Source organism: Gemmata sp., from assembly GCF_051859125.1.
In the GTDB taxonomy this organism is placed as follows: domain Bacteria; phylum Planctomycetota; class Planctomycetia; order Gemmatales; family Gemmataceae; genus Gemmata.
The window spans coordinates 1-41203 of the sequence record NZ_JBHYGG010000278.1; the positions used below are offsets into that span (position 1 = coordinate 1).

Below are 41203 nucleotides of genomic sequence, written 5' to 3' on the forward strand. Positions count from 1 at the left end.
CCTCGCTGGCGCTCAGGGTTCGCCCGGCTTGGTTGCACACCGAATCGGCCGCGGCCTCACGGCGAGAGGTACAGGTTGAGGTCGGCGGTCGTGGTCGCGCCGGCGGTCGCGGTGGCGGTCGCGGTCGCCCTGCGGCGGGTCGCGACCTTCTCGGCCGTGAGCGTGTACGCGCCGGGCTTGAGGTCCGGGAACAGGAACTTGCCGTCGGCGTCCGTGGTGGCCTTGAACAGCGCCGTGCCGCGGGCGTCGGACAGCGTCACGTCGAGCCCGGCCTGCGGCCGCGTCCCCTCGCGCAACTGCCCCGCGATCGCCGCCGGCTTCTCGGGCAGCGCCTCCACCGCTTCGACCGCCGCGAACCCCGAAGACGCGAGCCCGGCCCCGTTCACCGCGACGCACGAGACGTCGACCGTTCCGAGTTTGTCGCGGGGGAGGGGGAGTACGGCGGACCACCGGGCCGGGTCGGACGGCGAGCGCACCGCGGGGATCATCGTCGTTCCCGCCGGCGGCTTCCCGTCCGGGCCGGGCTTGCCGACGAAGAGGGCCACCGACGCGACGCCCGACTCGGGGTCGGTCACCTCCACGGTCACCGGCAGCGCCGCCCCCTTCTTGACCTGCTCGGGTAGCCCGCGGAACTCCGGCGCGGTCGGCGGCGAGTCGTCGAGGACGACCGCGAGTTCCTTCGTCGCCAGGACCGTCTTGTCGGCCGCGAGCAACCGGGCGACGACCATTCGCCGGCCGACGAGTTGCGGCACGTCCCACGCGACCTCCCAGTCGGTGATCGCCGCGGCGAGGTGGAGCCCGCCGTCCGGCCCCGGGGCGACGGTCGCGGTCCGGCGGCGCGACGCGGGGAGGGCGCGAGTGGCCTCGTCGGTCGGTTCGCGGCCGGCCTCGGACCGCACGAGCCGGGCGTCGAGCGTGGCCCCCGGCGGTGCCCGGTCCGCGCCGATGTGGAACGCGACCGACTTGCCGGGGGTCGGCGACGGGGCGGCGCGGAGTTCGAGGTTCGGGGCCGCGTCCACGGTGGGCGAGACCGGGTCGCCGGTCCGGGCGAAGTCCACGCCCAGTCGGAACGCGCGCGTGACCCCGTCGACCGTGACGCTGACCTGACCCCGCCGCCGGGCCTCGGGGTCGAGGACGAGACCCGTGGCGTCGAGCGTGACGGGGCCGCCGTTCGCGGGGACGCGGCCGGCGAACCGGCCCGCACGAATGCCGCGCAACCCCGGGACGCCCGACGGATCGACGACCAGCGCGGCGACCGACGGGGTCGCGCCCAGGTCGCGGAGCGCCCGCACGGTCACGGCGAGCCGGTTCTCGGGCCGCGCCGGCGGGGCGACCGGTTCGAACGTCGCGGCCGACAGTTCCACGTACTCGAACGGCTCGCTGACCGAGAGCCGCAGGGTCCGGGACTGGACCACCGTGGCCGGGTCGGCCGCGTCCGCGACCTCGACCCGCAGCACGCCGGGCAGGTCGAACGCCGGGGCGGCGGTGGGGAGCTTGCCCGCGGGCGGCGCGGCACCGGCGAAGGGGACCGCGCGCGTCTCGCCGGGTCCGACCGCGACCTTCGCCTCGATCGCCGGGGCCCCCGCGAGCGGCGGAACCGCCCGGACCACGACCTCGCGCTTCGCGGTGCCGCGGTTGCGGACGAACACGTACAGCGCCTCGCCGGCCCCCGGGCGGACCCGCACGTCGTCGCCGATCCCGACCGGGTCGATCGGGGAGCGGCCGACGACGATCTCGACCGGGTTCACGAGCCGGGTGCCGTCGATCGCGACCGCCACGAACGCGGTCCGCTGGCCCGAGCGGAACTCGATCACCACCCCCTCGGGAATGCGCCCCGGGCTGGCCGGGTTCGCCACCTCGGCGCGGACGACGAGCGTGCCGAGGGTGCCGCCCCCGGCCGGGTCGGGGGTGAACGGCGTCGTCTCCGCGGTGACCCGGACGGCGTCGCCCGGCGGCAGCGCGCGGACCGCGATCGGCTCGCCCACGGCCCCGCCCGGGTGCCGGACCGCCAGCCGCACCTCGGCGGGGCCGGCCGCGGTCAGCACGAGCGGGGGCGGGTCGTCGAACGTCATGAGCGGGGGCGGGACGGTCGCGTCGGTGCCGACGGCGAGTTCGGCGGACGCGACCGCTTCGAGGAAGTCGCGGTCGAACCCGGCCCGCGCGACCTGGCGGTGGACCACCCCGGACCAGCCGAAGAACTCGGCCCACGCCGCCCGCCGCGCGGCGACCCGGGGCTCGGCACCGGTCGCGTCGTACCGCGACGGCATGTACGCGGGGGCGAGGACCGCCAGCACGTCCAGCGCGGGGGCCGGCGCGTCCCGGGCGAGGTCGTCGAGGCCGTCGCCCCAGGCGCGGCCCAGCCCCGCGGACAGGTCCACCCAGGCCGGCCCGTCCGGCCCGCCGCGCCGGGCCGCCTCCAGTAACGTGTCGAGCGGCTCCAGGGTCGCGGCCGGGAGGCCGGCGAACCGGAGGATCGCGATGCTGCACTCGGCCCGGACCGCGGCCCGTGCGGCCGTGGCCCGCCGGTCGGCGGTCGCGTCCTCCGTGCCGTACAGCACGACGGGCGTGCGGTGCCCGGCCGCGTCGTCCGCCCGGTCGGCCGCGAGGGTGCGCTCGGCGAGCCGGCGGGTCAGGTCCAGCCCGGCCCGGTTCAGCGCGGCCCGCCGGGCCGGGCTCAGCCGCGGGAGCGAGAACAGGAAGTCGATCTTGCGGATCAGCGCCGCGGGGGGCGGCTCGACCGCGGCCGCGGCGACGGCCCAGTCCACGTCCGCGGTGCCGGTCACCTGGTCGATCGCGGCCGTCAGCCCGCCGGTCGCGGCGGCGGCCCGCCGCAACTGGTCGGCCTGTTCGAGCAGGCCCGTGGCGTCGAGCGGGGCGGCCGGCGGCACCAGGAGCTTGAGCAGGTCGCCGGTCGCCCGCAGCCGCGCCTTCCAGAGCGGCACGCGGTCCGGGAAGTCCTCGAGCACGGTGGACTCGGGGACCAGCCCGGCCACGGCCTCGTCGGCGGCGGCGCGGCCGCCCGCGTGGGCGTCGGCGAACGCGGTCGCGGCCGACGACAACCGGACCGCGTCGCGGAACCGCTCGACCGGCTCGCCCGGGGGCACGCTGCCCCAGAACTGCAACAGGATCTCGCCCACCCACCGGGCCTCGGCCGCCTGCTTGAGGACCGCGGCGGTCCACGGGTGGGCGTCGGGCCGGGCGGCGGCGGCCTCGTAGGCGGTCACGGCCGCGAACCCGGCCCGCGCGACCTCGGCGGGCCACTGGTCCGCGGGCGCCCGCCGGGCCAACTCGGCGAGGCGGCGGAGGAAGTACGCCTCGATGTGCGCGAGCGGCACCTTCCGCTCGGCCAGGGCGCGGTCGAGGAGCAGGAGGTCGGCCGGGCGGGCGGCCGCGATCTGGCCCCGGGCCACGACCGCCGCTTCGACCGCGAACGGGGGCTTCCCCTCGGTCGCCGTGACGAACCCGGCGACCGCCTTGGCGACCGCGGCCTCGCGCCCCGCGGGGGCGAGCGCGGCCGCGTCGCGGCCGGCCGCGAGGAGCGCGTCGGTGGCCTCGCCCGCGGCCGGGTCGTCGGCCGCGCCGAACACGCGGGCGAGCGCGAGCGACACGACCTTGACCGGCCGCTTCGGGGCGGCGCGCGCGGCGGCCATCTCGCGGTCGAACCGGCCGAGGTCCGTGGCCAGGTCGCCGAACCCGCGGTCGTCGGCCGCGCCGAACCGCCGGCCCGCCTGGGCCACCTGGAGCTCGTCCTGGAGCCGGACGTAGACCCGGGGGGCCGCCGACAGCCCGCCGTCGCTCCGCCACCGGGCGAGCGCGTCCCACCCGCCCAGCACCGGGCCGTCCGGCGCGACCCCGGGCGTGGGGGTGTCGCCGCCGGCGGCCGAGACCAGGTCGAAGTCCGGCCCGTCGCCGAGCAGCGCCGGGATCTGGCGGCGGCCCTCGTTCTCCCGGACCCAGCGGTCCACGCGGGACCGGAGGAACGCCGCCAGCCCCCGCACCGTCACGCGCCGCCCGACGCGGCCGCTCGGGTCGTACGGCACGGCCGCGCCGCGGAGCCCGGTCTCGAAGTAGTACCCGAACACCGACCGGCCGAGCACGCGGTTCCCGAACGGGGTCTGCCCGGGGCTCGCCGAGCACAGCACGAGCCAGTCCGGGCGCGCCGCCGGGTGCGCGGCCCGGTGCTCCGCCTCGACGGCCGCGACCAGCGCCGGCACGTGGGCCGTCGGGTCGGTCCAGAGGTACCCGATCCGCGGGTCGGGCGGCGGCCCCGCGAGGTCGAGCACGACCAGCTTCGCCCGCGGCGCGGCGGCCTTCACCTTCCGGAGCACGTCGCGCAGGGACAGCCCCTCGCGGCCCCCGGGCGGGTCGGCGTCGGCCGGGATGAACTCGACGTCGCCCCCACCCCGGACCCGCGCGAACCCGCTCAAATAAAGGACCAGGTTCTCGTTCGGCCCGAGCCGCTGGAGCTGGTCGATCTCGCGGGTGAGGAGCAGCCCCTCCTGGCTCGAATCGCTGTTGGCGAGCCGGGTGAAGAACCCCGCGGCCTGCACCGCGGCGCGGTCCGCGTCGGTCTCCGAGCGGTCCGGGACGGCCCGGCTGCGGTACTGCGTGACCCAGAGGGGGACGAAGTACGGGGCCGGGAGGGGCCGGACCCACGACCCGACGCCGACCGCGGCCCCGGCCAGCGCGAGCGTCAGCGCCGCGGCCGCGAACCGGCGGGCACCGGGAGCGGCCGGGCGCCGTGCAGGAGTTCCGGCGGGGAGCGGGTCGGGCACGGGCGGCCGGGGGTTCGGGTGGCGCGGGTCGGAGCTTCACGGGAGCGGGAGCGGCGGGGGGGGCCGGGTGTCGGCGGGGTCGGGGGCGAGGAGGTCGGTGAACGTCGCCGTGAACCCCCGGGCCTCGGCCTCGCGCCGGAGGGCGCGGAGCGACACCAACTCGACCGCGGCCAGCCTCTCGGCGGCTGCGGCATCGACCGGCCAGAACAGCGCCGTGGCCCGCCCGGCGGCGGGGTAGTACCACGAGGCGGTCCCGTCGTGCGCGAGCCCCTTCACGCGGACCCGCACGGGGTTCCCCGGGGCGTGCGCCACGCGCACCGCGAGGCAACTGACCCGCTCCCGTACCCCGGGGGCGACCTCGACGACGTGCGACTCGACCGCGGCACCGAGAACCCGCACGGGGTCGCCGTCGGCGAACAGCTTCCGGCCCCCGATCTCGCTCAGCGTGCGGAAGTCGATCCCGCGGTCGAGCCGGGACGCCACGGTCGGCTCCTGGTCCGGGTTCCACCACGCGGTGAGGACCGGGGTGGCCGGGCCGCCGCCGGCGCGGTCCGGCCACCCCGGGGTGTCGACCGACCACGCGGCCGCCGGGTAGCCGGGGGTGTGCGCCCACGTCACCGCCACCGGCGGCCCGTCCCCGGCGGGGCGGAGGTCGAACCACACCTGCTTCGGCCGCGGCTGGATGAGGGTCCGCTCGGCCGGGTCGAACGCCCGCTCCATCAGCACCAGTGCGGACGTGCCGGTCCCGACCCGTTGGTTCTGGGCCACGGTCACCCGCCAGTCGCGGGCCGCGGCCCACGGGCGGCCGGGGAAGTCGGTCGCGGCGTAGGCGGCCCGGCCGACCTGCAAGCCGGTCGCGTCCTCGCGCAGGTCGAGCAGCAACCGGTCGCCGGCCGCGAGATCGACCTCACGAACGAGGTACGGCGACGCGAGCACCCGCACCCGCTCGGCCCCGGGGAGCAGCCCGGGGGCGAACCACCGGTCCCCGCCGCCGGCGACGCCGACCGCGAGGCCGGTGTCCGGGACGCCGGGCCGCAGCACGCTCTCGGGCGTCAGGATCTGGTAGCGGACCGAGCGCCGCAGCGCCCGCCGGAGCGCGGCCTCCAGTTCCGCGACGTCCCCGGCGGGGGTGAACGAGCCCGGCGGGTCCAGTTCCTTGAGCGCCTCGAACTGCTTGCGGACGAGCGCCTCCTCGGCCTTCGGCAACCGGAACCCGACGACGTGGACGGCGACGCCGGAGCCGCGGAACTCGTCGCGGAGCACCGCCGGCACCGCCTTCCCCCGCGGGTTCACGACCCGGTCCTTCTCGTACCGGTTGTCGGCCCCGTCGGTGAGCACCACCATCGTCTTGTAGCCCGTCGCCCGGTCCAGGTCGGCCCGCGCCTCGAGCATCGCCCGCAGCACCGGGGACTCGTTCCACGGCTCCAGGGCCGGGTAGCGGACCCGCTTGAGGAGCGCCTCGGCCGCCTTTGCGTCGTCCGGGTCCCACCGGGTGGGCGGCACGACGCGGGTGATGGTCCGCTCGGCGTCGTCCACGGTCTTCCCGGGGCCGGTCGCCTGCCCGAACGCCCACACGCTCACGGTGGTCCCGGCCGGGAGGTCGCGAAGCACCTCCTCGAACACCTTCACCGCCTGGGCGAACTTCGCGGTCGGGCCGAACGGCTCGCCCTCGGGTGCCCCCATGCTCCCCGAACAGTCGAGTACGAACGCGACCGCCCCGGTCGCCGCCCCGTACTTCTCGATGAGCCCCTGCGGCGCACGGACCGCGAGGCTCGCGCGCCGCGGCGGCGGGAACTCGTTCTCGGCGACGACCGGTCGGGGGTACACCGTCACGGGGAGCGTGCCCGCGATGCGCTGCCCGCGGAACAGGGCGTGGACGGCGACCCGCGACGGGACCGGGGCCGGCGTCGCGGGGGGCGCGTCCTCGTTGGGAACGAGCAGTTGGTTCACGAGCGGGACGGTGAGCGCCGCGGGGGCGTCGCCGACCGCGACCGGGGGCGGCCCGCCGGCCGGCCCGCCCCACGCGAGCCCCGCGCCCGGGTCGGCCCGCCAGACGGCCCAGCCGCTCGGCACCGCGGGCCGCTCGCCGTCCGGGGCCAGGGTCGCGGCGGCCGTCACCGCGGCCTCGGTCGTCAGCACGAGGCCGGAGTCGCCGAACCGGACCGCGAGCCCCCCGGGGCGGGCGAACAACTCGCGGACCGCGCGAACGGCGACCGGGTCGCCGCCGGTCGCGGCGTCGGTGACGAACAGCCGCCCGGCCCGGCGGTAGTACGGCTCGTCGGCCGGGTCGAACGAGAACCAGTGCTCCTCCCAGGTGCGGTGGGCGAGGCGGGTGAGGAGCCGGCACAGGAACGCGCGGCGGCACGCGGCGGTGGGGTCGGTCCCCTCGTGCGGGGCGACCCCGGCGGGGAGGACGCGGGCCAGCGCGTCGGCGTCGGCGAGCGGCCCGAGCGGCCCGTCCCCGGTGCGGGCGGCGGCCTCGTCGAGGAGCCCCCGGAGGACGCCCGGGGCCGCGTCGAACCGCCGGACGAACGCGGCCCCCGCGGCCATCCGCGACTTCCACCCGTCGGCCTCGACCGGGAACGTGCGGAGCCGGAACTCGGTCACCTCGTACCCGTCCCCGGCGTCGCCGGCGAACCGGTCGAACCGGGTCCGCCCGACGGCCGCGAGCACCAGCCGCCCGGTCCGCTGCGACTCGTCCGCGGCCCACGTCGCCATGGTCGCGTCCGCCACCGGGGGGAGCACGTCGCCACTGGACTGCGTGAGGAACCGCCACGACACGGCCCGCTTGTTCGCGATCAGCCGGGACCGCAGGTCGGCCGACAGGAACGGGACGCTCAGCGCGTCGTCGGCGTCCCGCCACACGCTCGGGAGGTCCACGCCGCACAGGAACTCGGACCGCGAGACGAGTTCGGAGACCAGCCCGTCGAGGTTCGCCTGAACGGCCGCGGCCCGGTCGTCGAACCCGCCCGCGTGCTCGTGCGGGTTCGGGGCGAGGGTGGCCGCCCGGACGTCGCGGTCGAGCTGGTGGGCGTCGGCCCAGACCGCCTCGGCGGTGGCGAGCGACTCCTCCCACTTCCGCACCTCGTCCGGGGACCGGGGCCGCTGGCGGGTGGCGATGGTGCGGGCCACGAACGGGAGGACCGCGAACGCGCGGTCCCGGGCGGCCAGGGCGCGGGCGACGCTGCTCCCGACCCGGGCCGCGTCGAGGTACGCCGCGCACGCCGCCGAGAACCCGGCCCTCGCGTCGGCCCACTTCCTCGGGTCGGGCGACAGCAGCAGGTCCTGGGCCGGGAGCCGCTCGCGGTCCCCGGCCCCGACCCCGGACCGGGTGAACGGGGCGATCCGCTCGGCGTACCCGCACCCGTCCGGGCGGCTCCAGACCGCGACCCGCTCGGCCAGCATCCGGGTCTCCAGCGCCAGCCGCAGCACGTCCTCGGGCGGGCCGGGCTGCGGCAGGTCGCGGCTCGTGAGGCGGAGGAACGCGACCTCGGCCGGGGACACGATGACCGGCGGGAGCACCACGGCCAGCAGGGGCAGCGCCTTGGCCCGCCGGAACCCGGGGTCCTCGGCGGCCTGTTCGAGGACCAGCCGCGTGACCCCGAGGCGGAGGAGCACCTCGGCCCGCGGGTTCCCGGCGACCGACGCCAGCGCCGCCTGCCACCGCTTGGCCGCTTCGGTCGGGGTCGCGTCGCGGACCTCGTCGGCGACGGCTCGGGCGGCCGCGGTCGGCGCGTCATCAATGCCGATGGCGGCCGGCATCGGCAGCGCGAGGCCGAGCGACCCGAGGTTCTCGACCGGCCCGGCGCGGAAGAGCTCCTCCAGCCCCCGGATCGCGGCCCGCACCCGGGCGGCATTCTCGTGGTCGTCCGCCTCGACCAGGTGCTCGTACCGGAGGAGCTGTTCGAGGTACAGCCGCCACTCGCTCGGGGCGTAGGAGCCGGGCGGGTACGCCTGGGCCGCGAACCCCTCGGCGGTCGCCCACGCCGCCGTCACCGCCGGCGGGAGCGGGGCCGGCGGCGTCGGGGGCGGGTCCGGGATCGTGACCCGGGGGCCGAGGACGACGCGGCCGGCCCGGCGGGCCCCCTCCGGCCCGGCCGGGAGCAGGACCGGGCGCTGGTTCACGCCCCGGTTCGACCGCGCCCAGTTCTGGACCCGCTTCGCGGTCTGCTCGACGGCCTCGTCGAGGCTCGCGACCGAGTCGCCCGGGTGGTCCCCGATGTCCCCCGCGAGCGCCTTGCGGAAGAAGTGCCCGAACGCCGACTCGCCGTACTCCGGGATGGCCCACGACCGCTCGTCCGGGCCGCTGGCGGAGACCACCACGAGGTTCGGGACCGCGGCGATCTCGGCGTCGAGGTCCGCGAGGGCCCGGGCGAAGTCGTTCCAGAACGCCCCCCGCTCCACGTCGGTCCGCTGGTGGGTCGCGTCGAACACGAGCACCTTGGTGCGGTCCGCCGGGAGCGCGGCGAGGCGGGCGATCACGGCCCGGACCCGGACCAGGTTCCGGTCCGTCAGGCGCGTGTCGGCGTCGTCGCAGATCAGGTACGGGCCGGTCGCGTCGGCCCCGCCGTGCAGCGCGAAGTAGACGAGCACCGTCGGGCCGGCGGCGGCCGCGTCGAGGTCCCGCGCCCAGTCCTCGCCGGCGCGGAGGCGGAGCGGCGGGCCGACCGGGCGGAGGGTGCGGTTCCCGCCGTCGGTGAGCCGCTCGGCCGACCGCCGCCCGTACACGTTGAGCCGCACCCCGAGGTTCGTCTCGTACCCCGCGGCGACGACCACGACCCCGACCGGCCGCGGGGGGGAGTACCACCGCCCGACCCACACGAACAGCGCCCACCCCGTGAGGAGCGCCACCGCCGCGGCGGCCGCGAGCGCCGCACCGACGCGGTCGACCGCCCGGCGCGGGCGGGCTCCCGCCCGCCACTTCTGCGGGGCGTCCGGGTCGGCCGCGGCGGCCGGGCCCCAGAGCGGCGATGGCGACGGCATGGGATGTACCGGCAACAGGGGTTGTTCGTCGGGGCGGGGGCGCGGTTTCCCCCGGCTCACCCACAATATACCATCTATACTTCGGTCACCCGCACTCTCCATCGGCACCGCCGCCGGCCGGCGACCGCCCATCCCCACCCAGGGCCGACACCCGCGATGCCGCCCGACCCGACACTCGACATCCCCGCTCTGACCGCCCCAATCGCGGGGGCCGACCCGGCCGGCGGGACCACCCCGTTCGACGTCCGCGAGAAGCTCGACGAGGCCCGCAGGGAGGTCGACCCGTCCGCGTTCGCGGCCGACGACCCGACCCGCCCGGCCGAGGCGAAGCGGGCCGACTGGGCCGCCGCGATCCGGGTCGCGACCGACAGCCTCACGACCAAGGCGAAGGACCTCCTCGTCGCGGCCCGGCTCACCGAGGCCGCGACCCAGCGGTTCGGGTTCGCGGGGCTCCGCGACGGGCTCCGGCTCCTCACCGCGCTGCTCGCCGACTGCTGGGACCGGCTCGCGCCCAAGATCGACGACCCGTCCGACCTGGACCTCCGCGCCGGCCCGTTCGAGTGGCTCGACGACGCGGACCACGGGGGCCGGTTCCCGTCGACCGTCCGCGGCGTGCCGCTGTTCCCCGGCGGGGACGTGCCGCTCGGGTGGCTCACCTGGCGGCGCGGGCAGGAGGGGAGGGACAAGGCGGCCGCCGAGGCGTTCGAGAAGGGGGCCGCGGCGGCGCCCCCCGCGGCGGTCCAGGACACCCTTGCGGTGCTCGGCGAGTGCAAGGCGGCCCGCGACGCGCTGGCGGCCAAGCTCACCGAGCGGCTCGGCGACCTCGCGCCGGGGATGACGCAACTCGGCCGGGCGATCGACGACTGCCGCGCGCTCGTGGAACTGATCGCGCAGCGGAAGGGGCCGGCCCCGGCCGCGGACCCGGCCCCGCCCGACGCCGCGCCCGCCGGGGCGCAGGGGGCCGGGGCGCCGCCACCGGCCGCGGCCGCGCCGGCCACCCGCGACGCCGCGTACCGGCAGCTCGCCGAGGCGGCCCGCGTCCTCGAAGCGCTCGAGCCGCACAGCCCGGTCCCGTACCTGGTCCGCCGCGCCGTCGCGCTCGGCGCGCTCCCGTTCCACGAGATGATCAAGAGCTTCGTCCGCGACTCCGCGGTGGTCGCCGAGCTGGAGCGCGAGCTCGCCATCGACCCGCCCCCCGCGGCGGAGTGAGAAGAAATTTCCTTTTGCCCGCGCGGCGGCGCGTACCGTAGGATTTACACTTCGACACCCAATATCGGGGCCCCGCGCCCCTCCGAGTCCCCACCTGGAGCCCGCCAGTGGCCGAGAGCCTCCAACACAAGCTGGACCGCGTGCGCCGCCCGCGCGTCCAGCTCACCTACGACGTCGAAACGAACGGGGCGCTCCAGAAGGTCGAGCTGCCGTTCGTCGTCGGCGTCCTCGCGGACCTGTCGGGCCAGCCGAAGGACCCGCTCAAGCCGCTCAAGGAGCGGAAGTTCGTGCAGATCGACCGCGACAACTTCGACGACGTGCTCGCGAAGTCGGCCCCGCGGCTGGCGCTGAAGGTCCCGAACAAGCTGACCGACGAGAACTCGCAGCTCGCCGTCGAGCTGAACTTCAAGAGCATGGACGACTTCGACCCGGCCAAGATCGCCGGGCAGGTCGGCCCGCTCAAGGAGCTCCTCGCGATGCGGCAGCAGCTCACGCAGTTGCTGTCGAAGATGGAGGGGAACGACAAGCTCGAGGCGCTCCTCGCGGACGTGCTGGCGAACACCGAGAGGGCCGCCGCGCTCGCGAAGGAACTGACCCCGACGACCCCGCCGGAGGGCAAGTGAACATGGCCGCCGAACAGCAAGCCGCCGCGGGCGCCGCCGCGACCACGACGGAGGCCCCCGGGCTCCTCGACCAGGTGATCGCCGCGACCCGGCCCCAGGACCGCCAGGACAGCGACCGCGCCCGCGGGTACTTCAAGCAGTTCCTCGACCAGGTCGTGCGGCCCGGGTCGGTGGTCTCCAAGGACGTCGAGCAGAACATCAAGTTCTGGATCGCGCAGCTCGACAAGAAGCTGTCCGACCAGCTCAACGAGATCCTGCACCACCCGGACTACCAGAAGCTCGAGGGGACGTGGCGGGGGCTCAAGTACCTCGTCACCAACTCGGAGACCGGCGAGGCGCTCAAGATCAAGGTGATGAACGTCGGTAAGAAGGACCTGCTCAAGGACATGGAGAAGGCGTCGGAGTTCGACCAGTCGGCGACGTTCAAGAAGGTCTACGAGGAGGAGTACGGGCAGCTCGGCGGCGAGCCCTACGGGATGCTCGTCGGGGACTACGAGTTCGGCCGCGGGCCGGAGGACCAGAACCTCCTGAAGAGGATGTCGCAGGTCGCGGCCGCGGCCCACGCGCCGTTCGTGGCGGCCGCCAGCGCGAAGATGTTCAACCTCGAGTCGTTCACCGAACTCACGGCCCCCCGCGACCTCACGAAGATCTTCGACGGCGTCGAGTACGCCCAGTGGAAGTCGTTCCGCGAGAGCGAGGACAGCCGGTACGTCGCCCTGACGCTGCCCCGGGTCCTGGCCCGGCTCCCGTACGGGGCCAGCACGAACCCGGTCGCCGAGTTCAACTTCGAGGAGACGGTCGACGGCACCGACCACGACAAGTACCAGTGGATGAACTCGTCGTGGGCGTACGCGGCCCGGGTCACCGACGCGTTCTCCAAGGACGGGTGGTTCATGCGGACCCGCGGGGTCGAGGGCGGGGGCAAGGTCGAGGGGCTCCCGATCCACACGTTCGCGACCGACGACGGCGACAAGGCGATGAAGACCCCGACCGAGATCGCCATCTCGGACCGCCGCGAGTTCGAGCTGTCGAACCTCGGGTTCATGCCGCTGCTGCACAGCAAGAACCGCGACTTCGCGGTGTTCATGGGCGCGCAGTCGGCCCAGAAGCCGAAGGCGTACTTCGACGCCGCGGCCAACGCGAACGCGGAACTGTCCACCAAGTTCAACTACATGCTCAGCGTGTCGCGGTTCGCCCACTACCTGAAGGTGATGGCCCGCGACAAGATCGGCACCATGATGGAGGCCGAGGACGTCGCCCGCTGGCTCAACGAGTGGATCATGAACTACGTCGTCGGCAACCCCGAGACGGCGAGCGAGGAGACCAAGGCGAAGAAGCCGCTGGCCGCGGCCGAGGTCCGGGTTCAGCCGGTGAAGGGCAAGCCGGGGTGGTTCGAGGCCGTCGCGTACCTGCGGCCCCACTACCAGCTCGAGACGCTGTCCACCAGCATGCGGCTCGTCGCGGAGATCCCGAAGAAGGCGTGATTTTCGCGAACAGTGGACACAGTAGTCTTCGTACACTCTGACAGCGGCACAGTCCCCCTCGAAAGGATGGCACGGCATGGCAGTGGACATTTTCCTGAAGTTCGCCGACGGCACCAAGGCCAAGGGCGAGTCGACCGACAAGAAGCACCCCGGCGAGATCGAACTCCAGGGGTTCTCGATCGGCATGGACAACCCGGCGAGCATCGGTTCCGCGACGACGGGGGCCGGCAGCGGGAAGGTCAGCTTCTCGCCCCTGACGTGCACCAAGAAGGTCGACAAGTCGTCGGCGGTGCTGTTCCAGATGTGTGCCGCCGGCGACCACTTTGCCACGGCGACGCTGACCGTGCGGAAGGCCGGCAAGGACGCGCTCTCGTACCTCGTCTACACGTTCACCGAAGTGTACATCAGCGGCCTGAATCAGTACGTGACTGACGCCAAGGGCGAAACGGTGGAGGAATCGCTGAGCCTCTCGTTCGGCTCGGTCCACGTCAAGTACACGCCGCAGAAGCCGGACGGGACCGGCGACAGTCCGGTCGAGGGCGGGTGGGACGTGACCCAGAACCAGCCAAAGTGACCGCGGGTTCCCGCGGGCCGGACCCCCGGTGGCCCGGCCTTCGCGTGTCGGACCCGGCAGCAACGCCTCCCAAACAAAACAAACTGCGGTACGGCGGACGGCGGCCCGGCGCCACCGCTGCGGCTTCCGACCCGCCCACCCGACGGGACCTCGACCGTGGACATTGACGTGTACATCTTCGGCGACCGCACGGCCTTCCAAACGTCCTCTTCGAGCCGGGTCTTCTGGTCGCCGGGCGGCGACGACGGGGAGCCCGCCGAGTACACCGGGCCGGTCCCGAACACGGGCCGCCGGATCCGGTGGCTTTCCAAACCGCCGTGTGCCTTCTTCCCGTTCAACCGGACCAATCTGAACGGCGAACACTTGATGATGTTGGCGTACTTCCGAGCGGCCCCCCCGCGGGGGAAGTCGAACGTTCTTGGCGTCGAACTGGGCGGCCCGTTCTCCTGGATGGCGCGGCTGCTCAAGAGCGCAGGGGCCAAGGAATCGTACGGCGTTCACAGCCCCAAGGTGTTGTTCAAGTGGACCGCTCGCGACCTCGCCCGGTACTGTCACGAGCTCGCCCTGGCCATCCAGAAGAAAGCAGAGACGGGGGCCGGGGCCTCCGGCGACTGACCCGCGGGGCGGTCGCCACCGGCGATCGCCCGGATGAGGCGTGGCGTGGGTCAGCAACCTACTCGATGGGAGTTCGACCGTGGACGTTGACGTCTACATCTTCGGGGATCGAGCAGCGTTCCGCGTGTCCTCGTACGCCAGGTGGTTCTGGGCACCCGACACCGCCGGCGGCCCGATCACGGACTACACCGGGGCCGTCCCAAACACGGCCCGGTTGGTGCCGGCCACCGCGTCCAGTGCGAAACACCTTGTGTTCACGTTCCGGCGGACCAAACTCGACGTGAGCTTCATGCCGATTTGGGCGAGGACGAACACACGCCCGACCGGGGAATCCGATTTCGGGAGTGCCAAAATCGGGAAGTCGAACGTTCTCGGCGCTGAGATGTCCGGCCCCTTCTCGTGGATGGCGCGGCTGCTCAAGGGGGCCGGGGCGAAGCGAGAGTACGGCGTTCACAGCCCCAAGGTGTTGTTCAAGTGGACCGCACGCGACCTGGCCAAGTATTGCGACCGGATCTCCCTGGCCTCCCAGAAGAATCCGGTGTCGGACTCCGATACCGAGTTCAACTACTACGACGACGGCGAGGACGACTAACCCGCTTCCCCGACGTCGACTTCGGTCGTAACTATGACGATGGCCATTAACCCCGGGCGCGCTCCATGACGGCGACCGAACTGTTCCGGAATGGTCGGCTCGCGGACGCCATCGCCGCCCAGGTCGCCGCGGTGAAGGCCCGTCCCGGCGACGCGGGCGTCCGCACGTTCCTCTTTGAACTCCTCTTGTTCGCCGGCGACCTGGACCGGGCCGCCAAGCACCTCGACGCGGTCCGGGCCGAGACGCCCGAACTCGTCGCGTCCGCCGAGGCGTACCGGGGCGTCCTCGCGGCCGAGAAGGCCCGCCGGGCCGCGCTGGCCGGCAAGGCCGAGCCGCCGGCGTTCTTCGGCGAGGTGCCCGAACACGCGAGGCTGCGGGTCGAGGCGCTCAGGGACCCGACCGGCGCGGCCGCTGCGGAGTCGTTCGCCGCGGCCGACAGGGCCGCACCGGACCTGACCGGCTCGCTCAACGGCGCGCCGTTCGAGGGGCTTCGCGACGCCGACGACCTGTTCGGCACGGTCCTCGAGGTGTTCGCCCAGGGGAAGTACTTCTGGGTGCCGTTCGAGCAGGTCGCGGGCCTGTCCGCCAACCCGCCGAAGTTCCCGCGGGACACGCTCTACGTCCCGGCGCGGTTGACGCTCGCGGACGAGTCCTCCGGCGACGTGTTCCTGCCGGCGCTCTACCCCGACTCGTACGAGTCCGCGGACGACGCCGTGAAGCTCGGCCGCGCGACCGCCTGGGAGAGCGGGGCGGGAGGGGTTCGCGGCCACGGGCACCGAACGGTCCTGATCGGCGACGCGGACGTGGGCCTCGTCGAGGTCCGCGAGTTGAGTGTGTCCCCCGCACCACCGAAGGCCGGGTGACCCATGCCGCCCGCCCCCGGCCCGCCGATCCGCAACCTCCTCCCGTCGGTCCTCGACCGGTTGCTGGCGGCCGATACCGGGCCGGCACTCTCGGCGACCGGCGTCCCGCTCTCGCTCGTTCTCGAAGCCGTGCGGCGCGACGTCGAGGCGCTGCTGAACACGCGCCAGAACACCGACCCGGACCTGGCCCTGTTCCCGGAACTGGCGCGGTCCGTGTACAGCTTCGGAATGCCGGAACTCGTGTCGCGGCGGGCGATCAGCGGGCCGGACCGCGAGGCCATCGGGCGGCTCATGGCCGACGCGATCGCCCGGCACGAGCCGCGGATCCGCGGCGTGCGGGCGGTCGTGGTGCCGCCCGAGCACCCGGCCGAGCGGCGGCTGAAGTTCAAGATCGAGGGCACGCTCCGGATCGACCCCGGGCCGACGATCGAGTTCGAGACGGTGCTGGAACTGGGCTCCGGGCAAACCGCGGTCGTGGCGAGGGAGACGTGAGCCGAAGCCTGTACCCGTACTACGAGAAGGAGCTGTACTTCCTGCGGCAGGCGGCCCAGGAGTTCGCCCGCCAGTACCCGGCGACGGCCGGGCGGCTCCTGCTCGAACCGAACCGGAGCGTGGACCCGCACGTCGAGCGGCTCCTGGAGGGGTTCGCGCTGCTCGCCGGCCGGGTCCAGCACAAGCTCGACGACGAGTTCCCGCAGCTGACGACCGCCCTGCTCGGGGTGATGTACCCGCACTACCTCGCCCCGGTCCCGTCGTTCGCGGTCGTGCAGTTCGAGCCGGACCCCGCGGGCCTCACGTCCCCGACCGGGTTCACCCTCCCGGTCGGCACCCGGCTCCGCACCCCGCCGGTGAGCGGCGTCCCGTGCCGGTACCGGACCGCGTACCCCGTGGACCTGTGGCCGGTGGTCGTGAGCGCCGCGGACTGGGTGACGCCGCCGTTCCCCCGGGACTTCCGCCCGCCCCCGGGCACCGCGGCGGTGCTCCGGCTCGGGCTCGAGATCCCGAGCGGGCTGCGGTTCGCCGACCTGAAGCTCGACCGGCTCCGGCTGTTCCTCAACGGCGACGCCCAGCTCGTCGCGGACCTGTACGAGGCGCTCCTGAACAAGCCGGTCGGCGTGGCGTTCCGCGACCCGGCGGCGGCGAAGGACCCCGCCGGCGACAACCGGGTGACGCTCGCCGCGAAGGACTGCATCTTCCCCGTCGGGTTCGGGCCGGACGAGGGGCTCGTCCCGGCCCCGCCGCAGGCGCTGCCCGCGTACCGGCTGCTCACCGAGTACTTCGCGTTCCCGGACAAGTTCAACTTCATCGACCTGGGCGGGTTCGAGCGGGCCCGCGCGGTCGCCGGCGGGCGGCGGGTCGAGGTGCTGGTGTTCGCCCGGCGGACCCGGCCGTTGCTCGAACAGGGGGTCGAGGCCGGGACGTTCCGGACCGGGTGCGCGCCGGCCGTGAACCTGTTCGAGCAGACCGCCGAGCCGATCAACCTGACGCACGCCCGCACCGAGTACCGCGTGGTCCCGGACGTGGCGGCCCCGCTCGGGACCGAGGTGTACTCGGTCGAGGCGGTGCGGGCGACGCTGCCCGGCGGGGCCGACACCGAGTTCCGGCCGTTCTTCGGCATCCGGTACGGGGCGGGGCCGGGGCGGGCGTTCTGGCACGCGACCCGCCGCCCGGCCGAGTCGGCCGACGACAAGGGGACCGAGTCCTACCTCGAACTCGTGGACCTCGACTTCCGCCCGGCGTCCCCGGGCGACGGGGTCGTGGTCGTGCGGACCACCTGCACGAACCGCGACCTGCCTCTGATCCTGCGCCAGGCGGGCGGGCGGGTCGCGTTCAGCGCGGAGGTCGCCGGGCCGATCGCGCGGGTCCGGTGCCTGTCCGGGCCGACCGCGCCGTCCCGCCCGCCGCCGGCCCGCGGCGCGTACTGGCGGCTGATCTCGCACCTGAACCTGAACCACCTGACCCTCGACGGGGGCGACGCGGGGGCCGACGCGCTGCGGACGCTCCTGGGACTGTACGACCACGGGGCCACCGACCCGGCGCGGCGCGGGGCGGGGAACCAGGTGATCGACGGGGTCACGCACGTCGCGGCCCGGCCGGTGGTCCGCCGGGTCGGGAAGCTGTCGTCCGGCGGGTTCTGCCGCGGGCTGGCGATCGACCTGGAACTGGACGAGGAGAAGTTCGTCGGGGCCGGCGCGTACCTGTTCGCGAGCGTGCTGGAGCGGTTCTTCGCGCTCCACGCGGCGCTCAACTCGTTCACGGAACTGACCGCCCGGCTCCGGGGCGCGGACGGGGCGTTCGCGCAGTGGCCCCCGCGGGCCGGGGAGCAGCCGCTGCTATGAGCCCCGCCCCGCCCCCCCCGGACTCCGTCGCCGGCCGGCTGTTCGCCGAGCCGCACGCCTTCGACTTCTTCCAGGCCGTGTGGCTCCTGGAACTGTCGGGCGGCAAGCCGGTCGGCCGCGACGGGCCGCCGCGGGCCGAGGCGGTCAACTTCGGCGCGGTTCCCGGGCTCGCGTTCCCCCCGAGCGCGGTCGCCGGGCTCGCCGCTGCCCCGGACGCCCCGCCGAAGATGGTGGTCGCGTTCTTCGGGCTGACCGGGCCGTCCGGCGTGCTCCCCGAGTTCTACTCGCAGATGGTCCTGGCCCAGCAGCGGGCGGCGGACAACCCGGAGCGGCGGGCGCTGGCCGACTGGTTCGACACGTTCAACCACCGGATGCTGTCGCTGTTCTACCGGGCGTGGGCGAAGTACCGGCTGCCGGTCGCCTACGGCCGCACGGGGGCCGGGGCCGGGCCGGACCCGGTGACGGCGGTGGCGCTGAGCCTCGCGGGGCTCGGGATGCCGTCGTTCGTTCAGCGGCTGCGGGTCCACATGGCGGCCCCCGCGGCGCCCGGCGACCCGGGGGTGATGGAGGAGGGCTCGCTGGTCCGGTACGCCGGGCTGTTCGCGCACCCGGCGCGGTCGGCGGCCGGGCTCGAGCGCATGCTCACCGACTACTTCGGCGCGCCGGTCGCGGTCGAGCAACTCACCGGGCGGTGGCGGCCGCTGTCGGTGGTGAACCAGACCCGCCTGGGCCGCCGCGGGCAGAACGACGAACTCGGGGTGAGCCTGGTCGTCGGCCGCCGCCTGTGGGACGCCAACGGCGGGTTCCGGGTCCGCATCGGCCCGCTCGACCTCGAGCAGTTCGTGAGCTTCCTGCCGGACGAGGCGGCCGGGCGGCGTAAACTGTTCCTGCTCGCCGAACTCACCCGGTTCTACGTTCGGGCGTCCCTCGACTTCGAGGTCCGGCTCGTCCTGCGCGCGGCCGACGTGCCGGTCGCGCAACTGGCCAGGGGCGGCCCCGGCCCCCGGCTCGGGTGGAACGCCTGGGTGGGCAAGCGTGCGAGCGCGGCCGACGCGGCCGACGCCGCGTTCCGGTGCAGCCGGCTCCTTCGCGCCAGGACGGAGTGACCCCGTGCCCCAGCCCGCCGCCCGCGTGTCCGACATGCACGTGTGCCCGATGACGACCGGGCCGGTCCCGCACGTCGGGGGGCCGATCCTCCCGCCCGGGTGCCCGACGGCCCTCATCGGCGGGCTCCCCGCGGCCCGGACGGGCGACCAGTTAACGTGCGTGGGGCCGCCGGATGTGATCCTCGGCGGGAACCCGACGGCCCTCATCGGCGGGCAACCGGCCGCGCGAATGGGCGACTCGACGGCCCACGGCGGGACGATCATCCTCGGCTGCGTCACCGTCCTGGCGTAGCTCCCCGAACGAGGTCCGAACGTGGCCGACTACCTCCAGACCGACCGCCCGCTCACGATCTCGACCCCGCTCGGGCCGGACGCGCTGCTCGTCGCCGCGTTCCGCGGGCGGGAGGCGGTCTCGGAACTGTTCGCGTTCGAGTTCCACCTGCTCGCCCCGCTCGCGAACCCGCCGGTCGATCTCGACGAGTTGCTCGGTCAGACCGTGACGGCCGACGTGAACCCGATCACCGACCTGCTCGGGCCGCCGCGGAAGGTCTGCGGGGCGGTCACCGCGGTCCGCCAGGGGCACCGCGACAGGGAGTTCACCCACCTCCACGCGACCGTGCGCCCGCCGTGGTGGTACGCGACGCTGCGGACGAACTCGCGGGCGTTCCAGCAGGTCACGGTGGTGGACATCCTGAAGGACGTGCTCGGGCCGTTCGGCGCGATCGAGACGCGGCTCGCGACGGAGTACCCGGTGCGGGACTACACGTGCCAGTACCAGGAGGCGGACTTCGCGTTCGCGTCGCGGCTGATGGAAGAGGAGGGGATCTTCTACTCGTTCAGGCACGAGGACGGGAAGCTCACGCTGGTCCTCGCCGACACGCTGGCGAACGCGCCGGCGGCCGCCGTCCCGCTCGGGCTCCGGTACGACCCCGCGTCCGGCCCCGCGGCGCCGGGCCGCGAGTGCCGGGCGTGGGCGTGGGAGAAGACCCGGGCCGTGTGCCCCACGGCCGTGACGACGTGGGACGCGACGTTCGAGCTGTTCCGCCAGAACCTCGCCGCGGACGCGACCGCGCCGGCGACCGCGACCGCCGGCGAGGTGACGCACAAGCTCGCGCCCAAGGCCGTCGGGCCGGTGCCGGTGTACCTGCACGACGGCGACTCGGCGAAGCGGTTCGACGGCGTCGAGCCGGGGGGCGGGGACCAGTCCAAGAAGCTGCAAGGCGTGTACGACGACGCCCGGCGGACCGCCCGGGTCCGGGCCGAGGCGCTGGCGGCCGCGGCGGTCCGCGTCGCCGGCGAGGGGAACTGCCCGCACCTCGTTCCCGGTACGACGGTCGGGCTGACCGGGCACTACGACGCGGACGGGACGTACCTCGTCACCGCGGTCGAGCACGAGGCCGAGTTCCACGGGACGTACGGGCCGGGCGACGCGGGGACCGCGTCGTACCGGAACACGTTCGCGGCCGCGCCGCCGGACCTGGCCCCCCGCCCGCCCCGGGCGACGCCCCGGCCCCGGGTCGGCGGGCCGCTCACCGCGGTCGTCGTGGGGCCGAGCGGCCAGGAGATCTTCGTCGACAAGTACGGCCGGGTGAAGGTCCAGTTCCTGTGGGACCGCCAGGGCAAGTTCGACGCGAACAGCTCGTGCTGGGTCCGGTGCTCCCAACTGTGGGCCGGGAAGCAGTGGGGCGCGTTCTTCTGGCCGCGGATCGGGATGGAGGTGGTCGTCCACTTCGAGGACGGCGACCCGGACCGGCCCCTCATCACGGGGTGCGTGTACAACGGGACCAACAAGCCGCCGCCCGACCTGCCGGGCGAGGCAATGATCGCCGGGATCAAGACGTGCATCTTCCACGGCGACCCGGCCTCGCAGTACAACAGCATCTACTTCTTCGACGCGCCGGACTACGAGTACATTCTGATCCACTCGGAGACGCACACCGTCTCGAACGCCGAGGTGCACAAGTCCGAGTACGTGCCGGGGATCTCGTTCGAGTTCCGGGGCACCATCTAACCGCGTCGGAGGGTCGCTTCCATGGGTCTGTACGACGCCCTGACTCTGACCAGCGAAAAGACGGAGTGGACGACCCTGCTCAGTGGGTCGTACTCGGTGTCGATGGGCGACACTCTGTCTTCATTCATCGGGGCCGGCCGGCAGACGCACATCGTCGGCGACGAGATCAAGTACGTCTTCGACTGGGAGTCGTTCCTGGAACTCGGGCACGTCCCCATACTCGGTTCGCTCTTGGAGGTGTTGCCGGTCAACGCGCTGCTCGGCGAAGGCGGCAACATGACGTGGACGTTCGGCCGCAAGACCGACCTCCACTACCTCGGTCCATCCGTCACGATCAAGCGCGCCGGGTCCGTGTCGGCCACGAGTAAGTCGAACTTCTTTGCGGCCGACGACCAGGCGAAGGACAAAGATTTCAAGGGCACCGCCGAAGAGTGGGCCGTTCGAGAGAAACTCGCAACGTACACTGGGGTCATCACGGCCCTCCTCTCCGCCGCGATGATCGCCATCAACACCGGTGCCGAGGTGGTCGCCCGCGTAAAGTATCAGGACCAGTACAAGAAGTCCGACAAGGAAGCAGTCGAAAAAATGGTCCTGTTTTGCACCATCAGCCTCTTGTTGACTACTCGAATGATGTATCTGATCAAGTCAATAGAGTTATTTACAGCTTTCGGGCAACGTGCCATAGGTACATACTACGAATCGCTTTCTAAGCTCCATAACGTAGCGGCCGCGACAGCTTTGGCTATTTTATCTGACGGATTGGGAGATGATATTGAAAATCGGTTGGACGAGGCCAGCGAATCGGCCAGCAAATTCGCGGAGCGACTAAAATTCCTTAAAAGAGCGTGGGACTGGGTCTCCGATAAGTTTAAGTCCTAGCCTTCGTCTCAATTAAACTCTCGGAGGTCGCGTGCCGAACCCAATATCGTCTCTCGAACAATCGATCGGACCCAACGAAGACCATGACGTCCTCGGGAGTTGGTGCGTCACCGCCGGTGGCGGGGCGTCCCTGTGCTGCTACGGCGAAGACCTGATCCTGTCGTCCCGCGGCAAGGGAACTAACCTGTTCCTCGACGCGACCGGGACAGCGAGCATTTACACCGGGTGCGCACAGTTCGTTATGGAGGCGTCGGACACCGCCGGCCAGGTGAACGTGACCTCCGGGGCCGAGGGGACGATCTCGTTTCTGAGCGGCCTCCCGGACCTCGGGTCGCTCACCACACTCGAAGCGACGGCCACGACCATTCAGGTCGGCGTGCCCGACGTCGGGCCGGTCATCAAGCTCACGATGGACTCGATCACCCTGCAGGTCGGGCCGCCGGGCGTCGGGGCGAGCATCGTGATGAACGCGACGTCGATCACCCTCAAGGTCGGCGAGGTGAGCCTGTCGCTCGGCTTGGCCGGGATCAACGAGTCGGTTCTGGATGTCGTCACCCGCGCCGCGGCCGTGACCGGGCACACGCTCAAGGCGGCCGAGACGTCGGCCGAAGTCGGCGTCGCCGGGATCACCACCTCGGCCCCGATCTCGTCGGACACGGCCGAGGCGAGCGCGGCGTTCAGCGCGGCCCTCTCCAACGACTCGGCCGACGCGATGAAGACCATCAAGGGCGGCATCGTCATGATCCAGTAACGGGGGGAAGTGTGGAGATCCCATCACTGGCACAGATCCTGTCGGGCATCGACGACGCGATCAAGGAGTTCGAGGCGACTGCGCCACTCGCGGCGAACCCGACCGAGCGTAAGATCCTGCAGGCGTCGGCCGCGGACCTCCGCGGCATCCGCGCCCGGATCGAGAAGGAGGTTCCCGCGAACCTCAACGCATTCCACGACCTGATGCAGAAGATGCAGCGGGACGGCGAGCAACTCGCCAAGGATATCGAGGCCCAGCAGGCGAAGCTCGCGGACATCGAGGCCGCCGCGGCCGCCCGTGCCGCCGCGGCGGCAACCCCCGCCCCAGTGCCGGTCGTGCCCGAGGAGCCGAAGGTGGACCTTGGCCTCGGTGCGGCCCTCCGGTCGGACCTGCTCGGCAAGCTGTTCCCCGACGCCCGGCCCGCGGACCCGTTCGACCCCGGCAAGGACATCTGGCAGGACTGGAAATGACCCCGGACCCGACCCTCCCGCAGCCGACCGCGGCCGACGTGTGCCGCCTGTTCGTGCCCACCCCGCCGGCCCGGGCGCTGCTCGCGCCGGGGCTCGCGGCCCGCGACTACTTCGCCGCACTCGTCGCCGCCGGGCACCTCGCCGACGCCCGCCGGGTGCTCGCCCACTCGCTGCCGCCCCGGAGAGCCGTGTGGTGGGCGGCGCTGTGCCTGCACCACGCGGCCGGTGAGGTGCCGTTCGAGACGCCCGAGGAGGCCGGGGCGTTCGACGCGGCCACGCGGTGGGTCGTCGCGCCCTCCGAGGCGACCCGGCGCGCGGCCGAGGCCGCCGCGTGGCTCGCGCAACCGACGACCGCCGCTGGGGTGCTCGCGATGGCGTGCTTCCTGTCGGGCGGGAGCGTCTCGCGGCCGGGTCTGCCGCCGGTCTTCGCCGCCCCGCACCTGAGCGGCCGGCTGTGCGGGGCCGTCGTGTACCTCGCGTCGGTCCGGTTCGACCCGGCGAAGTACCTGCGGCACCTCCGGGACTACCTCGCGATCGGGCAGGACGTGGCGGCGGGGCGGAACCTTCCCCCGGGCCGACCGGAGCCGGAACCCTGGGCCGAACCGCGGGCCGCGGCCCCCGACCCGGGCGCGGTCGACCGCCTGGCCGGGTTCCTCGCGGCCGGCCCGGCCGCGGGCGAGCGCCGGCCCGGTGAGGTGCTGTACACCCTGGGGACCGGGGGGCGCTCGTGAGCCCGCCCGCCCCGACGCCCGGCCGCGCAACCCGCCCGCCCACACCGGCGGCCGAACTCGTGCGCGACCTGAAGCTCTCCGAAGACGGCCGCTCGCTCCTCCGCCCCGAGATGACCGGGGCCGAGTTCTTCGACGCGCTCGTGAGGGCGCGGCTCCTTCCCGACGCGGCCCGCCTCATCGCACGGGCCATGCTGCCACGGGAGGCGGTGTGGTGGGGCGCACTGTGCGTGTGGGCGACGGCCGGCCCGCAGCCCGCGGTGAGGCCCGAGGCGGCCGTGCGGGCGGCGGTGACGTGGCTCCGGGAGCCGACCGACGTGAACCGCCGGGCGGCCGGGGCCGCCGGGACCGCGGCCGGCCCCACCACCCCGGCCGGGCTCGTCGCGACGGCCGCGTTCCTGGCCGACGGGAGCCTCGCCCCGGATGGGCAACCGGAGGTGCGGGCCGACCCGCACCTGCCGGCAACCCTCGTCGCCGAGGCGGTCCTGAACCTGTCCCGCGCGGCCGGCCCCGCCCCGCCCGGCGGCCCGCTCCTGCGGCAGTTCCTCGCGGTCGCCGTGGACGTGTTCCGCGGCACGAACACGTCGCACGGGAAGGTGTGATACCAGTAGCTTCAGGTTGCGAGTTCAACGTTCACAGTTGGAAGCCCGGCACGGGTCGAACCCGCAACGTTGGACCCGACACTTGAGGCTACTGAAGTCTTGTTGTTTGCCAACTGTAGCCGGCGTCTGTGAGGCCGGGCGTCTGCGAGTCCCACAGGCCCGGCCTCACAGAGGCCGGCTACAGAGCGGGGAAGGATCTCTGCGATCCGGTTAGGAGTTACGCAGTTGGTTGGTGGGGCAGACATTCGTGTCTGCCTCCAACCGCCTCACGAGGCAGACACGAATGTCTGCCCCACCAAAATCAAGCCGATCCGGGCCCAACTGCGTAACTCCTACCGGTATAATTCGGGCCGCTCGAATCACGGTCTCCAGAACGGCACCGCGCGCGGCCGGCCCCCGGGCGCGATCACGGCGGCACAGTCATGCGATGGACCAGAACACAGGCGGAAGAGGCGCTCACCGCCCGCGAGGCGTTCGAGAAGTTGACCCTCGACGACCTCCGGCCGCTGGCCGGGTTGCTGGCGGCCGACCCGCCGAAGCGGAAGACCGAACTGGTCCCGCTCCTGGCCGGCGTCATGGCCGACCCGGGCCGGGTCCGCGACCTCTACGGCCGACTCGACCCGCTCTCGCAGAACGCGGTGCGGGTCGCGGCGGTCGACCCGGCCGGGCGGCTCGACCGGGACAAGTTTCGGGCCTGGTTCGGCGGGGTGCCGCGGCTCAACGACGCCGACCCGGCCCGTGCGTCGCGGTCGTACAGCTACGCGGACCAGCGGAAGATCAAGCCCGTTATCCTGCGCCTCTTCTTCCCCCGGTACGACCACCTGCCGACCGACACCCGGGCGCTCCTCCGCGAGTTCGTCCCGCCGCCCGACCCGTTCGCCGTCCCGACCCGCGACGCACCCCCCGAGACGCACACGCTTCGCGCGCGCGATTGGTACGACCCGGGCCACAAGTCGGAGGAGTGGGAGGAACCGGTCCGCGTGCGGGAGACGGCGGCCGCCGCCGGGGCCGACGTCCGGACCGTGTTGCGGCTGATCGAGGCCGGCAAGGTCCGGGTCACGGACAAGAAACTGGTCCCCACGGAGGCCGCCCGCCAGGCGGTGGCCGGGGTCCTCGCCGGCGGGGACTTCTACGCCCCGGGCGACGCCGGCGAGTCGGAGTACGACCCGTCGTTCGACGTCGGCATCCGGTCGTTCGCGTGGCCGGTGCTGGTGCAGGCCGGCGGGCTGGCCGAGAAGAGCGGGGGCGCCCTGAAGTTGACCGCGGCGGGGAAGAAGGCCCTCACCGCCCCGCCGCCGGACGTGCTCCGCAAGCTGTGGGCGGCGTGGCTCAAGACGCGGATGTTCGACGAGTTCGCCCGGGTGGACGCGATCAAGGGCCAGGGGCGGGCGCGGATGAGCGCCGCCGCCGGGCGCCGGGCGGAACTGGTCGCGGGACTGGCCGCGTGCCCGGTCGGGCGGTGGTTCGCGGTCGAGGACTTCTTCCGGCTCCTGCGGGCGACCGGGCGGGAGTTCACCGTCGCCCACGACGCTCACGAGTTGTACATCGCCGAGCACTACTACGGGAACTTCGGGTACAGCGACGGGCACGCCTGGGAGCAGCTCCAGGGCCGGTTCGCTCTGGCCTTCCTCTTCGAATACGCCGCCACGCTCGGGGCCGTCGACGTGGCGTACCTCCCGCCGCAGGGCGTGCGGAACGACTTCCACGACCGGTGGGGCGCGGACGACTTCTCCTGCCTGTCGCGGTACGACGGGCTGCTCTACCTGCGGGTGAACCCGCTCGGGGCGTGGCTCCTGGGCTCGGCCGACGCGTACCGCCCCGCGGCCCCGACGCGGAGCGACGTGCTGCGGGTGCTGGCGAACCTCGACGTGGTCGCGGCCCGCGACCTCCCCGCCGCCGACCGGCTCGTCCTGGAGCGGTTCGCGGACCCCGCTTCGGAGGGGGTGTGGAAGCTGTCGGCGGCGAAGGTGCTCGCGGTGATCGAGCAGGGCGGGAGCGTCGACGAGCTGGAGCAGTTCCTGGCGCCGCGGGCGACCGGGGAGTTGCCCGGAACCGTCGCCACGTTCCTGGCGGACCTGCGGGCGAAGGCCGGGCGCCTGACCGACGCGGGGCCGGCCCGGCTGATTGCGTGCGCCGACGCGCACAGCGCGGCGGAACTGGCGGCCGACCGCGGGCTGAAGGGGAAGTGCCTGCGGGCCGGGGACCGGTTCGTGGTGGTCCGCGAGGCCGACCTCGACGCCGTGCGGAAGGCGGTCCGCAAGCTCGGCTACGTGTGGCCGGTACCCGCCGACTGACGGCGGGTCCGGGGTGCGGTGCGGCGGCGCGCCGGGCCGCGCCGTGTCGGGGGCGTCATACCGAATCTCATGTATTCGTTTCGATCTGGTGGGGCAGGCATTCTTGCCTGCCTCCAGTCGCGTCCGGAGGCAGGCAAGAATGCCTGCCCCACCAAGGGCAACTGATCCACGCGATTCGGTATCAGACCGGGATGAGCACGGTGTCGATGACGTGGATCACGCCGTTGCTACAGGCGATATCGGCCTTCGAGACGGTGGCCGCGCCGACCTTGACCCCGTGCGTCGTGTCGATCGCCAGCCCGCCGCCCTGGACCGTCGTGGCGGTCTTGCCGTTCAGCCCGGCGACGTCCGCCGCCATCACCTTCCCGGCGACGACGTGGTACGTCAGGATGGCGGTCAGCTTGGCCTTGTCCGCGAGCACGGCGTCCAGGGTGCCCGCGGGCAACTTCTTGAACGCGTCGTCGGTGGGGGCGAACACGGTGAACGGCCCCGACCCCTTCAGGGTGTCCACCAGGCCGGCCGCCTTCACGGCCGTGACCAGGGTCGAGAACGAGCCGGCCGCGATCGCGGTGTCTACGATGTCTGCCACGGGAAGTACCTCGGATGGTGCGGCGGTGCCCGGACCCACCGCCCGCGGGAAACGCTCCCGCAGGCCCGTGAGTCCGTCCGTCGCCAGCTCATGCATAGGCGGGGCGTGCCGGCCCTGGACCAATCCTTTGTGACAAACTTTTCGGCGGTTATTTGCGAGTCGGGACTGCGGTTTAGCTGCACTTCTGCGCCCCGTCCTTGAACCGCGTCGGTTGCAGATCTCACGTCACCACACGCGACATTCGTCGGTCACGGGGACTATGAATGGGCGCGGAGGCCGACCCGCCCGCGCACCCGGCATCAAGAGCCCGAGTACCACAATGGATGAGCGCGAGCGGCCGAACCGGGACGGCACGGTCGGCCACGACGCCCCCTTCGACCCGAACGGCCGCCCGGTACCACCCACCGGCCCGCGGTCCGAGCCGGCGCCGCGGGTGGCGGTCGTCGGTGCCGGGGTCGCCGGGCTGGCGTGTGCGCGAGCCCTCACCGACCGCGGGTTCGATTTGACCGTCTTCGACAAGGGCCGCGGCCCCGGCGGGCGGACCGCCACCCGCCGCGTCGACCCGGACCAGGCGTTCGACCACGGGGCGCAGTACTTCACCGCGCGGCACCCGGACTTTGTCCGAACCGTCGGGGCGTGGCTGGAACGCGGGGCCGCCGCCGAGTGGGGCGGGCGGGTGGTGAAACTGGAGCGCGGCGTCGCCGTCGACACGCCCCCGCAGCGCCGGTACGTCGGGGTGCCGGGGATGTCGGCGGTCGCCGCCCACCTGGCCGCGGCCCTCGCGGTGCGCCACGGGACGCGTGTCGCACGCACCGCCCGCACGCCCGCCGGGTGGCAGGTGGTCGACGAGTCGGGCGGCGCGTCCGGCCCGTTCGACTTCCTGGTCGTCGCCCTGCCCTCGCCGCAGGCGGCGGAGGTGCTCGCGCCGCACCCGTTCGCGGCCGAGGCCGCGGGCGTCCCGATGGCCCCGTGCTGGGCGGTACTCGTGGCGTTCGGGGAGCGGCTCGACGTGCCGTGGGACGGGGCGTTCGTGAGCGGCTCGCCGCTGTCCTGGGTCGCCCGGAACAGCTCCAAGCCCGGCCGCCCGCGCGGCCCCGATTGCTGGGTGCTGCACGCGGGCGCGGAGTGGTCCGCGGCGCACCTCGAGGAGCCGCCGGCCGCCGTCGCTCCCCTGCTCCTTGGTGCGTTCGCCGCGGCCGCGGGCCGGACCCTCCCGCCGCCGGTCCACCGGGCCGCACACCGGTGGCGGTACAGTCTCGGGGCCGACGCCGCGAACCGCACGACGCTGTTCGACGCCGCCGGACTGCTGGTGTGCGGCGACTGGCTCGCCGGCGGGCGCGTCGAGGGGGCGTACCTCTCGGGCGCCGCGGCCGCGGCCCGCATCGTCCGGGAGACGGCCGCACCCCACCTACCCGCGGGGTAGGGTAGGGGCCGGTGTGCCCGGTCGCTCCTTGTGATCGGGTGTCGCGCTCCGGTGCCGGTCCGTGCGAACGCAACGGCTCCCAACCCGAGCCCGCTCCTTCGTCGAATTCCCCCCCGTCTGTGACGGAAGGTTGTCTCGTGACCCCGCCAGAACCCGCCGCCGGATCCGTGTTCGTGACCGGGGCCACCGGCTACGTGGGCGGCCGCCTCGTCCCCGCGCTCCTCGCGGCCGGGTACGGCGTGCGGTGCCTCGCGCGCGAGCCCCGCAAGCTCGACGAGCGGCCGTGGCGGGCGGACCCGAACGTCCGGGTCGTGGCCGGCGACATGTCGGACGTGGACCACCTGAGCGGCCAGTTGGAGGGCTGCTCCGCGGCCTACTACCTCGTCCACTCGATGGAGGCGAAGGGCGGGGAGTACGCCGCCCAGGACCGGCTGCTAGCCTCCAACTTCGCCCGCGCCGCGGCCCGCGCGGGGGTGCGGCGGATCGTCTACCTCGGCGGCCTCGGCGAGCTGGGGGCGGGCCTGAGCGAGCACCTCCGGTCGCGCCGCGAGGTCGAGACCGGGCTCGCCTCGACCGGCATCCCGGTCACCACGTTCCGCGCGGCCATGATCATCGGGGCCGGCTCGGCGTCGTTCGAGATCCTCCGCTACCTCGTCGAGCGCCTGCCGGTCATGGTCACCCCGTCGTGGGTGAAGACCGAGTCCCAGCCGGTCGCCATCGACGACGTGCTGCACTGGCTGGTCCGCTGCCTCGGGGTGCCGGAGACGGCCGGCACGACGCTCGAGATCGGCGGCCCGGACGCGCTCCCGTACCGCGAGTTGATGCGGATCATGGCCGAGGAACTGCACCTGCCCCGGCGGCTCGTGGTGCCCATCCCCATCCTCACGCCGCGGCTGAGTTCGCTGTGGATCGGGCTGGTCACGCCGGTGTCGTACCGCATCGCCCGGCCGCTCGCCGAGGGGCTCCGGAACCGCGTGGTCGTGACGAGCGGCGAGACCCAGCGGCTGATGCCGCACACGGCGGCGGGCGCCCGGGACGCGATCCGGCAGGCGATCAAAAGTGTCGAGGCGAACGCCGTCGAGACGCGGTGGTCGGCCGCGGGCACCGTGCCGGGCGACCCCGAGTGGGCGGGCGGAACGGTGTTCACGGACCGGCGGTCGGTGGAGGTCCAGGCCGACCCGCGGCAGGTGTTCGCGGCCGTGTGCCGGATCGGCGGGGGCCACGGGTGGTACGCCGGGGACGTCCTGTGGCGGGTCCGGGGGTGGATGGACACGGTGGCCGGCGGGCCGGGGCTGCGGCGCGGACGGCGGAACTCCGAGAGGGTCGAGTTCGGCGAGGCGCTCGACTTCTGGCGCGTCGCCGGCGTCGAGCGGGACCGCTCGCTGTCCCTGCGAGCGGAGATGAAACTGCCGGGCGAGGCGAAGCTGAACTTCGAGGTGCACCCGGGCGAGGGGGGCGGCGGAACCCGGCTCACGATGACGGCCCTGTTCCGCCCCCGCGGGCTCTTCGGGCTCCTGTACTGGTACGCGGTGGTGCCGCTCCACGGCATCGTGTTCGGGGGCATGCTCCGGGGCATCCGGAAGACGGCCGAGGCGCTGTACCGGGCCGAGCACCCGGCCCCCGCCGCGGCCCCGCCCGCCGCACCGGCCGCACCGGGCTACGGCCGCGCCCGGCTCTGGCTCGGGATGTCCGCGGTCGGAACCCTGGTCGCCCTCGCGGCGGTCGCACTGGCGCTGGGCCTCCCCGGACGTGCCGCGCCCGACGCCGAAGCGCCCGTGGGGGATCACCTGCTGGGACTGCTTGGCTTCGTGCTGCTCTACGCCGTCGTGCAACTCCCGTTCGACCTGCTGGGCGGGTACCTGCTCCCGCGCCGCTACGGCCGCTCCCACCCGTCGCCGGGACGGTACCTGTCGGGCCTCGCGCGCGGGGTCGCGGCCCACACGACGGTGCTGCTCGCGGCCGCCGTCGCCCTGCTTTTCGCGGGGCGGTACGGGGGCGCGGCCGGGACCGCGGCCGCCGGGGCGCTCCTCGCGCTTGCCGCCCTCCGCGGGCGGGTCGCGCTCGCGTCCGCCGTGGCCCGCCTCGAACTGACCCCGAGCGCGCCCGAGGGCACGTCGCCGGGCGACCGCGTCCCGGTCGCCCTGGGGGAGAGGGCGGACGAGGGGTTCACGGGGTCGGTCGTCGGCGTCCTGCGCCCGCGGCTCCACCTGCTGCCGATGAAGTGGCGCGAGGTGCTCGGGAGCGAGGGGCTCCGGGTCGCGCTGCGGCGGCGGTGCCTGGCGGTCCTGACGGGCAGTTGGCGGCGGGGCCGGGTGCTGGCCCTGCTGTTCACGCTGACCGGCGTCGCGGCCGCGGCCCTGCTCGTCGGCCCGGACCGGCTCGGGACGGCCGCCGGGACCATCGAACTGAGCCTGTGGTTCACCCTTTGGTCCTTTCTCGGCCTGCTGACCCTGCCGACGCTGAGCCGCCGCGGCGTGGCCGAGGTCGACGAACGGCTCCTGTCGGAGGGGTGCCCGCGCGAGGCGCTGGAGAAGGTCGTTCGCCAACTCGACGACCTGCAGGACGGCGAGCGCGACCGGTCGCCCCTGATCGAGACGATCTTCCACCCCGTGCCCAGCGTGACCCAGCGGCTCCGCGGCCCGCACTCGCACGGCCGGCTCGGGTACTGGGACGCGGCCCGCACGGCGGTGTACCTGAGCCCCGCCGGGCTCGGGCTGCTCGGCCGCGCGGTCCACTGCAACTGCGGCCGGCCCGCGCTCTGGGTGTTTCTCCCCGCGGACTGACCACGACCGGCCGCGACAACCGCCGAGGGAAGAAATGACCGCGCCCGCACCCCGACCCGACCCGCCCGCCTGGGCCACATGGTGGCTCCGCGCCGCCGGCGTCTACAACCTCGCGTGGGGCGCGGTGGTCATCGCGTTCCCGCACCTGCTGTTCGACCTGTGCGGCATCGCCCGCCTGAACTACCCCGAGATCTGGCAGTGCGTCGGGATGATCGTCGGGGTGTACGGCGTGGGGTACCTCGTTGCCGCCGGCGACCCGCGGCGGCACTGGCCGATCGTGCTCGTCGGACTGCTGGGGAAGGTGTTCGGCCCGATCGGGTTCGTCGGGGCGCTCGCACAGGGCACCTTCCCGCCGGCCTTCGGCCTGACGATTCTGACCAATGACCTGGTCTGGTGGGTTCCGTTCGCGCTCATCTTGTGGGACGCGGCGAGGGACCGGAACGCGGCCCCGGCCGGGCCGGTGAAAGGGACCGCATGACGAACGACGTGGTGATCGTCGGTGCCGGGCTGGCGGGGCTGTGCTGCGCCCGCGAGTTGCACCGGCGGGGCGTCCGGTTCCGGCTCCTCGAAGCGGCCGACGGGGTCGGCGGGCGGGTCCGCACCGACGTGGTGGACGGGTTCCGGCTCGACCGCGGCTTCCAGGTGTTCCTCACCAGCTACCCCGAGGCGCAGCAGGTGCTCGACTACCCCGCCCTCCGTCTGAAGTCGTTCCTCCCCGGCGCGCTCGTCCGGGCCGGCGGGGCGTTCCACACCCTCACCGACCCGTGGCGCCGGCCGGTCGCGGCGGTCCGCTCGCTGCTCGCGCCGGTCGGGTCGCTGTCCGACAAGCTGCGCGTCGCGCGGCTCCGCTCGCGCGCGCTGAAGGGGAGCGTCGCGGACCGCTTCCGCGACCCCGAAACCACCACCCTCGAAGCTCTGAAAGGCAACGGCTTCTCGGACACGATGATCGAGCGGTTCTTCCGGCCGTTCCTGGGCGGCATCTTCCTGGAGCCGGAGCTGAGCACCTCCAGCCGGATGTTCCAGTTCGTCTTTCGGATGTTCTCGCGGGGCGAGGCGTGCCTGCCGGCCGACGGGATGGAAGCGATCCCGCGGCAACTCGCGGCGGGGCTGCCGCCGGAGAGCATCCGCCTCGGGGCGCGCGTCGAGCGGGTCGGACCCGACGCGGTGCGGCTCGACACCGGCGAGGAACTCCGCGCCCGGGCGGTCGTCGTGGCGACCGAGGGCGCGGCCGCGGCCCGGCTCCTCGGCGGCGACATCCCGGCCGCGGCGCAGGGCGTCACCTGCCTGTACTTCGCCGCGCCGCGCCCGCCCGTCGCGCGCCCCGTTCTCGTGCTCAACGGCGAGGGCCGCGGCCCGGTGAACAACCTGTGCGTGCCCACCGCCGCCGCCCCGACGTACGGCCCCGCCGGTGCGAGCCTCGTGTCCGCGACCGTGCTCGGCACCCCGCCCGACGAGGACCGCCTCCGCGCCGAGGTGCGCGAGCAACTCGCCGGGTGGTTCGGCCCCGCGGTCGGCGACTGGCTGCACCTGCGCACGTACCGCATCCCGTACGCGCTCCCGCGGCAGGCGCCGCCGGCGCTCGCCGAACCGGAGCGCCCCGTCCGGTGGCGGCCGGGCGTGTACGTCTGCGGCGACCACCGCGACAACGCCTCGATCAACGGGGCGATGGTGTCCGGGCGGCGGGCGGCCGAAGCGGTTTCGGCCGACCTCGCGTGAACGGGATCTCCACACCCTTGAGGCGCACCGATGAGCGGACCCGATCACGAGCGGCACATGCGCCGGGCGATTGAGCTGACGGCGAACGCGCCGGACCGGCCGTTCGCGGCGGTGATCGTTCACCGCGGCACGGGGGACGTGGTCGCCGAGGGGTGGAACAAGTCGGACGACAACCCGACCCTGCACGGCGAGATCGACGCCATCAACAACCTGATCGCGGCCGCGCCCGCCGCCGACCGGGCCGACCTGGTCCTGTACACGACGGCCGAGCCGTGCCCGACGTGCCAGGGGGCGGTCCTGTGGAGCGGGATCGGGGCGGTCGTGTTCGGCGCGTCGATCCGGTTCCTGTTGGACATCGGCTGGCGGCAGATCGACGTCCCGGCCGAGGAGCTCGCGCGGCGCAGCCCGGGGTGGCGGTGTACGGTCGTCGGCGGGGTGCTGGAAGCGGAGTGCAACGAACTGTTCCTCACCGCTTCACGGGCCGCCCCCGGGCGGTGACGGACCGGCCGGCCCGGTCCGCGCCCGGCGGCACCGCTCCGAGCAGAACCGGACGCGGTCCCAGTCGCGGGCCCACTTCTTCCGCCAGACGAACGGCCGGCGGCAGGCCGCGCAGGTCTTCTCCGGCAGGTCGGATCTGGGCTTGGTTCGCGGCACCGGCTCACCCGTGAAGGCGGTCCAAAAACGCTCCGGCCACGCGGCGGTGCTCCGCCAACTTCGGGCCGAGCCGGTCCCTCAGCTTCGCGATCATCGCTGTCCGCGGGTTCGCCGCAAAGAAGTCGGCGTGGCGGTCGATGAACCGCCAGTACAGCGCGTCCCAGAGGCCGCACCACGGCCCCTTCTTGAAGTCGCTCATCTTGAGCACGTAGCTGCTGCCGGAAATGTACGGCTTGGTCGTCATCAGCCCGCCGTCGGCGTGCTGGCTCATGCCGTACACGTTCGGCACCATCACCCAGTCGTAGGCGTCCACGAACAGTTCCATGAACCACCGGTACACGGCGTCCGGACGCACGTCGCACAGCAGCAAGAAGTTGCCGAGGACCATCAGCCGCTCGATGTGGTGGCAGTACCCGGTCCGGAGCACCCGGCGGACGACGTGATCGACCGGGTCGATGCCGGTGGTGCCGTCGTAGAGGGCCGCCGGGACGTCGCGGGTCAGCCCCCAGAAGTTCCGGGTCCGCTGCCCGCGGCCGCGGGCGAGGTAGGCGAGCCGGACGAACTCCCGCCACCCGATCACCTGCCGGACGAACCCCTCGAGCGAGTTCAGCGGGACTCGGCCGGCGCGGGCGAGGGCGGCATCGACCACCTGCCGGGGCGAGAGCAGCCCGGTGTTCAGGACCGGGGTCAGCACCGAGTGGAACACGGCGTCGTGTTCGGTGCTGATGGCGTCCTCGTAGTCCCCGAACCGGTCCAGCCGCCGGGCGACGAACTCGTCGAGCCGCGCCGCCGCACCGGCGTGATCGGTCGGGTAGGGGAACGGCTCGTCGCCGCCGAGCGCGCCGGGGAACCGGCCGCGGACGTACCGGCGGGCCTCCCGAACGAACTCGTCCTCGGCCGGGGCCGGGACCGGCGGGACGGCCGCGGCCTTCGGGAGCCTCTTGCGGTTCTCGGCGTCGAAGCTCCACTTCCCGCCGACCGGCTTGCCCCGGTCCAGCAGGACGCCGAGGCGCTTCCGCTGGGCGGTGTAGAAGTCGGTGAAGTAGAGCTTCTCCTTGCCGGCGGCGAACCGCTCGAGCTCGCCCGCGGGGGTCAGGAAGTGGGGGTCGTCGAGCCGGTCGAGGCGGACCCCGCGGGCCCGGAGCCCCGCGGTCAGCCGGCGCGTCAGCCAGTCGTCGCACGGGTCGACGACGCGCGCCGCCCGGACCCCCCAGCCCGCCAGGCGGGCCGCGACGGCCCCGGAGTCCGGCAGTTCGGCGGCCTCGATGTAGTGGACGCGGGCGCCGGCCGCCGCCAGCCCCGCGGCGTACCGTTTCATGCTCACCCGGTGGAGGATCAGCTTCTGCCGGTGGAAGGGGTACTGCGTGAAGAACAGCGGGTCCTCCACGAGCACGACCGCGTCGGCCCCGGCGACCGCCGGGTGGTCCGCGAAGAGCTGGTGGGGGTAGACGAGGGCGGCGGTTCGCATGAGCGGGCCGGGGCGCGCGGGATCGGGCACTCCCGTTAAGACCGCAGACGGGCCCCGCTCGCAACGGGCCCGCCCGACCAGAAGCCCAGGGGGTTCAACCCCTGGGCGGGGGGACAACAACCAACCGCTGACCGGTCCGGTCGCCCTCGGCGTCACCGGGCGGCCGCGGACTTCGCCCCGCTCCGCAGCGCCGGGTCGAGGTCGAAGCGGTCGAGGTTCATCACCTTGGTCCACGCGGCCACGAAGTCCCGCACGAACTTCTCCTTCGAGTCGTCACTGGCGTACACCTCCGCGATGGCCCGGAGCTGCGAGTTCGACCCGAACACGAGGTCGGCGGAACTGGCGGTCCACTTGACCTTGCCGGTCTTCGGGTCGCGCCCGTCGAAGAAGTGCTCGCACACCGCGGACTTCTTCCACTCGGTGTTCGTGTCGAGCAGGTTCACGAAGAAGTCGTTGGTCAGCGCCTCGGGGGTCTTGGTGAAGACGCCCAGTTGCGTGCCCCCGGTGTTGGCGTTCAGCACCCGCAGCCCGCCGACGAGGACGGTCATTTCCGGGGCCGTGAGGGTGAGCAGGTTCGCGCGGTCGACCAGCAGCGCGTCGGCCGGCCGCGTCAGCTCCCGGCTGAAGTAGTTGCGGAACGCGTCCGAGGTCGGCTCCAGCACGGCGAACGACTCGGCGTCGGTCTGCTCCTGCGATGCGTCCGTGCGGCCCGGGGCGAACGGAACGGTCACCTCGTGCCCGGCCTTCTTCGCCGCCTGTTCGACCGCCGCGCAGCCGCCGAGGACGATCACGTCGGCGAGCGAGACCTTCTTCCCGCCGGCCAGTGTCTTGTTGAAGTCGGTCCGCACCTTCTCCAGGACCGCCAGCACCTTCGCGAGTTCGTCCGGCTGGTTGGCCTTCCAGTCCTTCTGCGGGGCGAGGCGGATGCGCGCCCCGTTGGCCCCGCCGCGCTTGTCGGTGCCGCGGTAGGTCGAGGCCGAGGCCCACGCGGTCGCGACCAGTTGCGACGCGGACAGCCCCGAGTCGAGGATCTTGGTCTTCAGGGCGGCGACGTCCTGCTTGTCGATGAGCGTGTGATCGACCTTCGGCACCGGGTCCTGCCACACCTGCGGCGGGGCGACCTCCGGCCCGAGCAGGCGCGACACCGGCCCCATGTCGCGGTGCGTGAGCTTGTACCACGCCTTGGCGAACGCCGCGTCGAACTCCTTCGGGTTCTCGTGGAACCGCTTGGCGATCTTGGCGTAGGCCGGGTCCGTCTTGAGGGCGATGTCGGTGGTGAACATCATCGGGGCGTGCGACTTCTTCGGGTCGTGCGCGTCGGGCACGGTGCCCTTGGCGGCCACTTCCTTCGGGGTCCACTGGTTCGCGCCGCCCGGCCCCTTGGTCAGCACCCACTCGTACTTGAACAGGTTGTCGAAGTACCCGTAGGACCACTTCGCCGGGGTGGTCGTCCACGCCCCTTCGAGGCCGCTGGTGATCGTGTCGGCCCCCGCGCCCTTGCCGAAGATGTTCTTCCAGCCGAGCCCCTGTTCTTCGAGCGGGGCCCGTTCGGGTTCGGGGCCGACGTTCTTCTCGGGGTTCGCCGCCCCGTGGGCCTTGCCGAGCGTGTGGCCGCCGGCGATGAGGGCGACGGTCTCCTCGTCGTTCATCGCCATGCGGCCGAACGTGGTGCGGATGTCCCGGGCGGCGGCGAGCGGGTCCGGTGTGCCGTTGGGCCCCTCGGGGTTGACGTAGATCAGGCCCATCTGGGTCGCGCCGAGCGGCTGCTCGAGCTTGCGGTCGGCGGTGTGGCGCTTATCGTCGAGCCACTTGGTCTCCGGGCCCCAGTAGATGTCCGCGTCGGGCTCCCAGGTGTCCACGCGGCCGCCGGCGAAGCCGAACGTCTTGAACCCCGACGACTCGAGGGCGCAGTTCCCGGCGAGGACCATCAGGTCGGCCCACGAGATCCTCTGTCCGTACTTCTGCTTGATCGGCCACAGCAGCCGGCGGGCCTTGTCGAGGTTCGCGTTGTCGGGCCAACTGCCGACGGGCGCGAGGCGGATGATGCCCGAGGCCGCGCCGCCGCGCCCGTCGGTGACGCGGTACGTCCCCGCGCTGTGCCACGCCAGCCGGATGAACAGCCCCGCGTAGGTGCCGTAATCGGCCGGCCACCAGTCCTGCGAGGTCGTCATCAGTTTCTTGATGTCCGCCTTCACGGCCCCCAGGTCGAGCTTCTTGAACTCCTCGGCGTAGTTGAAGTCCTCGCCCAGCGGGTTGCCCTTGGGCGAGTGCTTGTGCAGGACGTCCACGTTCACCTGGTTCGGCCACCAGTTGGCGTTCCGGTACGCGGCCCCGGCCGGCAGCGGCTTCGGCCCCCCGGTCGTCGTCGGCCCGACCGGTGCCGGCGGCTGCGCGCCGGCCGGTGTGTCGAAACCCAGCGGGCACTTGGCGGCGACCGGACCGGTGGCGACCGGGTTCGCGGGCCGCGGGCCCGGGTTGTCGGCCCGAGCGGGGCGGGTCTCGACGAGCACGAGTGCGGCCGCGCACAGCGCGGCACAGCCCATCGCGACGCCGGTCCAGAGAGTCGGCCTGGTCATGGGACCTCCAAGGGTGTTGCGGGAACTCGGCACCCACGGCGCGGCCGGGCGCGTCGCGATCGCGTGGCGGTGGAGGGCGGGCGCCGGCACCTGGCCGTGCCCCCCCTCGGTTCCGCAGCGACTTCGAGACGCGCCCGCCCGGGCCTCCTGAGTGCGGAGTGCAAGGGGGGCTCGCACGCCTAGTCTAGTCGGTCGGCCCCAGCGTTACTCCCTCTCGCTCCATGCCGAACGATAGGCCGGGGCTATCGCCCCCGGGGCCGCACCGTGCGGTCTCGGGCGCGCGTCGTCGCACCCGGCATGAGATCGCCTCCTCAAGGAGTGAAGTGGGCCGACCCACCGGGATCGGTTGAGAAGATCGGGCCGGCTACGCCGCCGCGCGTGACCTGAGCGGGAGAAGCGCCGAGCCGAGGGGAGGTGCGGATGCGTGGAGGGGAGATCGGTGCGTCACCGGGCACCAGGCTCGGCCGGTCGCGTCGGAGGCACGCGCCGAGGGGCACGCCACGTCATGCGAGGCTACGTGCCTGACGACTCACTGGAAGTTCCCGGGGCGGTGCCTGTGGCGACACCCCGGTGCGGTGCGATGTCGAAGTGGAGGACCTCCTCGCCGACCCCGAGTTTGGAGTACAGCGCGACGGCCGGGCCGTCACCGCGGTCGGCCTGGACGTAGATCACCCACGCCCCGCGGTCGGCGGCGACGGCGCGGAGCCGGTCGATCAGACCCGTCGCGACGCCCCGGCGCCGGAACGGCTCGTCCACCGCGAGGTCGTAGATGTAGACCTCGGTGCGGGCCTGCTCGAACTTGGGCAGGACGTAGGCCGCGAGCCCGCCCACCACGCGGCCGGCGTCCAGGGCCGCCACGGCGACGAACCCCGGACTGCCGAGTAGACCGGCGAGGTAGTCCGCGCCCGGTTGGGCCGACTCGTAGGTGCCGGGGTCGGCGAACGCGCGGCCGAACAGCGACAGCATCGAGCGCATGCCAGCAACGTCATCGGGGCCGAGAACGCGGAACTCCAAGTCAAGCCTCCTCGCCCCGTCGCGCCTCTCTGCGCCGCAGAACGACCGCACTGAGCAGCCGAGGCCACGCCGGACAGCGATGAGTCGGGGGAACCACTATGGCGGCCCCGGTCTGCTGCAGCGGAAGGTTCGGCGTGCCTTTGTGACCCCCGACGATCAGGCCCAGCCGCAGACCGCGCACACCATGACCTTCGAGTTCGACCAGAGGTGCGTCCGGCACTCCGGGCACCGCGCCTCGCGATGGAGCGCCGCGCCCAGGCTGCTCGCGTTCGCCTCCGAGTCCTGGTACGCGACCGCCCCCGTCTTCCACTCGCCCCACTCCGGCGGCTCGCCCGGCTCCGGCGTATGCGCCCAGCTCGACCTGGCGATGCCCAGGAACAGCACGCTGCGGTCGCACGGCACCTGACCGGCCGACGGCGGGTTGTCCGCGAACACGCGGCGGAGGAACTGGGCCAACTCGGGCGGGGTGAGCGAGCGGAGGAAGGCCAGCGCGCGGGCCTGCTCGACGGCATCGCCCTGCGCACCCCTGCGGGCCGCTTGGCGGAGTTCGCGTGCCCGCTCCTCCGCGTCCCGGTCACGTTGGCGACGAAAACCCATCGGTGTGCCTCCTTGGCCGAACGACACCGCTCAGCAGCGACGGGGCTACTGAACCTACACGTCACGAAAACCCGTCATGCCCAGCCGGCAGGTGCAGCGCCGGGTTCGGCCTGCCTTTGCTGCCCGCATCCCGGCATGAACGACGTGTCGCTCGGGCCGGCCCCGACCTTGCCGTCGAGCAAACCCAGGTACGCTTCCCCGATCTCGACGAGCCGCCACGTTTCGATGTCGGCGTTGAATGCCCCGCCGGTGAACCCCATGAGGTTGAGGACGCCCTTGCTCAGGTGGGGCGGAGCCGACCGGAGCGTTTCCAGTAGTGAGACTATTGCCCCACGGACGAGCTTATCGCCCTCGGGCGTGGCCACTGCCTCCTCCAGCCCTTCGGGAACGCAGCCGGTGAAGAACCCACGGGATGCCAACAACCACTGGTCTCGAATGCTAGCGGCCAGCGACCCCGACTCGACCGGGTCTTCGACGTGCAGGGCGAGGAAGCGTAGCCACAGCTCCAGGATACTGTCCCGCATCCAGAACCCGCGGTCGCCGATACCTGCGAACGTCGTCCCCACCGACCTCTCCTGTGTCGCCTAACGATCAAGCTCACCTGCCCGGCCACGTCCCCGGGAGCAACTCAAAACAGACAGCATGGCCGGGCAGGTGAGCTTGATCGTTAGGCCTTGAGGCTACTCCTTGCCGAGCACCAAGTCCACCACCCAACAGCCGCGAACGTGCGGGCCAGAACCACGGCAGTGGCCCAAGATGTCGTCGTTGTCACAGCCCGCGTCTTGGAGCGCGTCGGCCAAGATCGGCATCGCGGAGAAGTCTCGCGACTCGTACATCTGACGGGCCAGAGCCACTGCGGTACCCGTGCGCCACGCCGGGGAGAAGGGGACGGAGCGGAACGGGCTACTGAAGATGTCTCGGAGGAGTTTCTCCTTCTCAGCGTACTCCGCACCATCTGGCGGAACACCGGCGCTCCGCAGATGCACCTTCGGATCGAAAACGAAGTCGTGCGCGGGATCGAGCGAGGTGTCCTGGGCTACGATGAACGCTCCGCACGTCTGCTCGTAATAGGGAGCGGCCAGGAACCTTGCTGCGTTGATCGCGCTCAGGACGCGAACCGAGAGCTGTGTTCCCGACGAAGCCTCACCCCTCTGCTGGATCTCGAGTTCGTTGAAATCGGGGTGCGCGTGCGCCGAATAAAGTTCCGCCTTTGTTGCCTTGCCGTCAGCGTAAGCGTCGGAGAGTTCCACGACCTCCTTCGCCGCGTTCAGGCACAACAAGTCCCACACCCGCCGACAACAGGCGGCGGCAAAAAGCCGAAGGCGACGATGCTCACCTCTCTCGCGAAGAAAATGCGTGAGGTGGACCAGATGCGAACCCGCGAGCCATTCGGCTTCATTCATCTCGCGGCCCACTGTGCGCCCTTCTGCGGCCTAAAGAATCCATGCAAGCCGTGTGCGTTAGTGTGAGGGGTGGTCGCCCTTC

General features: G+C 73.1%; 33 protein-coding genes. 23 read left to right on the top strand and 10 right to left on the bottom strand.

Translation table 11 applies throughout. The annotated features are described in order from the left end of the window. Window positions 1-56: 56 nt before the first annotated feature. Together ACTIGN_RS28140 and ACTIGN_RS28145 are read right to left on the bottom strand one after the other, a co-directional pair. On the bottom strand, window positions 57-4775 hold the full coding sequence (locus ACTIGN_RS28140) for a carboxypeptidase regulatory-like domain-containing protein (RefSeq protein ID WP_439630158.1): 4719 nt from the start codon (window positions 4773-4775) through the stop codon (window positions 57-59). A 36-nt stretch (window positions 4776-4811) separates the two neighbouring features. Continuing rightward, entirely contained in the window at window positions 4812-9758 is a 4947-nt protein-coding gene (locus ACTIGN_RS28145; protein WP_439630160.1) for a hypothetical protein, read from the bottom strand. 156 nt (window positions 9759-9914) lie between these two features. Between ACTIGN_RS28145 and tssA the strand changes: the two genes are divergently transcribed. The 18 genes from tssA (at window position 9915) to ACTIGN_RS28235 (ending at window position 26898) form a co-directional block, all read left to right on the top strand. Beyond that, complete coding sequence (tssA, locus tag ACTIGN_RS28150) at window positions 9915-10967, top strand: type VI secretion system protein TssA (RefSeq protein ID WP_439630162.1); 1053 nt, start codon at window positions 9915-9917, stop codon at window positions 10965-10967. 107 nt (window positions 10968-11074) lie between these two features. After that, the gene (gene tssB, locus ACTIGN_RS28155; RefSeq protein WP_439630164.1) at window positions 11075-11590 is read left to right on the top strand and encodes a type VI secretion system contractile sheath small subunit; all 516 of its coding nucleotides are present in this window, start codon (window positions 11075-11077) and stop codon (window positions 11588-11590) included. Window positions 11591-11592: 2 nt separating this feature from the next. Then, window positions 11593-13074 carry a type VI secretion system contractile sheath large subunit gene (tssC, locus tag ACTIGN_RS28160; RefSeq protein ID WP_439630166.1) on the top strand — a complete coding sequence of 494 codons (1482 nt, stop codon included), beginning with the start codon at window positions 11593-11595 and terminating at the stop codon, window positions 13072-13074. Between the two features lie 76 nt (window positions 13075-13150). Continuing rightward, window positions 13151-13648: an Hcp family type VI secretion system effector gene (locus tag ACTIGN_RS28165; RefSeq protein ID WP_439630168.1), complete on the top strand. Its 498-nt coding sequence runs from the start codon at window positions 13151-13153 to the stop codon at window positions 13646-13648. A gap of 156 nt (window positions 13649-13804) precedes the next feature. Then, the gene (locus ACTIGN_RS28170) at window positions 13805-14263 is read left to right on the top strand and encodes a hypothetical protein (protein WP_439630170.1); all 459 of its coding nucleotides are present in this window, start codon (window positions 13805-13807) and stop codon (window positions 14261-14263) included. A gap of 40 nt (window positions 14264-14303) precedes the next feature. After that, window positions 14304-14855, top strand: coding sequence for a hypothetical protein (locus ACTIGN_RS28175; protein WP_439630172.1), 552 nt, complete (start codon window positions 14304-14306; stop codon window positions 14853-14855). Window positions 14856-14920: 65 nt separating this feature from the next. Beyond that, window positions 14921-15718, top strand: a complete 798-nt coding sequence (locus ACTIGN_RS28180; protein ID WP_439630174.1) for a type VI secretion system accessory protein TagJ — start codon at window positions 14921-14923, stop codon at window positions 15716-15718. Between the two features lie 3 nt (window positions 15719-15721). After that, window positions 15722-16210 (top strand): type VI secretion system baseplate subunit TssE, encoded by a 489-nt coding sequence (gene tssE / locus ACTIGN_RS28185; RefSeq protein WP_439630176.1) that lies wholly within the window; start codon window positions 15722-15724, stop codon window positions 16208-16210. Next, a complete protein-coding gene (gene tssF, locus ACTIGN_RS28190; RefSeq protein ID WP_439630177.1) occupies window positions 16207-18057 on the top strand; it encodes a type VI secretion system baseplate subunit TssF in 1851 nt (616 codons plus the stop codon). Before tssE ends, tssF begins: the two co-directional genes overlap by 4 nt. Then, window positions 18054-19163, top strand: coding sequence for a type VI secretion system baseplate subunit TssG (gene tssG, locus ACTIGN_RS28195; protein WP_439630179.1), 1110 nt, complete (start codon window positions 18054-18056; stop codon window positions 19161-19163). Before tssF ends, tssG begins: the two co-directional genes overlap by 4 nt. A 34-nt stretch (window positions 19164-19197) precedes the next feature. Continuing rightward, window positions 19198-19455: a PAAR domain-containing protein gene (locus ACTIGN_RS28200; RefSeq protein ID WP_439630219.1), complete on the top strand. Its 258-nt coding sequence runs from the start codon at window positions 19198-19200 to the stop codon at window positions 19453-19455. Between the two features lie 21 nt (window positions 19456-19476). Then, window positions 19477-21174, top strand: a complete 1698-nt coding sequence (locus ACTIGN_RS28205) for a type VI secretion system Vgr family protein (RefSeq protein ID WP_439630181.1) — start codon at window positions 19477-19479, stop codon at window positions 21172-21174. A 21-nt stretch (window positions 21175-21195) separates the two neighbouring features. Continuing rightward, a complete protein-coding gene (locus ACTIGN_RS28210; protein WP_439630183.1) occupies window positions 21196-22053 on the top strand; it encodes a hypothetical protein in 858 nt (285 codons plus the stop codon). A 31-nt stretch (window positions 22054-22084) separates the two neighbouring features. Next, window positions 22085-22804 carry a hypothetical protein gene (locus tag ACTIGN_RS28215; RefSeq protein WP_439630185.1) on the top strand — a complete coding sequence of 240 codons (720 nt, stop codon included), beginning with the start codon at window positions 22085-22087 and terminating at the stop codon, window positions 22802-22804. An 11-nt stretch (window positions 22805-22815) separates the two neighbouring features. Next, window positions 22816-23274: a hypothetical protein gene (locus ACTIGN_RS28220; protein ID WP_439630187.1), complete on the top strand. Its 459-nt coding sequence runs from the start codon at window positions 22816-22818 to the stop codon at window positions 23272-23274. Beyond that, window positions 23271-24005, top strand: a complete 735-nt coding sequence (locus ACTIGN_RS28225) for a DUF6931 family protein (protein WP_439630189.1) — start codon at window positions 23271-23273, stop codon at window positions 24003-24005. The genes ACTIGN_RS28220 and ACTIGN_RS28225 overlap by 4 nt, the downstream gene beginning before the upstream one ends. After that, window positions 24002-24604 (top strand): DUF6931 family protein, encoded by a 603-nt coding sequence (locus ACTIGN_RS28230; RefSeq protein ID WP_439630191.1) that lies wholly within the window; start codon window positions 24002-24004, stop codon window positions 24602-24604. Before ACTIGN_RS28225 ends, ACTIGN_RS28230 begins: the two co-directional genes overlap by 4 nt. A 422-nt stretch (window positions 24605-25026) precedes the next feature. Next, window positions 25027-26898, top strand: coding sequence for a hypothetical protein (locus ACTIGN_RS28235; RefSeq protein ID WP_439630193.1), 1872 nt, complete (start codon window positions 25027-25029; stop codon window positions 26896-26898). Between the two features lie 181 nt (window positions 26899-27079). Here the strand turns inward: ACTIGN_RS28235 and ACTIGN_RS28240 are convergent, their stop codons facing one another. Then, window positions 27080-27487, bottom strand: coding sequence for a fasciclin domain-containing protein (locus ACTIGN_RS28240; RefSeq protein ID WP_439630195.1), 408 nt, complete (start codon window positions 27485-27487; stop codon window positions 27080-27082). Between the two features lie 319 nt (window positions 27488-27806). Between ACTIGN_RS28240 and ACTIGN_RS28245 the strand changes: the two genes are divergently transcribed. The 5 genes from ACTIGN_RS28245 (at window position 27807) to ACTIGN_RS28265 (ending at window position 33907) form a co-directional block, all read left to right on the top strand. After that, a complete protein-coding gene (locus tag ACTIGN_RS28245) occupies window positions 27807-28910 on the top strand; it encodes an NAD(P)/FAD-dependent oxidoreductase (RefSeq protein WP_439630197.1) in 1104 nt (367 codons plus the stop codon). A gap of 137 nt (window positions 28911-29047) precedes the next feature. Continuing rightward, complete coding sequence (locus ACTIGN_RS28250; RefSeq protein WP_439630199.1) at window positions 29048-31693, top strand: SDR family oxidoreductase; 2646 nt, start codon at window positions 29048-29050, stop codon at window positions 31691-31693. A gap of 34 nt (window positions 31694-31727) precedes the next feature. Continuing rightward, window positions 31728-32171, top strand: coding sequence for an alkyl hydroperoxide reductase (locus tag ACTIGN_RS28255; protein ID WP_439630201.1), 444 nt, complete (start codon window positions 31728-31730; stop codon window positions 32169-32171). Further along, window positions 32168-33409: an NAD(P)/FAD-dependent oxidoreductase gene (locus ACTIGN_RS28260; protein WP_439630203.1), complete on the top strand. Its 1242-nt coding sequence runs from the start codon at window positions 32168-32170 to the stop codon at window positions 33407-33409. The genes ACTIGN_RS28255 and ACTIGN_RS28260 overlap by 4 nt, the downstream gene beginning before the upstream one ends. 57 nt (window positions 33410-33466) lie before the next feature. Next, window positions 33467-33907, top strand: a complete 441-nt coding sequence (locus ACTIGN_RS28265) for a nucleoside deaminase (protein WP_439630205.1) — start codon at window positions 33467-33469, stop codon at window positions 33905-33907. Here ACTIGN_RS28265 and ACTIGN_RS28270 read toward each other — a convergent pair. The 7 genes from ACTIGN_RS28270 to ACTIGN_RS28300 form a co-directional block, all read right to left on the bottom strand. Next, a complete protein-coding gene (locus tag ACTIGN_RS28270; RefSeq protein WP_439630207.1) occupies window positions 33884-34063 on the bottom strand; it encodes a DUF2256 domain-containing protein in 180 nt (59 codons plus the stop codon). The two genes, ACTIGN_RS28265 and ACTIGN_RS28270, sit on opposite strands and share 24 nt — an antisense overlap. Before the next feature lie 4 nt (window positions 34064-34067). Further along, window positions 34068-35531 carry a cryptochrome/photolyase family protein gene (locus ACTIGN_RS28275; RefSeq protein ID WP_439630209.1) on the bottom strand — a complete coding sequence of 488 codons (1464 nt, stop codon included), beginning with the start codon at window positions 35529-35531 and terminating at the stop codon, window positions 34068-34070. A gap of 152 nt (window positions 35532-35683) precedes the next feature. After that, the gene (gene katG, locus ACTIGN_RS28280) at window positions 35684-38107 is read right to left on the bottom strand and encodes a catalase/peroxidase HPI (RefSeq protein WP_439630211.1); all 2424 of its coding nucleotides are present in this window, start codon (window positions 38105-38107) and stop codon (window positions 35684-35686) included. Window positions 38108-38620: 513 nt separating this feature from the next. Next, window positions 38621-39082, bottom strand: a complete 462-nt coding sequence (locus ACTIGN_RS28285; protein ID WP_439630221.1) for an AAC(3)-I family aminoglycoside N-acetyltransferase — start codon at window positions 39080-39082, stop codon at window positions 38621-38623. A 195-nt stretch (window positions 39083-39277) separates the two neighbouring features. Then, complete coding sequence (locus ACTIGN_RS28290; protein WP_439630213.1) at window positions 39278-39718, bottom strand: hypothetical protein; 441 nt, start codon at window positions 39716-39718, stop codon at window positions 39278-39280. Between the two features lie 74 nt (window positions 39719-39792). Continuing rightward, on the bottom strand, window positions 39793-40284 hold the full coding sequence (locus tag ACTIGN_RS28295; RefSeq protein ID WP_439630215.1) for a hypothetical protein: 492 nt from the start codon (window positions 40282-40284) through the stop codon (window positions 39793-39795). 114 nt (window positions 40285-40398) lie between these two features. Continuing rightward, window positions 40399-41133, bottom strand: a complete 735-nt coding sequence (locus ACTIGN_RS28300) for a hypothetical protein (protein WP_439630217.1) — start codon at window positions 41131-41133, stop codon at window positions 40399-40401. Window positions 41134-41203 lie beyond the last annotated feature (70 nt).

Coding starts and splice junctions, on each gene's coding strand:
- ACTIGN_RS28260 (WP_439630203.1), top strand. CDS start 32,168: ATGACGAACGACGTGGTGATCGTCGGTGCCGGGCTGGCGGGGCTGTGC.
- tssE (WP_439630176.1), top strand. CDS start 15,722: ATGCCGCCCGCCCCCGGCCCGCCGATCCGCAACCTCCTCCCGTCGGTC.
- tssG (WP_439630179.1), top strand. CDS start 18,054: ATGAGCCCCGCCCCGCCCCCCCCGGACTCCGTCGCCGGCCGGCTGTTC.
- tssC (WP_439630166.1), top strand. CDS start 11,593: ATGGCCGCCGAACAGCAAGCCGCCGCGGGCGCCGCCGCGACCACGACG.
- ACTIGN_RS28235 (WP_439630193.1), top strand. CDS start 25,027: ATGCGATGGACCAGAACACAGGCGGAAGAGGCGCTCACCGCCCGCGAG.
- ACTIGN_RS28290 (WP_439630213.1), bottom strand. CDS start 39,718: ATGGGTTTTCGTCGCCAACGTGACCGGGACGCGGAGGAGCGGGCACGC.
- katG (WP_439630211.1), bottom strand. CDS start 38,107: ATGACCAGGCCGACTCTCTGGACCGGCGTCGCGATGGGCTGTGCCGCG.
- ACTIGN_RS28285 (WP_439630221.1), bottom strand. CDS start 39,082: ATGCGCTCGATGCTGTCGCTGTTCGGCCGCGCGTTCGCCGACCCCGGC.
- ACTIGN_RS28255 (WP_439630201.1), top strand. CDS start 31,728: ATGACCGCGCCCGCACCCCGACCCGACCCGCCCGCCTGGGCCACATGG.
- ACTIGN_RS28200 (WP_439630219.1), top strand. CDS start 19,198: ATGCACGTGTGCCCGATGACGACCGGGCCGGTCCCGCACGTCGGGGGG.
- ACTIGN_RS28275 (WP_439630209.1), bottom strand. CDS start 35,531: ATGCGAACCGCCGCCCTCGTCTACCCCCACCAGCTCTTCGCGGACCAC.
- ACTIGN_RS28245 (WP_439630197.1), top strand. CDS start 27,807: ATGGATGAGCGCGAGCGGCCGAACCGGGACGGCACGGTCGGCCACGAC.
- ACTIGN_RS28225 (WP_439630189.1), top strand. CDS start 23,271: ATGACCCCGGACCCGACCCTCCCGCAGCCGACCGCGGCCGACGTGTGC.
- ACTIGN_RS28145 (WP_439630160.1), bottom strand. CDS start 9,758: ATGCCGTCGCCATCGCCGCTCTGGGGCCCGGCCGCCGCGGCCGACCCG.
- ACTIGN_RS28165 (WP_439630168.1), top strand. CDS start 13,151: ATGGCAGTGGACATTTTCCTGAAGTTCGCCGACGGCACCAAGGCCAAG.
- tssA (WP_439630162.1), top strand. CDS start 9,915: ATGCCGCCCGACCCGACACTCGACATCCCCGCTCTGACCGCCCCAATC.
- ACTIGN_RS28265 (WP_439630205.1), top strand. CDS start 33,467: ATGCGCCGGGCGATTGAGCTGACGGCGAACGCGCCGGACCGGCCGTTC.
- ACTIGN_RS28210 (WP_439630183.1), top strand. CDS start 21,196: ATGGGTCTGTACGACGCCCTGACTCTGACCAGCGAAAAGACGGAGTGG.
- ACTIGN_RS28180 (WP_439630174.1), top strand. CDS start 14,921: ATGACGGCGACCGAACTGTTCCGGAATGGTCGGCTCGCGGACGCCATC.